Annotated in this window: 46 protein-coding genes and 1 pseudogene (1 of these 47 running past the window's edge); 26 read left to right on the top strand and 21 right to left on the bottom strand. The window is 70.3% G+C overall.

All coding sequences use genetic code 11. The features are described from left to right. Positions 1-102: 102 nt before the first annotated feature. From ACZ418_RS40405 to ACZ418_RS40370, 8 genes are all read left to right on the top strand, one after another. The gene (locus tag ACZ418_RS40405; RefSeq protein WP_468373207.1) at positions 103-747 is read left to right on the top strand and encodes an HAD family hydrolase; all 645 of its coding nucleotides are present in this window, start codon (positions 103-105) and stop codon (positions 745-747) included. Positions 748-903: 156 nt separating this feature from the next. Continuing rightward, positions 904-2,136, top strand: a complete 1,233-nt coding sequence (locus ACZ418_RS40400) for an MFS transporter (protein ID WP_468373204.1) — start codon at positions 904-906, stop codon at positions 2,134-2,136. Further along, positions 2,087-3,259, top strand: coding sequence for an acetoin utilization protein AcuC (locus ACZ418_RS40395; protein ID WP_468373201.1), 1,173 nt, complete (start codon positions 2,087-2,089; stop codon positions 3,257-3,259). Before ACZ418_RS40400 ends, ACZ418_RS40395 begins: the two co-directional genes overlap by 50 nt. A 95-nt stretch (positions 3,260-3,354) precedes the next feature. After that, positions 3,355-4,170 carry a phosphatase gene (locus ACZ418_RS40390; RefSeq protein WP_468373198.1) on the top strand — a complete coding sequence of 272 codons (816 nt, stop codon included), beginning with the start codon at positions 3,355-3,357 and terminating at the stop codon, positions 4,168-4,170. Positions 4,171-4,299: 129 nt separating this feature from the next. Further along, positions 4,300-4,512: a helix-turn-helix domain-containing protein gene (locus ACZ418_RS40385; RefSeq protein WP_159045602.1), complete on the top strand. Its 213-nt coding sequence runs from the start codon at positions 4,300-4,302 to the stop codon at positions 4,510-4,512. A gap of 147 nt (positions 4,513-4,659) precedes the next feature. After that, entirely contained in the window at positions 4,660-4,758 is a 99-nt protein-coding gene (locus ACZ418_RS40380) for a 30S ribosomal protein bS22 (RefSeq protein WP_003948845.1), read from the top strand. Between the two features lie 232 nt (positions 4,759-4,990). Further along, positions 4,991-6,052 (top strand): NAD-dependent epimerase/dehydratase family protein, encoded by a 1,062-nt coding sequence (locus tag ACZ418_RS40375; RefSeq protein ID WP_468373195.1) that lies wholly within the window; start codon positions 4,991-4,993, stop codon positions 6,050-6,052. Between the two features lie 24 nt (positions 6,053-6,076). Beyond that, entirely contained in the window at positions 6,077-7,159 is a 1,083-nt protein-coding gene (locus ACZ418_RS40370) for a lysophospholipid acyltransferase family protein (protein WP_468373193.1), read from the top strand. An 81-nt stretch (positions 7,160-7,240) separates the two neighbouring features. Here ACZ418_RS40370 and ACZ418_RS40365 read toward each other — a convergent pair whose 3' ends face one another. From ACZ418_RS40365 to ACZ418_RS40355, 3 genes are all read right to left on the bottom strand, one after another. Next, positions 7,241-8,473, bottom strand: a complete 1,233-nt coding sequence (locus ACZ418_RS40365; protein WP_468373190.1) for a DUF5667 domain-containing protein — start codon at positions 8,471-8,473, stop codon at positions 7,241-7,243. Positions 8,474-8,708: 235 nt separating this feature from the next. Further along, a complete protein-coding gene (locus ACZ418_RS40360) occupies positions 8,709-9,497 on the bottom strand; it encodes an ECF subfamily RNA polymerase sigma factor, BldN family (RefSeq protein ID WP_468373186.1) in 789 nt (262 codons plus the stop codon). A 323-nt stretch (positions 9,498-9,820) separates the two neighbouring features. Next, positions 9,821-10,750: an HAD family hydrolase gene (locus ACZ418_RS40355; protein ID WP_468373183.1), complete on the bottom strand. Its 930-nt coding sequence runs from the start codon at positions 10,748-10,750 to the stop codon at positions 9,821-9,823. Between the two features lie 127 nt (positions 10,751-10,877). Here ACZ418_RS40355 and ACZ418_RS40350 point away from each other — a divergent pair, with 127 nt between their 5' ends. From ACZ418_RS40350 to ACZ418_RS40320, 7 genes are all read left to right on the top strand, one after another. Then, the gene (locus ACZ418_RS40350; protein ID WP_468373180.1) at positions 10,878-11,159 is read left to right on the top strand and encodes a glutaredoxin family protein; all 282 of its coding nucleotides are present in this window, start codon (positions 10,878-10,880) and stop codon (positions 11,157-11,159) included. A gap of 280 nt (positions 11,160-11,439) precedes the next feature. Further along, positions 11,440-12,204, top strand: coding sequence for a redox-sensing transcriptional repressor Rex (locus ACZ418_RS40345; protein ID WP_468373178.1), 765 nt, complete (start codon positions 11,440-11,442; stop codon positions 12,202-12,204). Then, positions 12,201-13,889, top strand: coding sequence for a glutamyl-tRNA reductase (locus ACZ418_RS40340; protein ID WP_468373175.1), 1,689 nt, complete (start codon positions 12,201-12,203; stop codon positions 13,887-13,889). The genes ACZ418_RS40345 and ACZ418_RS40340 overlap by 4 nt, the downstream gene beginning before the upstream one ends. After that, complete coding sequence (hemC, locus tag ACZ418_RS40335; RefSeq protein WP_468373172.1) at positions 13,886-14,842, top strand: hydroxymethylbilane synthase; 957 nt, start codon at positions 13,886-13,888, stop codon at positions 14,840-14,842. Before ACZ418_RS40340 ends, hemC begins: the two co-directional genes overlap by 4 nt. Continuing rightward, a complete protein-coding gene (locus tag ACZ418_RS40330) occupies positions 14,839-16,551 on the top strand; it encodes a bifunctional uroporphyrinogen-III C-methyltransferase/uroporphyrinogen-III synthase (RefSeq protein ID WP_468373170.1) in 1,713 nt (570 codons plus the stop codon). Before hemC ends, ACZ418_RS40330 begins: the two co-directional genes overlap by 4 nt. Before the next feature lie 175 nt (positions 16,552-16,726). Then, the gene (locus ACZ418_RS40325; RefSeq protein WP_468373167.1) at positions 16,727-18,301 is read left to right on the top strand and encodes a M48 family metallopeptidase; all 1,575 of its coding nucleotides are present in this window, start codon (positions 16,727-16,729) and stop codon (positions 18,299-18,301) included. 133 nt (positions 18,302-18,434) lie between these two features. After that, positions 18,435-19,088, top strand: a complete 654-nt coding sequence (locus ACZ418_RS40320) for a hypothetical protein (protein ID WP_468373164.1) — start codon at positions 18,435-18,437, stop codon at positions 19,086-19,088. 46 nt (positions 19,089-19,134) lie between these two features. Here the strand turns inward: ACZ418_RS40320 and ACZ418_RS40315 are convergent, their stop codons facing one another. Beyond that, on the bottom strand, positions 19,135-20,127 hold the full coding sequence (locus tag ACZ418_RS40315; protein WP_468373160.1) for a phospholipase D-like domain-containing protein: 993 nt from the start codon (positions 20,125-20,127) through the stop codon (positions 19,135-19,137). Between the two features lie 229 nt (positions 20,128-20,356). On the opposite strand from ACZ418_RS40315, the gene hemB reads away from it, so the two are divergent. Further along, entirely contained in the window at positions 20,357-21,349 is a 993-nt protein-coding gene (gene hemB, locus ACZ418_RS40310) for a porphobilinogen synthase (protein WP_468373157.1), read from the top strand. Positions 21,350-21,531: 182 nt separating this feature from the next. On the opposite strand, the gene ACZ418_RS40305 is transcribed toward hemB, so the two are convergent. After that, positions 21,532-22,350, bottom strand: a complete 819-nt coding sequence (locus ACZ418_RS40305; protein ID WP_468373154.1) for a DUF4253 domain-containing protein — start codon at positions 22,348-22,350, stop codon at positions 21,532-21,534. 141 nt (positions 22,351-22,491) lie between these two features. Between ACZ418_RS40305 and ACZ418_RS40300 the strand changes: the two genes are divergently transcribed. Continuing rightward, positions 22,492-23,646: a hypothetical protein gene (locus ACZ418_RS40300; RefSeq protein ID WP_468373151.1), complete on the top strand. Its 1,155-nt coding sequence runs from the start codon at positions 22,492-22,494 to the stop codon at positions 23,644-23,646. Positions 23,647-23,962: 316 nt separating this feature from the next. On the opposite strand, the gene ACZ418_RS40295 is transcribed toward ACZ418_RS40300, so the two are convergent. Further along, entirely contained in the window at positions 23,963-24,349 is a 387-nt protein-coding gene (locus tag ACZ418_RS40295; RefSeq protein ID WP_468373149.1) for a VOC family protein, read from the bottom strand. 72 nt (positions 24,350-24,421) lie between these two features. Between ACZ418_RS40295 and ACZ418_RS40290 the strand changes: the two genes are divergently transcribed. Then, positions 24,422-25,381 (top strand): helix-turn-helix transcriptional regulator, encoded by a 960-nt coding sequence (locus ACZ418_RS40290; RefSeq protein WP_468373147.1) that lies wholly within the window; start codon positions 24,422-24,424, stop codon positions 25,379-25,381. Between the two features lie 49 nt (positions 25,382-25,430). On the opposite strand, the gene ACZ418_RS40285 is transcribed toward ACZ418_RS40290, so the two are convergent. The 3 genes from ACZ418_RS40285 to argS are packed head-to-tail and all read right to left on the bottom strand — an operon-like array spanning position 25,431 to position 27,979. Continuing rightward, complete coding sequence (locus tag ACZ418_RS40285; protein WP_468373144.1) at positions 25,431-25,985, bottom strand: SUKH-4 family immunity protein; 555 nt, start codon at positions 25,983-25,985, stop codon at positions 25,431-25,433. Between the two features lie 16 nt (positions 25,986-26,001). Next, positions 26,002-26,157: a hypothetical protein gene (locus ACZ418_RS40280; protein WP_468373141.1), complete on the bottom strand. Its 156-nt coding sequence runs from the start codon at positions 26,155-26,157 to the stop codon at positions 26,002-26,004. 55 nt (positions 26,158-26,212) lie between these two features. Further along, positions 26,213-27,979 (bottom strand): arginine--tRNA ligase, encoded by a 1,767-nt coding sequence (gene argS, locus ACZ418_RS40275; protein ID WP_468373138.1) that lies wholly within the window; start codon positions 27,977-27,979, stop codon positions 26,213-26,215. A gap of 149 nt (positions 27,980-28,128) precedes the next feature. On the opposite strand from argS, the gene lysS reads away from it, so the two are divergent. Then, positions 28,129-29,868 (top strand): lysine--tRNA ligase, encoded by a 1,740-nt coding sequence (lysS, locus tag ACZ418_RS40270; RefSeq protein WP_468373135.1) that lies wholly within the window; start codon positions 28,129-28,131, stop codon positions 29,866-29,868. 58 nt (positions 29,869-29,926) lie between these two features. Here lysS and ACZ418_RS40265 read toward each other — a convergent pair whose 3' ends face one another. From ACZ418_RS40265 to ACZ418_RS40255, 3 genes are all read right to left on the bottom strand, one after another. After that, on the bottom strand, positions 29,927-31,159 hold the full coding sequence (locus ACZ418_RS40265; RefSeq protein ID WP_468373228.1) for a DUF2637 domain-containing protein: 1,233 nt from the start codon (positions 31,157-31,159) through the stop codon (positions 29,927-29,929). A 130-nt stretch (positions 31,160-31,289) separates the two neighbouring features. Beyond that, positions 31,290-32,186 (bottom strand): DUF3558 domain-containing protein, encoded by an 897-nt coding sequence (locus tag ACZ418_RS40260; RefSeq protein ID WP_468373132.1) that lies wholly within the window; start codon positions 32,184-32,186, stop codon positions 31,290-31,292. Positions 32,187-32,314: 128 nt separating this feature from the next. Beyond that, on the bottom strand, positions 32,315-33,172 hold the full coding sequence (locus tag ACZ418_RS40255; protein ID WP_468373129.1) for a DUF3558 domain-containing protein: 858 nt from the start codon (positions 33,170-33,172) through the stop codon (positions 32,315-32,317). Positions 33,173-33,395: 223 nt separating this feature from the next. Between ACZ418_RS40255 and ACZ418_RS40250 the strand changes: the two genes are divergently transcribed. Next, positions 33,396-34,589 carry an RtcB family protein gene (locus ACZ418_RS40250; RefSeq protein ID WP_468373126.1) on the top strand — a complete coding sequence of 398 codons (1,194 nt, stop codon included), beginning with the start codon at positions 33,396-33,398 and terminating at the stop codon, positions 34,587-34,589. Positions 34,590-34,632: 43 nt separating this feature from the next. Here ACZ418_RS40250 and ACZ418_RS40245 read toward each other — a convergent pair whose 3' ends face one another. The 4 genes from ACZ418_RS40245 to ACZ418_RS40230 form a co-directional block, all read right to left on the bottom strand. Next, positions 34,633-35,433, bottom strand: a complete 801-nt coding sequence (locus tag ACZ418_RS40245) for an LAGLIDADG family homing endonuclease (protein WP_468373124.1) — start codon at positions 35,431-35,433, stop codon at positions 34,633-34,635. 185 nt (positions 35,434-35,618) lie between these two features. Then, entirely contained in the window at positions 35,619-35,786 is a 168-nt protein-coding gene (locus tag ACZ418_RS40240; protein ID WP_468373121.1) for a hypothetical protein, read from the bottom strand. Next, a complete protein-coding gene (locus tag ACZ418_RS40235) occupies positions 35,786-36,547 on the bottom strand; it encodes an SDR family NAD(P)-dependent oxidoreductase (RefSeq protein WP_468373119.1) in 762 nt (253 codons plus the stop codon). The genes ACZ418_RS40240 and ACZ418_RS40235 overlap by 1 nt, the downstream gene beginning before the upstream one ends. Before the next feature lie 53 nt (positions 36,548-36,600). After that, a complete protein-coding gene (locus ACZ418_RS40230; protein WP_468373116.1) occupies positions 36,601-36,939 on the bottom strand; it encodes a YnfA family protein in 339 nt (112 codons plus the stop codon). A gap of 138 nt (positions 36,940-37,077) precedes the next feature. On the opposite strand from ACZ418_RS40230, the gene ACZ418_RS40225 reads away from it, so the two are divergent. After that, positions 37,078-37,542, top strand: coding sequence for a hypothetical protein (locus ACZ418_RS40225; protein ID WP_468373225.1), 465 nt, complete (start codon positions 37,078-37,080; stop codon positions 37,540-37,542). Between the two features lie 18 nt (positions 37,543-37,560). On the opposite strand, the gene ACZ418_RS40220 is transcribed toward ACZ418_RS40225, so the two are convergent. Further along, on the bottom strand, positions 37,561-37,905 hold the full coding sequence (locus ACZ418_RS40220) for a winged helix-turn-helix transcriptional regulator (RefSeq protein ID WP_468373222.1): 345 nt from the start codon (positions 37,903-37,905) through the stop codon (positions 37,561-37,563). A gap of 78 nt (positions 37,906-37,983) precedes the next feature. Between ACZ418_RS40220 and ACZ418_RS40215 the strand changes: the two are divergent. The 5 genes and pseudogenes from ACZ418_RS40215 to ACZ418_RS40195 form a co-directional block, all read left to right on the top strand. After that, positions 37,984-38,145 (top strand): annotated as a pseudogene (locus ACZ418_RS40215) (zinc-binding dehydrogenase); the annotation flags it as partial. A 78-nt stretch (positions 38,146-38,223) separates the two neighbouring features. Then, positions 38,224-39,309, top strand: a complete 1,086-nt coding sequence (locus ACZ418_RS40210; protein ID WP_468373114.1) for an LLM class flavin-dependent oxidoreductase — start codon at positions 38,224-38,226, stop codon at positions 39,307-39,309. After that, positions 39,306-39,896: a CE1759 family FMN reductase gene (locus ACZ418_RS40205; RefSeq protein ID WP_468373112.1), complete on the top strand. Its 591-nt coding sequence runs from the start codon at positions 39,306-39,308 to the stop codon at positions 39,894-39,896. Before ACZ418_RS40210 ends, ACZ418_RS40205 begins: the two co-directional genes overlap by 4 nt. Before the next feature lie 165 nt (positions 39,897-40,061). After that, positions 40,062-40,781: a response regulator transcription factor gene (locus ACZ418_RS40200; protein ID WP_468373219.1), complete on the top strand. Its 720-nt coding sequence runs from the start codon at positions 40,062-40,064 to the stop codon at positions 40,779-40,781. Continuing rightward, positions 40,782-42,191, top strand: a complete 1,410-nt coding sequence (locus ACZ418_RS40195) for a sensor histidine kinase (RefSeq protein ID WP_468373110.1) — start codon at positions 40,782-40,784, stop codon at positions 42,189-42,191. 58 nt (positions 42,192-42,249) lie between these two features. Here ACZ418_RS40195 and ACZ418_RS40190 read toward each other — a convergent pair whose 3' ends face one another. The 4 genes from ACZ418_RS40190 to ACZ418_RS40175 all read right to left on the bottom strand — a co-directional run. Continuing rightward, complete coding sequence (locus tag ACZ418_RS40190) at positions 42,250-44,076, bottom strand: phosphatidylglycerol lysyltransferase domain-containing protein (RefSeq protein ID WP_468373107.1); 1,827 nt, start codon at positions 44,074-44,076, stop codon at positions 42,250-42,252. A gap of 151 nt (positions 44,077-44,227) precedes the next feature. Beyond that, positions 44,228-44,503: a hypothetical protein gene (locus tag ACZ418_RS40185; RefSeq protein WP_468373106.1), complete on the bottom strand. Its 276-nt coding sequence runs from the start codon at positions 44,501-44,503 to the stop codon at positions 44,228-44,230. Positions 44,504-44,684: 181 nt separating this feature from the next. Further along, on the bottom strand, positions 44,685-45,506 hold the full coding sequence (gene pstB, locus ACZ418_RS40180; protein ID WP_468373104.1) for a phosphate ABC transporter ATP-binding protein PstB: 822 nt from the start codon (positions 45,504-45,506) through the stop codon (positions 44,685-44,687). 35 nt (positions 45,507-45,541) lie between these two features. Further along, on the bottom strand, positions 45,542-45,672 hold the 3' portion of the coding sequence (locus ACZ418_RS40175) for a sortase (protein WP_468373100.1). Its footprint extends 778 nt past the window's final position; the window shows 131 of its 909 coding nt (coding positions 779-909); the start codon falls outside the window, past its right edge — the gene reads right to left on this strand; it ends in the stop codon at positions 45,542-45,544.

The raw sequence follows: 45,672 nt of genomic DNA, 5'->3' as shown, positions 1-45,672 counted from the left end.
TACTGCAGGGGGGACCCTGTGGGAGAGTAGGACGCCGCCGAACAATTCTTGAGAAAGGCCCACGCCACCAGGCGTGGGCCTTTCTGCGTTTAGGGTTGGTCCATGCGCTATGACCTGATCATCTTCGACAACGACGGTGTGCTCGTCGACAGCGAGCCCATCTCCAACCGGCATCTGGCCGCCTACCTGACCGAGTTGGGGCACCCGACGTCGTACGAGGACTCGATCCGGGACTACATGGGCTCGGCGATGCACCGGATCCATGAGCTCGTGCTGGAGCGGACCGGTCAACGGCTGCCGGACGACTTCGACGACGTCTTCCACGCGCGCGTCTTCGCCGCGTTCGAGCGGGAGTTGCAGCCCGTGGCGGGCGTGGCCGGTGTACTGGAGAAGCTGGCCGCGGACGGGGTGCCGTACTGCGTGGCCTCATCAGGGAGTCATGCGCGGATCCGAGTCGGGCACCGTACGACCGGGCTCGACCGGTGGTTCGCGGAGGACCGGATCTTCAGTTCCGAGGACGTGGGGCGTGGGAAGCCGGCGCCCGATCTCTTCCTGTATGCGGCGGAGCGTATGGGGGTGGCGCCGGAGCGGTGCCTGGTCGTGGAGGATTCGCCGCTGGGCGTCCAGGCGGCCGTGGCGGCCGGCATGACCGTCTACGGGTTCACCGCGATGACGCCGGCGGCCAAGCTGGCGAGGGCCGACCAACTCTTCTCCACCATGGGCGAGTTGGCCGACCTGCTGGTATGACCTGAGCCATCGGTCCGGGCCTGACGAGCGTTAGCGGCGTCAGTGGTGGGCCGGCCGTCGAGCCGATGGAGAAGATGCCGGCTTCGGTAAAACTGAAGGAAATTCATCTTTGGCCGGATCTACCCACAGGTAGCCCGGGGCCCTACGCTCGCCGCCATGACTGATGTGCTGCGGCGCGGTAGGGCCTCGCTGGCGTTCAGCTTCTTCGCTCAAGGCGCCACCTTCGCCCTCCTGGTGACGCGCATCCCGGCCATCCAGGACCGGTACGGTGTCTCCGACGCGCTGCTGCCGGTCTTCCTGGCCGCCGTACCGGTCCTCGCCGGTGTCGGCAGTGTGACCACCGAGCAGCTGGTGAGGCGAATACGGCCCAGCCGGCTGCTGCGCTGGTCCCAGCCGGTCGTCCTGCTGGCGCTGCTCGGCGCCGGGGCGGGCGGGCAGATCGCGGAGCTGGCGGTGGCGCTGGGCGCGTTCGGGCTGGCCGTGGGAGCACTGGACGCCTCCATGAACATGCTCGGGGTGAGCCTGCAGCGATCGTACGGGCGCAGCATCATGCTCAGCTTCCACGCCGCGTACAGCCTGGGCGGGATCCTGGGTGCCTCGCTGGCGTGGGTCGGGGCGCACTGGCATCTCGCGCTGTGGGTGTCGTATCTGCCGGTGGTGGCCGTGCTGCTGCCGGCGACGCTCGTGGGGAGCCGGTGGTACGTCGACGGGGATCCGGCGCCGGTGGGAGGGGACCAGGACCAGGTTCAAGGCACCGGCGTCGTCTTCAAGCTGCTGCTGCCGCTCTGCCTGGTGATGACCTTCGCCTACATCGGGGACTCGACCGTCTCCAACTGGAGCGCGAAGTATCTGAAGGACGTGCTGGGCAGCTCGGAGCAGCTGGCGACGGTGCCGTACAACGTGTACATGGTGACGACGCTGCTGGGGAGGGCCATCGGGGACCTCGGGGTGCGGCGGTTCGGAGCGGTGGCGGTCGTACGGCTCGGGACGCTGGTGGCGGCCGGCGGGTTCGCGGTGGTGGCCTCGGCGCCCGGGGCGTGGGTGGGGATGCTCGGGTTCACGATGCTGGGGCTGGGGCTGTGCGTGCTGGTGCCGCAGACGTTCGCGGCGGCGGGGCGGCACGCTTATGAAAATCACGGCCCCGGGGCGTCGGACGCGGCCATCGCACGGCTGAACATTTTCAATTACGTGGGATTCCTGATCGGTTCGCCGTTGGTGGGTGCTCTGGGCGATGCCTGGAGCTATCGGGGCGCCATGCTCGTGCCGATGGTGTTGGTGCTGGTGACGCTTGTGTACGCCAGGTCGTTCGCCGCTCAACCGGACCGATACGGTGGCGGGCATGAGCGGCCGCGCACAGCTGATGTGGGACGAGGCAGTAACGGGCTATGACTTCGGCCCGGACCATCCGATGGATCCGGTCCGGCTGGCATTGACCCGGAAACTGGTGGGTGCCTTCGGGCTCGACCAGGAGATGGAGGTCGTCGCGGCCAAGCCGGCCGGGGAGTCGACACTGCGGCTGGTCCATCGTGAGGACTACATCGACGCCGTGAAGGCCGCGTCGGCCGATCCGGCGGCGGCGGACGTGTCGTACGGGCTCGGGACCCTCGATGATCCGGCGTTCGCCGGGATGCACGAGGTGTCCGCGTTGATCGCCGGGCAGTCGGTGGGGGCCGCGGAGGCGGTGTGGCGGGGGGATGCCGAGCACGCCGTGAACTTCGCGGGCGGGCTGCACCATGCGATGCCCGGGGGCGCGTCCGGGTTCTGCGTGTACAACGACGCCTCGCTGGCCATCGCCCGGTTGCTGGAGCTGGGCGCCGAGCGGGTCGCTTATGTGGATGTCGACGTGCATCACGGGGACGGGGTACAGGCGGCGTTCTGGGAGGATCCGCGGGTTCTGACGATCTCGCTGCACGAACATCCCCGTACGTTGTTCCCGCAGACCGGGTGGCCGGAGGAGACGGGGGCCGGGGCCGGTGAGGGGGCGGCCGTGAACGTCGCGCTGCCGGCGGGGACCGGGGACGCGGGGTGGCTGCGGGCGTTCCATGCGGTGGTGCCGGAGCTGCTGGCGGAGTTCCGGCCGCAGGTGCTGGTGTCGCAGCACGGGGCCGACACGCACTTCGAGGATCCGCTCGCGCACCTCGCGGTGTCGCTGGATGCGCAGCGGGCTGTGCAGGTGGCGTGTCATGAGCTGGCGCACGAGTACGCCGGGGGGAAGTGGGTCGCGCTGGGGGGCGGTGGATACGCGGTGGTCGATGTCGTGCCGCGGTCGTGGACGCATCTGGTGGGGATCGCGGCGGGGCGGCCGGTGGCGCCGGAGGCGATGATTCCCGAGGCGTGGCGGCAGGAGGTGTTCGCTCGGACCCGGCAGCTCGGGCCGCAGCGGATGACGGATGGGCGGTGGCCGGTGAGTTGGGCTTCGTGGGAGTCGGGTTACGACCCCGCGGATCGGCTTGATCAGGCGGTACGGGCCACTCGTCGGGCGGTGTTTCCGCTGCGGGGGTTGCTGCCCTGAACGGTGGGAAGGTGCTGCTCCCGCCGTTACGCCAACCGTGCGCACTTCCCCCGTTTGCGCCGCCTCTGCCGCCCCCATGCGTCACCATCGCACCCATGTCGACCAGCGGAGCTCTGCACGCGCATCTGCTGGCTGTTCGGCTTGCCGGGCAGGTGGGGACCTCCCGGGAGGACAGTCTGCGCAGTTACCGGCTGTTCGCGGCCCGGGATCCTCGGGTGCTGATCGGGATCGATCCCGAAGGGACTTGGGAACAGCCGGAGTTGCTCGAGCTGATGGCGGAGAAGTGCGGGGTCTCCGGCGATCCCCGGCACACTTCGGGGCCGGATGTGATCGATCCGGAGCGGACGCTGGCCGCGCTGGATGCCTTCGCGGGGCGGATCCGGCAGGTGGCCAGGCGTGGCGCGCCCGTGTTGTTCGGGACCGGGCATCCGCAGCGGCTGCTCGGGTTCTACGCCGACTTGGCGGACGCGCTCTCGGCGGCGGGGTGTGACGTGCTCACTCCCGCGCAGGGTCGCTGTGTCGACATATTGACCCGGTTCGGTCTACGTACGTATCACCTCGGCTACGCACGCCGGGTTGGGTTGGTGCGGGAAACCGGCGATGGGCGCCCGGGTTGTGAGCCGGGCGTGCACAGTCATTCGCCGCTGCCGGTTCGGGTCGTGCTGGAGGCCGCGGCGGAGGGCGGAGGACCCTTGCCCGAACTGGTCGTCGGGGATCACGGGTGGGTCTGCGGTGCTGGTCAGCTGGGGTTCGAGACCATCGGGCTCGCCGACACCGATGATCCGGCGCTGTTCGTGGGGGAGGCGGAGGGGCGCGTGTCCGTCGTCGTTCCGGTTGATGACGCCGTGCGGTCTGAGTACTACCGGCCACTGACCCGCTACGTACTCAAACGAGCGTGTCTGTCACAGTAGGCCTGCGATGGGTGCACCTCTTCCCCACTTGCATCACCCGCCCCTACATTGGGGAGTGAGCACGCAGCGACGAAGAGTCACCGGAAGGGGAAGCCGGTGGCCGTCGAGTGCGGAAGGTTCAGGTGTGTCATGGCTGCAGCTGACGAGAGGCCTCTGAACGAGGTCGTGTTCCTTACCGTGGCGGAGGTCGCCTCGGTGATGCGAGTGTCGAAGATGACCGTGTACCGCCTGGTGCACAGCGGTCATCTGCCCGCGATCCGGGTCGGGCGGTCGTTCCGAGTCCCGGAGCAAGCGGTACACGAGTACCTCCGTGACAGCTATGTGGGGGTGGAGACTGCCTGACGGCAACCCCAGGGTGACCCCCGGGTGACCCGGGGTACCCCCCTCGATTACGACCTTGGCGCTCGGTTGGGTAGGCTAGCCCCTCGTAGGTCGTGTGGGCCCATGGCGCCCAAACAACCGAGTGATGAGAAGTGAGCGAGGGTAGTCGTGGGCTCTGTTATCAAGAAGCGGCGCAAGCGGATGGCCAAGAAGAAGCACCGCAAGCTGCTCAAGCGCACGCGCGTTCAGCGTCGCAACAAGAAGTAAGCGGCGTCGCGAGAGCGTGTCACGCGTATCTGTGGCCTCCCATCAGCACTGGTGGGGGGCCACAGCCATATCGAGGGCCATCGGCATATCCGGGGTCACCGGCATATCCGGGGGAACCCGGCATGTTCCGATGAGTGAATTTCCGTCACTTCGTGCATCGGGTGGTCATCACAGCGCAACATCGACCCGCTAGGTTGGCCGCACGCATCACGTACGAGGGAAGGCGCTGATCTTGGGGAAGGTCGTGCTCGTCACCGGAGTGGCCCGGCAACTGGGCGGCCGGTTCGTACGGCGGATACAGCGGGATCCGGAGGTCGACCGGGTGATCGCCGTGGACGCGGTGCCGCCGGCGCACCATCTGGGCGGGGCGGACTTCATCCAGGCCGACATCCGGCAGCCGACCATCGCCAAGGTGCTCGCCGAGACGGGCGCCGACACGGTCGTCCACATGGACGTGACCGGCACGGCGCTGGGCAGCGGCAACCGGGCCACGGTCAAGGAGACCAACGTCATCGGCACCATGCAGCTGCTCGGCGCCTGCCAGAAGTCGCCGACCGTGAAGCGGCTGGTGGTCAAGTCCAGTACGAACGTGTACGGCTCGGCACCACGCGATCCGGCCGTGTTCACCGAGACGACCCCAGCGAAGTCGCTGCCGAGCGGCGGCTTCGCGAAGGACACCGTCGAGGTCGAGGGGTATGTGCGCGGGTTCGCCCGGCGGCGGCCGGACGTCGCCGTGTGCGTGCTGCGGTTCGCCAACATTCTCGGCCCGGCCGCCGACACCCCGCTCGCCTCCTACTTCGCGCTGCCCGTCCTGCCGACCGTGTTCGGCTACGACCCGCGGCTGCAGTTCGTGCACGAGGACGACGTCGTCGAGGTGCTCAGGATCGCCTCGCACGAACCGCGCCGGGGCACTCTCAACAGCGGCACGTTCAACATCGCCGGGGACGGTGTGCTGCTGCTCTCGCAGTGCTCCCGGCGGCTCGGGCGGCCGACCGTGCCGCTGCTGCTGCCGGCGGTCACCTGGGCGGGGTCGATGGTGCGTACGCTCGGTATGACGGACTTCTCGCCGGAGCAGATCCGGCTGCTCACGCACGGGCGGGTGGTGGACACGGTCCAGATGCGCGACACGCTGGGCTTCACGCCCAGGTACACGACGGCGGAGACGTTCGCGGACTTCGCGCGCGGCCAGGGCCCCGGGCTCGTGCCGCCTCAGGCCCTCGCGGGGGCCGTCGACCGGATCGCCGCGCTGGCCGTGAGGGGCGGCGGCCGGCCCACGACGCACAGCGCCGACTAGCGCCAACCGAGGAGCGCAGCAACGATGGCGGACGCCAAGGTCATTCCCTTCGACGACGACCGGTCCCGCGGGGGCGCCGTGCAGCGCCCGGCGCGGCGCCGGGGCACGGGCAGCCGGCGCGGCGCCCTCGGCGAGGCCGGCGCCCGGGAGATGGGTGAGGTCCAGCCCCTGCAGGGCCGGGGCCGGGCACGGGAAGATGAGCCTGTGAGCCGCGAGGAGAAGCCGGAGGAGCCGCTGGAGCGGCCGGGTGCCCATGAGCGGGACGACGGCGGCCTGGAGCGGCGGCTGGCGGCCGGGCTGGCCTTTCTGCGGCGCCGGCTGACCGGGGACTACGACGTCGACGACTTCGGTTACGACGAGGAGCTGACCGACCAGGTCCTGATGTCGCTGCTGCGGCCGGTGTACGAGAAGTACTTCCGGGTCGAGGTGAAGGGCATCGAGAACATCCCGGCCGAGGGCGGGGCGCTGATCGTCGCCAACCACTCCGGGACGCTGCCGCTGGACGGGCTGATGATGCAGGTCGCGGTGCACGACCACCATCCGGCCGACCGTCATCTACGGCTGCTGGCAGCCGACTTGGTCTTCGTGCTGCCGGTGGTCAACGAGCTGGCCCGCAAGCTGGGGCACACCCTGGCCTGTGCGGAGGACGCCGAGCGGCTGCTGGCTCAGGGGGAGCTGGTCGGGGTGATGCCGGAGGGGTTCAAGGGCATCGGGAAACCTTTCAGCGAGCGGTACAAGCTGCAGCGGTTCGGGCGGGGTGGCTTCGTGTCGACCGCGCTGCGGCAGGGGGCGCCGATCATTCCGTGCTCGGTCGTGGGGGCGGAGGAGATCTATCCGATGATCGGCAACGCGAAGACGCTGGCGCGGTTGCTGGGATTTCCGTACTTCCCCTTGACGCCGACGTTTCCGTGGCTGGGGCCGCTCGGTGCGATTCCGTTGCCGACGAAGTGGACGATCCAGTTCGGGGAGCCGATTCCGACGGACGGGTATCCGGCGGAGGCTGCCGAGGATCCGATGCTGATGTTCAACCTGACCGATCAGGTGCGGGAGCAGATTCAGCACACTTTGTACAAGCTGTTGGTGCAGCGGCGGTCGGTGTTCTTCTGAGTTCTTACTGGCGCGTTCGTGGACGAAGCCGGGGGCGCCCCACTTGGGTGGGGTGCCCCCGGCTTCGTAGTCGTATCGGGGTTAGTGCGTGTCCTCGCTGTCGATGCCCAGGCCCGGGAGGAGGCCGGGGAGGAGCGGGGGCAGGGTGACGTCGGGGGCGGTGGACGAGGGTTTGCTGGTGGACGGGGCGCTGGTGCCGGTGCCCGTCTTCGGTGCCTCCAGCAGGCCGCCCGTGTCGCCGCCGAGCAGGCCCTCGCCGCTACTGCCGGTGGCCGAGCCGCTCGGGTCGCCCGGGCGTGCGTGCCGGCCGGAGGGCGGGGTGGTGCCGGAGGCGCTGGGCGCCGTCGACCGGTTGCCGCCGGAGGAGCCGGTGGATGCCGAGCCGGAGCCCCGGTGCTTGCCGTCGCCGCCCTGGGCGGGTGGCTGCGGGAGCAGGGACTGCAGCGGGGCGACCTCCTGGTCTATGGCGTCGAAGACCGACGAGACCTGCTGTTTGACGTCCCCGAGCTGCACGGGCAGCTTGTCGCTGAGCGCGGTCCACACCTCGCGGTGGGAGCGGGAGAACGTGGACAGGGCCTGGATGGGGCCGAGGGAGCCGGGGTCGGCCTCGTAGGCCTCGTGGAGCAGGCGGTGGCCCTCGGTGACGTCCTGCTGCATGCCGGAGAGCGTGCGGCGGATCTCGCCGATGGATTCGTGGTCGAGGTGGCCGCCGCGGCCGCGCTCCAGCAGCCGGCGGGCCTCGTTGAGCCGGGTGGAGGCCTGGTCGAGGTAGGTCTGGCCGCGCTGGTCGTCGCCGTTGGTCAGGTAATTGAGCTTGAAGTCCTCGATGCCGCGTTTGAGGCCGTAGAGGGAGTCACCTGGCAGGGCGTCCGAGCTGGCGGCGGCGACCCCGCCGAAGGCTCCCGCGGCCACGCCCACGCTGAGTCCGCCCGCCGCGAGCCCCTTGGTCAGCCGGGAACGCGGTCGGAGTTTGCTCAGCGGGCTCGCCCGGTGGGCGCCCCGAGACCGGGAAGAGCGCTGTCCCGGTACGGATGCGTCCGCCGCCCCCGTGCCCTCCCGAAGCATGGCCTCCATCGCGGCGACCAGCTGGGCGCGCTGCACGACCTTGACCTCGGGGTCGAGCTGCGGCTTGGGCAGCGCGCCGAGGCCCGTGGCCAGGGCCAGTAGCTCGCCCTGCTCGGTCTGCTCCTCGGCGGCCGGCGGAGAACCCGCCGGGCCTACGGACTGCTGGGCCGCCGTGTCCCGGTCGGACTGCTCCTCCAGGGCCTGGGCGAAGGCGTTCGCCCGCCGGTGCGCCGATACGTTCGCGATCACTGGCGGCACCTCCTCTCGTCATGACGGTCGACTCCCCAGGGGGTCCTGAGGGTTGCACGCCCGCGACCACTTCACACGATCGAGCGATCAGGGTCGGCCAGGACGTGACCACAGGGAGCCTGTATCCCGCACAACGACTGGCGCGGCACTTGGGTTACGGACGGCGGATGCCCGGATCGCAAAGGCAACGGGCGTTCACGGAACGTGAGTTGAGTGTTACTGAGAGTTGCCGGGTTCAGCGGGCGTCGTCCGGCAGCAGACGGGCGAGCGTGCGTACGGCGCGGTACTGGAGGGTCTTGATGGCGCCCTCGTTCTTGCCCATGACGCGGGCGGTCTCGGCGACCGAGAGCCCCTGGAGAAAGCGGAGCGTCACGCACTCCTGCTGCTGCGGGTTGAGCCGGCGTACCGCGTCGAGCAGCGCGGCGTTCGACAGGGACTCCAGGACGGAGTCCTCCGGGGAGCGCTCGACCTCGTTGGCGTCGAGCATCTCGCCGGTGGTGACCTCCAGGCGGAAGCGGCTGGACTTGAAGTGGTCGGCGACGAGGTTACGGGCGATCGTGACCAGCCAGGCTCCGAAGTCGCGGCCCTGCCAGGTGAAGGTGCCGATCCTGCGCAAGGCCCGCAGAAAGGTCTCGCTCGTCAGGTCCTCGGCGGTCGCCCGGCTGCCGACGCGGTAGTAGATGTACCGGTACACCGTGTCGCTGTACTGGTCGTACAGCCGGCCGAAGGCCTCGGCCTCGCCCGCCTGGGCGCGCTCGACCAGGTCCATCATCCGGGCGCTGTCGCTGTCGGCGGCCGGGCGGCGGGCGGTGGCGGCGCCGGTGGCGGCGCCGGCGGAGCGCCCGCGCCTGCCCACCGCGGCGCTGCCTTCGGCCAGTGCGTAGCACGGGCCTACGGGCGCGGCGGCGAAGGCGGGGACGGCGTACGCGGTGGGGACGAGGCCGCGCAGCGTCTCTTTGAACGTTGCGACTGTTGCGCGCAGCGTAGCCAGGCCCGAGGCGTCAACCCCGACGTGTGGGTACACGGGACTCCCAGAGGCAGAGCTTCCATCACGTGCAGTGCGGGACCGTTCACCCGTCGTAGCGACGGAGGGGTACCGGTTTGCGTCTGAGGAGAATAACGCTTCGTGCAGGCACTGCTACACCGAGTTGCTCAAATCATCGATTGCGTCGCTTCTGTTACCGATTGAGGCCTCATCAAGTGCCATAACTTGATCGCTTGTTGACCGAAATCAGGCCGGTTTCGGTGAGGTACGGCGCGTGTTGAAATGGCCGCGGCATAATCCGGGTCCGGTGCCGGGGCTGGGTGAGTTCGGGGCGCCGCCGGCTGGGAGGTGCCGCTGAGCCGTTATCGGCGCCGTCGGCTCAGAGCGATCGCCGCCGCAGTGCCACCGGCCACCGCGCCGACCCCCGCTGCCGCCGGAATGCCGACCTTCGCCGCCTTCCGGCCGGTGCGGTAGTCCCGCAGGCGCCAGTCCTTCTCGCGGGCGTGTTTGCGCAGCTTGGCGTCGGGGTTGATGGCGTAGGGGTGGCCGACGAGGGACAGCATCGGGATGTCGTTGTGGCTGTCGCTGTAGGCCGCGCAGCGGGAGAGGTCGAGGCTCTCCGCCGCGGCCAGGGCGCGGACCGCCTCCGCCTTCGCGGGCCCGTGCAGCGGCTCGCCGACCAGCTTGCCCGTGTAGACGCCGTCCACCGACTCGGCCACCGTGCCGAGCGCGCCGGTGAGGCCCAGGCGGCGGGCGATCACCTGGGCGATCTCCACCGGGGCGGCCGTGACCAGCCACACCTTCTGCCCGGCGTCCAGGTGGGCCTGGGCCAGGGCGCGGGTGCCGGGCCAGATGCGGTCGGCCATGTACTCGTCGTAGATCTCCTCGCCGATCGACTCCAGCTCGGCGACCCGGTGGCCCTTGACGATCGACAGCGCCGAGTCACGCGCGTCCTGCATGTGCTCGGGGTCCTCGACGCCGGCCAGCCGGAACCAGGCCTGCTGCCAGGCGAACTTGGCGAGGTCGCGCGTCTCGAAGAACTTCCGCTTGTACAGGCCCCGGCCGAAGTGGAACAGCGCGGCGCCCTGCATGACGGTGTTGTCGAGGTCGAAGAAGGCAGCCGCCTTCTCGTCGCCGATCACGGGGAACTGCGGTTCCCTGTCGGTGACCTGCGGCGTTTCCTGCGCTTCCTGCGAGGACTTGCGGGCAGCCTCCGCCGAGGCCTCGCCTGCCAACACGCTGCGCGCAGTGGCGGAGCGCCTACGGGGAGTGAGCCATCCGAGAGCGGCCATGTCGTGAGCATAGCCAGTTTGTTCGGTGCTTCCGTCGGTCAAGAGGTTGGATGCGCGTGAACTCTCCGCGACCGGGCCGTTAAAGAGCTGATCCAAAGCGTGCGCGGCGCGCGCGACAATGGCCGGTATGAGTCCGCTTTTCCGCCGCAAGGCCGCCCCCGCCGACCCCCGTGACCGGCTGGTCACGCTCATCCGCAAGCCCGGCTGTCATCTCTGCGACGACGCGCAGGTCGTGATCGAGAAGGTCTGCGCAGAACTCGGCGTGTCCTGGGAGCGGAAGGACATCACCGAGGACCGGGCCCTCCATGACCAGTACTGGGAGCAGATCCCGGTCGTACTGATCGATGGTGAACAGCACACCTTCTGGCGGGTGAACGAGGAGCGGCTGCGCCGGGCACTGACCGACTAGTCCAAACCGGTCGGAAAGTCGCTTAGGATCGACGGCAGTCTGATCTCGGGGGCGGGATTCGTGAGGAGAGTGTGCGGTTTTGCCCCCAGTAACGAAGGAACGTCGGTGCGTATGCACCGGTTCCCGTCGAGGGCGTGAAAGGTGCGTGACCCCGGTCACTTCTGCCGGGCAAATCGGACACCATCTTTGTGCACGCGTTCACAAAGACATAGCCTGCTGTCGACGGGGCGGTCTGGGGACGTATGACCGCCTGCAGCCCCGCTCTACCCGCAGGAGCACCGTGGCAACTGGCCGAACACACCGACCGGCGACCCGTAGCCGAGGGATTCCCGAGGCCACCGTCGCCAGGCTTCCGCTGTACCTCCGAGCCCTGACCGCGCTGTCGGAGCGCTCGGTACCCACGGTCTCCTCCGAGGAGCTGGCGGCCGCGGCGGGGGTCAACTCCGCCAAGCTGCGCAAGGACTTCTCGTACCTGGGCTCCTACGGAACGCGCGGTGTCGGCTACGACGTGGAGTATCTCGTCTACCAGATCTCCCGTGAACTCGGCCTGACCCAGGACTGGCCGGTTGTGATCGTCGGTATCGGTAACCTCGGCGCCGCCCTGGCCAATTACGGCGGGTTCGCCTCCCGTGGTTTCCGGGTGGCCGCACTGATCGACGCCGACCCCGCCATGGCCGGAAAGCCCGTCGCCGGTATCCCGGTGCAGCACACCGACGACCTGGAAAAGATCATCAAGGACAACGGGGTGTCCATCGGCGTCATCGCCACCCCCGCCGGTGCCGCCCAGCAGGTCTGCGACCGGCTCGTGGCCGCCGGGGTCACCTCCATCCTGAACTTCGCGCCGACCGTGCTGTCCGTCCCGGACGGCGTCGACGTGCGCAAGGTCGACCTCTCGATCGAACTCCAGATCCTCGCCTTCCACGAGCAGCGCAAGGCGGGTGAGGAGACCGCGGCCGGTGACGTCGGCTCGCTGCCCGCCACCACGCATGACGCCGCCGCCGACCAGGGGCCCGACGGGGACGTACCCGCCGTGATGCCGGCATGAGTCTCCTCGTCGTCGGACTGAGCCACCGCAGCGCTCCGGTCAGCGTGCTGGAGCGGGCCGCGCTGAGCGCGGACACCCAGATCAAGCTGCTGCAGGACACGGTCGCCGCCGAGCCGGCCACCGAGGCCGCGGTGCTCGCCACCTGCAACCGCATCGAGCTGTACGCCGACGTGGACAAGTTCCACGCCGGTGTCGCCGAGCTGTCCACGCTGCTCGCCCAGCACAGCGGCGTCGGCCTGGAGGAGCTCACCCCGTATCTCTACGTGCACTACGAGGACCGGGCCGTCCACCACCTGTTCTCGGTGGCCTGCGGCCTGGACTCGATGGTCGTCGGCGAGGGGCAGATCCTCGGCCAGATCAAGGACTCCCTGGCCAAGGCGCAGGAGCTGCACAGCGCCGGCAAGCTGATGAACGACCTGTTCCAGCAGGGCCTGCGGGTCGGCAAGCGCGCCCACTCCGAGACCGGCATCGACCGCGCCGGGCAGTCCCTGGTCACCTTCGGCCTGGAGCAGCTGGCCGTCGGCGGATCCGTCGAGAACTGGGCCGCGGGCAAGAAGGCGCTGGTCATCGGCGCCGGGTCGATGTCCTCGCTGGCCGCCGCCACGCTGGCGCGGGCCGGGGTCGCCGAGATCGTCGTCGCCAACCGCACCTTCGAGCGCGCCGAGCGGCTCGCGCAGATACTGGCCGAGGCCGACGACAACGCGGTGACCGCCCGCGCGGTACGGATGGACGCCGTGCCGGACGAGCTGACACGTGCCGACGTCGTCGTCTCCTGTACCGGGGCGACGGGCCTGGTGCTCACGGCGGAGGCGGTCGCGCAGGCGGTCGAGGGCCGCACCGGCGTTCCCGTCGCCGACACCGGTCGCACGGCCGTGCAGGCCGGGAAGACCGAGGCCCCGCTGCCGCCCACCACCGTCGGCGCCGACGAGAACTGCCCGCTGGACCTGGCCGCCGTACAGCCCGGCTTCTCCCTCATGGGCGAGGCCGCCGTGGCCGGCATGGACGCGGCCACCCTGGAGCAGCACGCGGCCTGGGCCGCAGGCAGAACGATCGACCGCCCGGGCCGCCGTACCCCCGAGGCGGACGCCGAGCTGATCACCGCGCTCGCCGCGACCGCCGCGACCGTGGGCCGGATCCCCGAGCGGCGCAGGCCGGAGCCGCCGGCCGAGCGCCCGGCGCCCTCCCTCTTCCTGCTCGACCTGGCCATGCCCCGGGACATCGACGCGGCCGTGCACCGGCTCGCCGGGGTGCGCCTTGTGGACATCGAGTCGCTGGCGGAAGCTTCCGCCGACGCTCCGATGGCGGCCGATGTGGACCAGGTCCGGCGTATCGTCTCCGACGAGGTCGCGGCCTTCGGCGCGGCGCAGCGGGCGGCGCACATCACGCCGACCGTGGTCGCGCTGCGCACCATGGCCGCCGACGTCGTCGCCAGTGAGATCGCGCGGCTCGACGGTCGCCTGCCCGACCTGGACGAACGCCAGCGCGGCGAGATCCGGCAGGCCGTGCACCGGGTCGTCGACAAGCTGCTGCACGCGCCGACCGTACGGGTCAAGCAGCTCGCGGCCGAGCCCGGCGGCGCCGGGTACGCGGACGCGCTGCGCACCCTGTTCGACCTCGACCCCGAGACGGTCGCCGCCGTCTTCCGGGCCGAGGACAGCACAGACAAGAAGGACCGACCGGCATGACTGAGAAGGCACTGAGGCTGGGGACCAGGCGCAGCAAACTCGCCATGGCCCAGTCCGGGCAGGTGGCGGAGGCCGTCCACCGGGTGACCGGGCGGCCCGTCGAGCTGGTCGAGATCACCACGTACGGCGATGTCTCCCGCGAGGCCCTCGCCCAGATCGGCGGCACCGGCGTGTTCGTCACGGCGCTGCGCGACGCGCTGATACGCGGCGATGTCGACTTCGCGGTTCATTCGCTCAAGGACCTGCCGACCACGCAGCCCGAGGAACTGGTCCTGGCCGCCGTACCGGTGCGCGAGGACCCGCGGGACGTGATCGTCGCCCGGGACGCGCTGAAGTTCACGGACCTGCCGCGCGGGGCGCGGATCGGCACCGGTTCGCCGCGCCGCATGGGGCAGCTGAACGCGTACGCCCGCGCCCACGGCCTGGACATCGAGACGGTCCCGATACGCGGCAACGTCGACACCCGGATCCGGTACGTCCACGACGGCGAACTCGACGCCGTCGTACTGGCCGCCGCCGGACTGAACCGGATCGGCCGGATCGACGAGGTGACCGACTTCCTGTCGGTCGACACGGTTCTGCCCGCCCCCGGCCAGGGGGCACTGGCGATCGAGTGTGCCGCGGACAACGCGGACCTGATCGCGGCGCTCGGCGAGCTCGACGACCCGTTCACACGGGCCGCCGTGACCGCCGAACGATCACTGCTCGCCGCCCTGGAGGCCGGCTGCAGCGCCCCTGTGGGCGCGCTGGCCGACCTTGCCGACGGGCAGATTGTCAAGGAAATGCGCCTGCGCGGCGTCGTCGGGACGACCGACGGCACCCGCATGGTGCAGCTGTCCACCACCGGTCCCGTGCCCCAGACGCACGACCAGGCGCTGGCACTCGGTCGCGAACTCGCCACCGAGATGCTCGCCCAGGGCGCGGCCGGTCTGATGGGGGAGCGAGCACAGTGAGCCCCACCGCCCTTCCTGCCGCCGGTCCGGAACACGGGCACGTCACCTTCCTGGGTGCCGGACCCGGAGATCCGGGACTGCTGACTCTGCGCGCCGTGGAGGCGCTGTCGAGCGCGGACGTCCTGGTTGCCGAGCACGAGGTGCTCGACGTGATCCGGACGCACGCCCGACAGGGCGTCTCCGTCGTACAGACGGACGCAGACCCTTCTTCGGTCTCGCCGCCGGGCACGGGCACGCCCCAGCTGACGGTCGTTGACGGCACGTCAACAGCCGCCGCTGTCCCGGCCGCTGCCCGGGATGCCGCTCATCTTGTCATGGAGGCTGCGCGGGGCGGCAGGCGGGTCGTCCGTGCGGTGTCCGGGGACCCGGGACTTGATACGTACGCGGCCGAGGAAATGCTCGCCTGCGCCGCCGCCGGGGTGCCCTTCGAGGTGGTCCCGGGTGTCGCGGCGGCGGTCGGTGTGCCCGCGTACGCCGGTGTGCCGCTGCGGGACGCCGAGGGCGCGGACGTCCGGTTCGTGGACGCCCGTACGGCCTCCGACCGCTGCTGGACCGAGGTGGGCGCGTCGGACGGCACGGTCGTCGTCTCGACGACGCTGGACTCGGTGGCCGCGGCGGCGGGCGAGCTGGTCTCGGCGGGCCGCAAGCCGGACACCCCGCTGACGGTCACGATCGCCGGCACGACGACCCGCCAGCGCACCTGGGCGGCGACGCTCGGCACGATCGCGCAGACCCTGAAGCAGGCGAAGGTGCTGCCGTCCCCGGACGGTGGCCGGCCGGTGATAGCCGTGGTCGGTGAGCGTTCCTCCGCCGCCCGGCGCGACCAGCTGTCGTGGTTCGAGTCCAAGCCGCTGTTCGGCTGGAAGGTGCTCGTGCCGCGCACGAAGGAGCAGGCGGCGTCGCTCTCCGACCAGCTGCGGTCCTACGGCGCGGTGCCGCACGAGGTCCCGACGATCGCGGTGGAGCCCCCGCGCACCCCGCAGCAGATGGAACGTGCCGTCAAGGGCCTGGTCACCGGCCGCTACGAGTGGATCGCCTTCACGTCGGTCAACGCGGTGAAGGCGGTGCGGGAGAAGTTCGAGGAGTACGGCCTCGACGCGCGTGCCTTCGCGGGCATCAAGGTGGCCGCGGTGGGCGAGCAGACGGCCAAGGCGCTGGTCGCCTTCGGCGTGAAGCCGGACCTGGTGCCGAGCGGCGAGCAGTCGGCCGCGGGCCTGCTGGAGGACTGGCCGCCGTACGACCCGGTGTTCGACCCGATCGACCGCGTCTTCCTCCCGCGTGCGGACATCGCCACGGAGACGCTGGTCGCCGGCCTCATCGAGCTGGGCTGGGAGGTCGACGACGTGACCGCCTACCGGACGGTCCGCGCCTCGCCTCCGCCGGCCGAGACCCGCGAGGCGATCAAGGGCGGTGGCTTCGACGCGGTGCTCTTCACGTCCTCGTCGACGGTCCGGAACCTGGTCGGCATCGCGGGCAAGCCGCACAACGTGACCGTGATCGCCTGCATCGGCCCGGCCACGGCGAAGACGGCCGAGGAGCATGGCCTGCGGGTCGATGTCATGGCGCCCGAGCCGTCGGTCCACAAGCTGGCGGAGGCGCTGGCGGACTTCGGGCTGAAGCGGCGGGCTGCCGCGGTGGAGAACGGGGACCCGGTGACGCGGCCCAGCGAGCGGCGGCCGGGGGCGCGCAGGCGTCGGTCCACGACGTAGCCACAGCCTTCGCGGGACCTTGCGCGCCCCGCCGTCCATTGCGGACGGCGGGGCGTCGCCGTCCGCCCGCCGCTGCCCTTCCCCGAACGGAGCCGGGGCAGTCGCAGAGGTGCATGTAGGATCCGCGCGTCGCCGCTCCTTCCGGGGCGGCCGAGTGGTGTGGGGGAACGTCCCGATGACCTTCAAGCCGCGCGTCGTCCGCGCGCTCGTGCTGCTGGCCGGCTTCCATCTGATGGGCGTGGTCATGCTGGTGGCCATGGCCGTGCTCGACTGGCAGCTGGTGACGCGCATGCTCACCGCCCAGGCGGCCTGGCTCGAGGGCATGGTCCTGACCGTCACCGTTCTCCTGGCGATGGCGATTCTGCGGGGCATGTTCGTCTTCGTACGGGCCGGGCGCCTGGGTCCGGTGCCGCAGGCGGTGGCGGTCACGCCGCAGGACCAGCCCGAGCTGTGGGAACAGGTGCGAGCCGCCGCGCAGGTGGCAGGGGAACGGCCGCCGGACGAGCTGTACCTGGTTGCCGAGGTCAACGCAGGCGTCGCCGAACACAGCCACCTGCTGGGGCTGCTGCCCGGACGCCGCCGTATGCTCCTGGGTCTGCCGCTGCTCGCCGGGCTGACCGTGCCACAGCTGCGTGCCGTCCTCGCCCACGAGTTCGGGCACTTCGCCCACCTCGACACCCGGCTCGGCGGCGTCATCATGCGCGGCCGGAACGCAGTGCTGCACACGGTGGACGTGTTCAGCCGGGGCAGCACCCCGCTGCACCGCTCGATCGGCACGCTGTACCTCGGTTACGCCCGCGTGTTCCTGCGGACCTCGCAGTCCGTGGCCCGCCACCAGGAACGTGCCGCCGACCAGGTGGCCGCCCGGCACGCGGGCCGGGACGCGACGGTCGCCGCGCTGCGCGCCCTTCCGGTCCTCGACGCCGCACACACCCACTACCGGCAGACATACGCCGAGATGGGCAGGCCGCTGGGGGCCTTGCCGCCGGTGGGCGAAGTGCACGGTGGCTTTCTGCGGCTGCTCGCCGCCCGGCCGGGAGAGCACCTCTCCGCCCTCTCCGCCGGGCATCGTCCGCGCAGAGCGCACCGGTACGACTCGCACCCGCCGACCGCCGAACGGGTCGCCCTGGTCGAGGAACTCCCCGCCGACGAGCGGAGCGACGACCCGGCGGACGCGCCGACCGCGCTCGGCCTGCTGCGCGAAGCGGGCAGGGTGTTCGCCGAGCTGGAGGCGCGCACGTTGCCGCCCGAGGCGGCCGGGCTGCGGCGCATGAGCTGGGACGGCCTCGTCATGGCCCGCGCGGTCGTCGACGCCGAGGACTGGTCCCGGCCGCTGCGGCTCGCCGTCGCCAGGGCGCTGCGTTCCGAGGCCCGGAGTGCCGACGAGCAAGCGGGCACCGAGCTGCCCGGCCTGGAGGAGGTGCTCGACGCGTTCGACCGCGGCCTGCTGTGGATGGCGGTCGCCGACCGTATACCCAAGCCCCCGCAGGCGGCGCGACTGGTCGGGGCGTCCGCCCGCAACTTCATCCGGCCCAAGGTTTTCGACGGGCTCGCGGGCATGGTCCACCTGCGTCTCGTCGACGCCGGACACGCCACCCCCGACATCGCCTGGTCGGGGCGTCCCGGACTCGCACTGCCCGAGGAGTGGGAAAGGTCCATGGACGACGCCCTAGACGCAGCCGTCGCCGACACACCTGACACGGCGCCCCTGCGGACCCTGCTCACCGTGACTGAATCGCTCTCCTCGTGATCGCTTGTCTGCGATGCTGACCAGCATGGATGAGGGAGATCGAGGGCGGGGCGAAAGCGCGGGCTCCTGGATACGGCGGCGTGCTGCCGCGGTGGCGTTGACGTGCGTCGGAGTGGGAGTCGCCGTCCTGCATGTGCTGGCGCCCGGGCTGAAGATCGACGGCGTCACGATCACGCTGCTCTCGGTGGCGGCGGTGCCGTGGCTCGGAGAGCTGTTCCGAAGTATCGAGGTGCCGGGTCTCGGGAGGGTCGAGTTCTGGGAGCGCAGGCTCGAGGCCGTCGAGCGGGCAGCGAACGCGGCTCTCGTCGGGGACGGTCCCGGGGGCGGCGCAGTGGACGACACCGAGGCCTGGGACGCGGTCAGGGAACTCGCCGCCGCGTACGTGAAGGTGCGTCTTGAACTGCCCAGTGGCCGGGCGCGCACCCGCCGGATGGACCAGGTCTTCGCCCGCCTGGTGCGCGCGACGCAGCGTGTGCGGGATTTTGATGCGGGCGCGTTGCTCGGGTCCCAGGACGCCGGACTGCGCCTGGCCGCCTATGCGCGCCTGTATGCGCTGCCCGAGCCCGAGGCGCTGGACGCGCTGGTCGACGCGGTGACCGGCGAACCGCTCCCCTTCAACCAGTACTGGGGGCTGCAGGCCGTCGGGAGAGGCGTGGAGGACGTGGGAGCGGAACGTGTTCCGTTCGGTGTGGTGCGGCGCTTGGAGGACTGCCGTTCCCGGATGCGACGCGCCCCCGACCGGGTCGAGCTGATCGATCGCATCCTCGAGGATCTCGGTGAACGCTGAACGGCAGGCGGGTGCAGGGTGACGCCCGCCTGCCGCTCGTGCCGGTTCAGGCCGCCGTACCGCCCGCGTAGTCGCTGCTGAACGTCGTCTCGACGGTCTGGGCCACCGGTTCGGCCACGCCCGTGCCGGTGAGGATGATGCCGAGCTCCCGGTTGTTGCTCAGGGAGTTGCTGCTGATGTTCATGGAGCCGGCCTCCACCTCCTGGGTGCTCAGGCCGTAGTCGGCGACCATGGCCTTGGCGTGGATGTAGAAGCCGTTGGGGTCGGAGTAGCCGACGACAGTGCCGCCGGCTGCCTTGACGGCGGAGACCTCGCTGGAGTAGCTGGAAGGATTCTCCAGGACCACGCGGACCTTCACGCCCGCCTTGGCGCGGGCCACGATCGCGTTGACCACCGTGCTGTCGCTGAACTCCAGTTCCTCCACGTCCAGGGTCTTGGTGGCGGAGTTGATGAAGGACACCAGGCGGTTGCGGGAGTCGTTGGGGGACCACAGCAGGTGGTCGCCGTCGGTCGGGGTGACCGAGGTCGCCGTGTAGTCGGCGTTGAAGACCTTCTCGATGGCCGCGACATCGCGCGTGTCGTCGGTGAAGACGCCGTAGTCGCGGCTGGTCGTGTAGTACTGCGCCGTCAGATTGCCGGTCATCACGAGGGACTTGACGCCGTCGACGGTGATCGTCTTCTGGTGGGTGTAGACGAAGGCCGAGGACGACCAGACCACGCCTATGCCCGCGTTCTTCAGGGACGTGTACGCCGAGTTGTTGGCGCTCTGGTGCTGGCGGTCGAGGATGACGCGGACCGTGACGCCCTTGTTCTTCAGGGCTATGAGGTCGTTGACGGCCGTGGTGTCCTCCAGCTCGTACATGGTCATGTCGAGCGTGCTGGTGGCCGAGTTGATGAAGTCGTAGATCGTCGGCTGGCTGCCGGTCTGGGCGAAGGCGAAGGCCGAGTAGCTCGCGGCGTTCGCCGGGACGGCCGTGGCGACGACGGCGGCGCCGGCGGTCAGGGCGATGGCCGCGCGGGTGAGGACCTTCCGCAGCATGCGTGACTCCTAGGCTCACGGGCGAGGAGGGGTGGCGCGGGCATGACACCACGCGCGTAGAACGCTGGGGAGGCGCGCGGATCCAGGGATCGCCAGGAGAGCGCAAAGACTTCGTATGACGGCGCCGGTTTGCCCGTGAATGGGCTCGCTGTGGGCTGCCTATGAGTCAGCGACCGGGCCGACACGGCGTCGGCAAAGACGGGGGCCCGGCGGGCGTAGCGTAGAAGGCATGACGAAGTACGGATCCTTCCCCGGTACGCGTCCCCGGCGGCTGCGCACGTCGCCCGTCATGCGCCGTATGGTCGCCGAGACGCGCCTGCACCCGGCCGACTTCATCCTTCCGGCGTTCGTCCGGGAGGGCGTGAGCGAGCCCGTGCCGATCGCCGCCATGCCCGGTGTCGTCCAGCACACCCGCGACAGCCTGAAGAAGGCCGCGCTGGAGGCCGTCGAGGCCGGGATCTCCGGGATCATGCTGTTCGGCGTGCCGGAGGAGGGCAAGAAGGACGCTGTCGGGACTCCGGGCACCGATCCGGACGGGATCCTTCAGGTCGCCATCCGGGACGTGCGGGCCGAGGTCGGCGACGACCTGCTCGTCATGTCCGACCTGTGCCTCGACGAGACCACCGACCACGGGCACTGCGGGGTCCTGGACGCCGAGGGCCGTGTCGACAACGACGCGACCCTGGAGCGGTACGCCGAGATGGCCCAGGTGCAGGCCGACGCCGGAGCGCATGTCGTCGGCCCCAGCGGGATGATGGACGGCCAGATCGGCGTCATCCGCGACGCGCTCGACCAGATCGGGCGCGAGGACGTGGCGATCCTCGCCTACACCGCGAAGTACTCGTCCGCCTTCTACGGCCCCTTCCGCGAGGCCGTCGCCTCCTCGCTCCAGGGCGACCGGAAGACCTACCAGCAGGACCCCGCCAACTGGCGTGAGTCCCTGCGGGAGCTGGCCCTCGATCTGGAGGAGGGCGCGGACATGGTCATGGTCAAGCCGGCCGGGCCGTACCTCGACATCCTCGCCCGGGTCGCGGACGCCGTGGACGTGCCTGTCGTCGCGTACCAGATCTCCGGCGAGTACGCGATGATCGAGGCCGCAGCCGAGAAGGGCTGGGTCGACCGCGACCGGGCCGTCTTCGAGACCCTGACCGGCATCAAGCGCGCCGGGGCCCGGAACATCCTCACGTACTGGGCGACCGAGGTGGCGCAGAAGCTGCGCTGAGCCGGCGCGAACAGCTGCGGCCCTCGGGCCGGCTCGGAGTGGAGCCGGGCCGGGGGCCGCATGCTTGTCGGGGAGTTCTGGCCGGGGCCGCATGTTGGTCGGGAGTTCCGGCCGGGGGGCGGCCTGATTGTCGGGGAGTTCCGGCTGGGGGCCGCATGCTTGTCGGGGAGTTCCGGCCGGGGTCAGTCCCACCAGAAGGCCCAGGCGGGCGCCCCTATCAGGTCCTTCGCGTAGGCGCGGAAGGTGTCCTGCTCGCCCTGGAGCACATTGTCCGGGCAGAACGCGAAGTGCTCCGCCGCCACCGCCTCCGCGTCCTCCTCGGTGGCCGGCGGAGCCGCCACCGAGACCACGAGGGAGTCCAGGCCGAGGGCCACCACCCGGATGCCGAAGCGGTCCTCCCAAGAACGCAGCACCGCGCACATCCGGGCCACGTCACTCTCGTAGTTCAGCGGGCCGGTCCAGCCGATCGCCGCCGGGATGTCGGCGGACCGGCGGGCCGGGACCAGGGCGAGATGCGCCTCCTCGATCATCGCGCCCCGACCGCCCCTGAGCGCGTCGGCGACCTGCGCGGCGCGGGTGTCCGGGTCCGCGGAGAGGGAGCCGGCCGGTGCGAGACCGGGCCACTCGCCCCCGAACGGCTCGATGTCCTCGGCGAGCTCGCCGTCCTCCGTCTCCTCCTCCCAGTACTCCGTCAGGACGTCCTCGGCGTCGTGGTCGCCCGGGTACGACGTCTCGCCGGGTCGCAGCGCCCAGTCCTGCGGTCCACCCCGGGACGCGGCCAGGTCCACGAGCACCGGCAGCAGACCTGCGCGGGCCGCCGGCGCGCCCAGCGCCTTCCACGTGCCCGGCGCGGCCGGCTTCTCCGCGTGCCACAGCAGAGGTTCGTGCCAGGGGCCGTCGTACGTCATGTCGACGAGCCTGCCGGGCGGCAGTTGAAGCCCGAGGGTACGGCCGCTGGGGTCGGTGGCCAGCCTGGGCAGCGGGTTGGGAAGAGTCGCCATACCCGTGACTGTAAGGCCCGCCACTGACAACGGCGTTGACCAGCCTCTGCGATGAACCCACGGCCGCCGCAGCCGCTCTTACCGGGGGGTGTTCTGATGGGCGGGGACACGGTGACCGTGTGACGGGAAGGACGGAGGAACGTGCGGATCGGGCGTTACCCGGTGCGGTGGCACATCGTGCTGCTCACGCTGTGGACGGCCGTCTGGTTCGTGGTGGCCGAACGCCACGCGGCCGTGTCCTGGCACTATCTGCGCCAGGGCGAGCAACTGCTCTTGGGCCAGGCCTCCGGCGGCGGCCTCGCCCTCTACGCCAACCACCCCGACCTGCAGATCGGCCCGGTCAGCTTCCTGGTCGCCGGCCTCTTCGCACCGTTCCCACCCGACCTGGGTGAGAAACTGGCCGACGCGTTCATGTCCGGGCTCGGCCTGTACATGCTCGTCCTGGTCGGCCGCGCCGCCGCCGACCACTACCTCGGCACCGGCGTCAACCACAAACGCCTCCAGCAACGCGTCCTGGTCGCCGGGGCGGCCTTCATCCCCATGTGGGTCGAGGTCGCGGTCCGCTTCGCTCACCTCGACGACGTACTGGCCCTGTTCTTCACCACGCTCGCGGTACGCGCACTGGTCCGGGGCAACGCGACGGCGGTGGGCGTGCTCCTGGCCCTGGCGGTCGACTCCAAGCCCTGGGCGGTCGGTTTCCTGCCGCTGCTGCTCGCCCTGCCCCGCCCGTCCCGCCTGCGCGCGGCGACCTGGACCGTCGCGCTGGTGGCGGCAGCCTGGCTCCCCTTCTACCTGACCCACCTGGAGACCCTGCAGGCGGCCCGCTTCACGATCCCCAACCAACCGGCGTCCTCACTGCGCTGGTTCGGCGTGAACGACCCCGCGACCCCGTGGTGGGACCGCCCCGCGCAGATGGCGCTCGGCATGGGTCTCGGCGCCCTGGCGGTACGACGGGGCCGCTGGCCGGCGGTGGTCTTCCTGGCCGCCGACGCCCGCATCCTCCTCGACCCCAGCGTGTACACGTACTACAACGCCTCGGTCCTCCTGGGCACCCTGATCTGGGACTCGATCGGCCAACGCCGCCTGGTTCCGTGGGTCAGCTGGATCGCGCTGATCTCCCTCTACGGCGGTGCCCTGCTGATCCCGTCGGACTCCACCCGGGGCCTCATCCGCCTGGCGTTCTGCGTCGGCTCGGCGGCATACGTCCTGCTGTGGCCCCAGCGGGCGCCTCGGGGCCACCGAGGCAGACGGGGCGCACATGGCGAGCCGGCGCAGGGAACCCTCATCAACAACTGACCGGAGCCGGCCGTCCTTTGGCGCCCGGCGCCGATTGGTTGCCGTGGGGCCGCCCGCTTCTTGGCAGAAGCGAGCGAGCAGCCCGGGAGAGTGGGCGGCTTACGGAGTTGGCCCTCGGGTCGGCTGCGTTCGCGTCCTGGGTTGCGGGGTCGCGGCCGCGTCTCGCATGGACGCCGGATGGGCCCCGTGGGCCGCGAGGTGGTGGGGATTGGAAGATTTGTGCCACCTTGCCGTGCTTCCCGGCCCTGAATTTCGGGGTTGTGTGGGGGAGGAGGTGGCACAAATCTGCCAATCACTCCCTCGGGGTGCCCTCGCGCTAAACCAGCGTCGTGATGCAGAACGGGTGCCCGGCTGGATCCAGCAGCACCCGCCACCGCTCGCCGCCCGGCTGGAACTCGGGCTTGTCGGCGCCCAGTTCGAGCAACCGCTTCTCTGCGGCGTCCAGGTCGTCCACGCCCAGCTCGATGTGCGCCTGCTTCTCCTGGGCCGGGTCCGGCCAGGTGGGCCGGCGGTAGTCGGCGAGGCGGTTGAAGCCGAGGCCGGTCGAGCCCTCCTTGCCGAGGAAGACGAAGTCGTCGCTGGAGAAGAGGACGGACATGCCGAGCAAATCGCCGTAGAAACGGGCCATTTCGGCGGGGTCGGAGCAGTCGAAGGTGACGGCGGCGTAGCGGAACGCGGGTGCGGATGAGGTTTCCGTGGTCATGGGGAGGACGCTAGGGCATGACCAGGACAGTTCCGGTCCTGGTCATGTCGATCCTGTGCCAGACTTCCCGCCGTGCTCAGCTCGTCCGCCCGCCTTCTTCGTCTGCTGTCCCTGCTGTCCTCCCGCCCCTCCTGGACCTGCGCCGAGCTGGCCGAGCGCATGGAGGTCACCGACCGCACGGTCCGCCGGGACATAGCGAGGCTGAGGGACCTCGGCTACTCGGTCGACTCCGAGGCCGGTCCCTGGGGCGGGTACCGCCTGCGGGCAGGCTCCCGCGTTCCGCCGCTGATCCTCGACGACGAGGAGGCACTGGCCGTCGCGGTCGGCCTGCGCGAGGCCGCACTGAGCGACGCGCTCGGTGGCGACCAGGCGGCGCTGTCGGCGCTGCTGAAGCTGCGCCAGGTGCTGCCCCGGCACATCGCGGACCGTCTCGGCGAGCTGGATGACGCGTTCGTACGCCTCCCGGGAGCCGACGGACCTCAGATCAGGCCGGGGCTTCTGCTGGAGCTGGCCGTCGCCTGCCGGCGGGGGGAGCGGGCCCGGCTGTCGTACACCGATGGGGAGGGCAAGAGTACGGTCCGGGAGGTTGAACCCTACCGTCTGGTCCACACGGGCCGTCGCTGGTACTTCGTCGCGCGGGACGTGTCCCGAGGGCAATGGCGTACCTTCCGCGCCGACCGGGTCGACCGCCTCCAGCCCACCGGCCGCCCGGCGGACCTGGCTGACCCGCCGGACCCCGCCCAGCTGGTCTCCCGCAACATCGCGAACGGCCCCTACGCCCTGTCCGCGACCATTCGCCTGCCCCTCCCCGTGAGCGAGGCGCTGAGGCTGATCCCGCCCACGATGGGCACCCACCGCCCCGACGGCCCCGACGCCACCCTGGTGGACATCGGCGGCCCCGACCCGGACGGCCTTGCCTGCTACCTCCTCGGGCTGGGGTCGCCGCTGCGCGTCCTCGAACCGGACTCGGTACGCCAGGCGTTGGCACGCCGGGCGCGTCACCTTGTCGATGAAAACACCGCTCAGGAATAGGTGTCCGACGCAGACCCGCGCATGCAAGGAACTCTGCGGTCGCGGTTTCCTACCAAAACCCGTCGATGACCTCTTCCAATACCAGAGTCCACTGGGATTCTTCGCTGCCGAAAGGTGCGGAGTCGAATTCCGAAATCTGGGCACGGAGGCGCTCGGCTCGCGATTCGATCTCGGCGTCTTCGTCTCGTCTGTGTTGCAGGAACTGCTGGAAGAGGCGCAGGGAATAGACCAGTGACTCGACGTCCCTGTGGATCTCGGTGTACGAATCCAGCGGCTCGCCCTCGCCGAACTCGTAGATCTTGCCACTCTTGGGGTCCAAGGCGATGAGGGAGGCGGCAAAATAAGCCAGCACGAGCCAGCTGTGGCATTCCGCGGGTAGTGTTCCGTCCTCAGGACCGAACCACTCGGGCAAGCTGATCGACTCGTCCTGGCCGACGCTGGCCTTGGACTTGAACCAGTTGGTGTCCGGAAGTCCCACTTGGCTGAGAAACAGCATCGTCCGCTCGTCGAGCAAGTTCTCCGTCGAATGAAATCGAGGGAAGTAGACGACTCCCGTCAGCCCGAACGATTCCAGGACTTCATCCGGTGAGACGGCGAAACTCATGCGAACACCTTCCGTGTCACGTCAGCCGCACGTGCAGCGGAACCCCGGTGGCCGTCAGTACCTCGCGGGCCGCGTCGGGCAGCTGGATGCCGTAGGAGGCCGCCACCGTGAACCGGCGCATGCCGTCCGCGCCGAAGTGGGCCGTGGACGGATCGGGGACTCGCTCGGACATCGGGCTCCCTCAGAGTCCGTGGAGACGGGTCTCCACAGACTCTGAGGGCTGCCGGTCAGAGCTTCTCGGGCGTCCGGATGCCCAGCAGGGCCATCCCCTGGTGCAGGGTGCGGGCCGTGATGTCGCACAGGAAGAGGCGGTTCTCCACCTGCTGCGGGGACTCGGCCTTCAGGACCGGGCACTTGTCGTAGAAGGACGTGTAGAGGGACGCCAGTTGGTAGAGGTACGCCGCCAGCTTGTGCGGGGCGTACTCCGAGGCCGCCTCCGTCACCGTCTCCGCGAACGCGTCCACGTGCAGGCCCAGGGCGCGCTCCGCCTCCGCCAGTTCCAGCTCGGGGTGCGCGGCCGGGCGGGTCTCGCCGGCCTTGCGCAGGATGGACTGGATACGGGCGTACGCGTACTGCAGGTACACGCTCGTGTCGCCGTTGAGCGAGACCATCTGGTCCAGGTCGAACTTGTAGTCCCGGTTCGCCGACGTCGACAGGTCCGCGTACTTCACCGCGCCGATGCCCACCTGGGCGCCCCGCTCGGCGATCTCCTCCTCGGACAGGTCCTGGGCCTTCTCCCGTACGACGGCCGAGGCGCGGTCGATCGCCTCGTCGAGGAGGTCCACCAGCCGGACCGTCTCGCCCTCACGCGTCTTGAACGGCTTGCCGTCCTTGCCGAGGACCGTGCCGAAGGCCAGCTGGAAGGCGGTGACGTCCTCGTTCAGCCAGCCGGCCCGCCGCGCCGTCTCGAAGACCATCTTGAAGTGCAGGGCCTGACGGGCGTCCACCACGTAGAGGAGGGTGTTCGCCTTCAGGTTGAAGACTCGGTCGCGGATCGCGGAGAGGTCGGTGGCCGCGTAGCCGTAGCCGCCGTCCGACTTCTGGACGATCAGCGGGACCGGGTTGCCGTCCGGGCCCTTGATGTCGTCGAAGAAGACGCACAGGGCGCCCTCCGAGCGGACCGCTACGCCCGACTCCTCCAGGAGGCGGCAGGTCTCGGCCAGCATGTCGTTGTAGCCGGACTCACCGACGATGTCGGGGTCGCGGATCTCCATGTCCAGCTTCTCGAAGACGGAGAAGAAGTAGATCTTCGACTCGTCCACGAACTTCTGCCACATGGCCAGCGTGTGCGGATCGCCGGCCTGGAGGTCGACCACCCGGCGGCGGGCCCGCGTCTTGAACTCCTCGTCGGAGTCGAAGAGCTTCCGCGCGGCCTTGTAGAGGCGGTCGAGGTTCGACATCGCCTCCTCACCGGTGACCCGGGCCTCCTTGTGGTCCAGCTCGTGCGGGTGCTCGTCCAGGTACTGGATGAGCATGCCGAACTGGGTGCCCCAGTCGCCGATGTGGTGGCGCCGGATCACGTTCTCGCCGGTGAACTCCAGGAGCTGGACCACCGAGTCGCCGATCACCGCCGACCGCAGATGGCCTACGTGCATCTCCTTCGCCACGTTCGGCTGCGCATAGTCGATCACCGTCGTGCCCGGCTGCGCGGCGGTCGGCACGCCGAGGCGGCCCGTCTCGTCCGCGTACCGCGCGGCCAGGTTCGCGGTGATCGCCCGGTCCGCGATCGTGATGTTCAGGAAGCCGGGGCCGGAGACCTCGACGTCCTTGATCAGCTCGTCACCCGTCACCACCTGGGAGACGACCTGCGTCGCCAGCTCCCTCGGGTTGGCCTTCGCCTTCTTGGCCAGGGCCAGGATCCCGTTGGCCTGGAAGTCGGCCCGGTCGCTTCGTCGCAGCAGCGGGTCCGCGCCGGCGGCCTCCGGCAGGGTGGCCGAGAGGGCGGACGCGAGGTGCTGCTGGACGTTGTCGCTGAGGGACGTGACCGAGGCCATAGGAATGGGTGCCGTTCTCCTCGTGGGGATGGATAGACCCAGCCAGTATCCCACGGCAGGTAAAGCCGTTTTCGCCGTCGCATCCCGGTCTGTGAGAATGGAGTGTCACCCCGATCAGATGGAGTGCCACCCCGTTCAGAAAGAAGGACGTGCCGATCGTGGCTCAGAGCACCGAGACCACCGACTGGGTCTCCCGTTTCGCGGATGAGGTCATCGAGGAGTCGGAGCGCCGGGCCCCGGGCAAACCGGTCGTCGTCGCGTCCGGACTCTCCCCGTCGGGTCCGATCCACCTCGGCAACCTGCGCGAGGTCATGACCCCGCACCTGGTCGCCGACGAGATCCGCCGCCGCGGGTACCAGGTCCGGCACCTGATCTCCTGGGACGACTACGACCGCTACCGCAAGGTCCCGGCGGGCGTCGCGGGCATCGACGAGACCTGGGCCGAGCACATCGGCAAGCCGCTGACCTCGGTGCCGGCGCCGCGCGGATCGTCGTACCCGAACTGGGCCGAGCACTTCAAGGCCGCGATGATCGCCTCGCTCGCCGAGCTGGGTGTCGAGTTCGACGGCATCAGCCAGACCGCGCAGTACACCTCCGGCGCCTACCGCGAGCAGATCCTGCACGCCATGAGGCACCGCGGCGACATCGACGCGATCCTCGCCCAGTACCGCACCAAGAAGGCCCCGAAGAAGCAGCAGCAGAAGGCCGTCGACGAGGCCGAGCTGGAGGCCGAGGAGGGCTCGGGCGCCGCGTCCGAGGACGACGGCAGCTCCGGCTCCGCCGGCTACTTCCCGTACAAGCCGTACTGTGGCAACTGCGAGAAGGACCTGACGACCGTCACCTCGTACGACGACGACTCCACCGAGCTGGCCTACACCTGCACCGCGTGCGGCTTCACCGAGACCGTCCGGCTCAGCGAGTTCAACCGCGGCAAGCTGGTCTGGAAGGTCGACTGGCCGATGCGCTGGGCGTACGAGGGCGTCGTCTTCGAGCCGAGCGGTGTCGACCACTCCTCGCCGGGGTCCAGCTTCCAGGTCGGTGGCCAGATCGTCGGGATCTTCGGCGGCAAGCAGCCGATCGGGCCCATGTACGCCTTCGTGGGCATCAGCGGCATGGCGAAGATGTCGTCGTCGCGCGGTGGGGTCCCGACTCCCGCCGACGCGCTGAAGATCATGGAGCCGCAGATCCTGCGCTGGCTCTACGCCCGCCGCAAGCCCAACCAGTCCTTCAAGATCGCGTTCGACCAGGAGATCCAGCGGCTCTACGACGAGTGGGACAAGCTGGCCGGGAAGGTCGCCGACGGCTCCGCGCTGCCGGCCGACGTGGCCGCGTACACGCGCGCGGTCGGCACGGCCGGCGGTGAACTGCCCAAGACGCCGCGCCCGCTGCCGTACCGCACGCTCGCGTCCGTCGCCGACATCACCGCCGGGCACGAGGACCAGGCCCTGCGGATCCTCTCCGAACTGGACCCGGACCAGCCGCTCGCGTCCCTGGACGAGGTGCGGCCGCGGTACGACAGGGCAGAAGCCTGGATCAACACGCACGTGCCCGCCGACCAGCGGACCATCGTGCGCGAGGAGCCCGACGTCGAGCTGCTGAAGTCCCTCGACGAGGCCTCCCAGCAGTCCGTACGGCTGCTGCTCGACGGCCTCGCCGAGCACTGGTCGCTCGACGGCCTGACCCACCTCGTGTACGGCGTGCCCAAGGTGCAGGCCGGGTTCCCGGCCGACGCCACGCCGAGGGAACTGCCGGCCGAGATCAAGACGGCTCAGCGGTCCTTCTTCGCCCTGCTGTACCACCTGCTCGTCGGGCGGGACACCGGGCCGCGACTGCCCACGCTGCTCCTCGCGGTGGGGCAGGAGCGGGTGCGGGCCCTGCTCGGGGAGTAGGCCGCGACGTACGAGGAGGGGGCGCCCGGTATCACCGGGCGCCCCCTCCTCGTCTGCGTCACGCGATGTGGTCTTCTTCGAGTTCCGCGGAGTGGCGCTGCTGGAAGCGCTCCGCGAGGGCTTTCAGCGCGCTGGGGCTCAGCGTCGTCCCGAACGTCGCCTGGATGTTGTCGCCGAGGACCCGGGGCGTGGGGTAGCTGCCATCGATCGACTGGCGGAAGACCTGGTAGTAGGCCTCCTCGTCCGGCTCCGGCGTGCCGCCGCCCTCGCCCAGTTCGCGGGTGCGGTTCGGGCCCACCGGGATGGGGAAGCTGCCGGTCTCCTCCGGGGAGGGCTGCTGGAACTGCTCGGGGGGCTGTTCCTCGTACCACTCCTCGTACTGCTCCTCGGGGGCGTACTGAGGTTCCTGCATCATCGGGTCGTAGGTGGGGTCGTAGCCACCGTGGTACTCGACCTCGCGCGGGGTCTGGAACCAGGGGCTCTGCTCGTCCACGGAGGCGTTTTCCGGCTGCCCGGTGTGCCGTCCGGACAGTTCGGGGCGCTGCTCGCCGGGAGGTGCCGCCTGCTGTGGGACGGGCGCCGCCCCGGCGGCACGACCGCCCGCAGCCACCACAGGTATCGCGGTCGGTTCTATGCCCGCCGCCGCAAGCCCCGCCGCGGCCGTCTCCGCCAGCGGGACCCCGTACCTCGCCAGCCGCAGCGGCATCAGGGACTCCACCGGAGCCTTGCGGCGCCAGGCGCGGCCGAAGCGGGAACGCAGGCGCGCCTGGTAGACGAGACGTTCCTGCTCCAGCCTGATCACCTGGTCGTAGGAGCGCAGCTCCCACAGCTTCATACGGCGCCAGAGGAGAAAGGTGGGAACGGGGGAGAGGAGCCAGCGGGTCAGCCGGACGCCCTCCATGTGCTTGTCCGCCGTGATGTCGGCGATCCGGCCGATCGCGTGCCGGGCCGCCTCCACCGCCACCACGAACAGCACCGGGATCACCGCGTGCATGCCGACGCCCAGCGGGTCCGGCCAGGCGGCGGCGCCGTTGAACGCGATCGTCGCCGCCGTCAGCAGCCACGCCGTCTGGCGCAGCAGCGGGAAGGGAATACGGATCCAGGTCAGCAGCAGGTCCAGGGACAGCAGGACACAGATGCCCGCGTCGATGCCCACCGGGAAGACATAGGAGAAGTTCCCGAAGCCCTTCTTGATGGCCAGCTCACGGACGGCCGCGTAGGAACCGGCGAAGCCGATACCGGCGATGATCAAGGCGCCGGTCACGACCACGCCGATGAGAACGCGGTGCATCCGAGTCAGCTGCAGTGGCGCGGCCACGCGTACTCCCCTCACCTTGCCTGTTGTTGCGCGCAACAGGGTGGCACACGTGAACGGCGAACGTGGTACCGGTCGGGGCTTCGGACCCCTCGGGACCCCTCGGTCAGTTCTTCTTCGTGGCCGACTTGGACGGAGAAGCGCCGGAAGAGGCCGACTTGGACGGGGAGCCGGAGGCGGACCTCGAGGGGGCAGCCGACTTCGACGGGGCCGACGACGCGGAACCCGACGCCGACGAGCCGCCGTTGGCGGACGACACCGCCCCGATCGCCTCCTTGACCGCGCTCTCCGCGGCCTTCGTCAGGGCGTCGGCGTCCGGAGTCTTCTCACCCGCGAGACCGGCGCCGTTGTAGTCGAGCGTGACGACCACGTTCTCGACCCGCGCGACCACCGTCTGCTGCTTGAACAGACCTTCCTTCTTCTTCAGGTCGTAACGCACCGCCGTCGCCTCCGCGCCCGTCCCGGACAGCGGAAGCTCCTTGACGTTCTGCGCGCCGGCCACCGACGCGGAGTCCTTGACCTGCTGGGCGAAGTACGTGTGGGCCTGCGTGTCACCGGCACCGCGCGTGCTGTCCGAGTCGAAACGGATCAGGGACACGTTCAGCCACCGGAACTGCGAGCCCTTCACACCGTTGTTGTCCAGGCTGCTCCAGGAACAGGAGGTACGCGAGGACGGATCGTCCGAACTGCCCTTCTTGCCCGACGTGCCCTTCGGCACCAGATCCGTCAGGGTCTTCTTCGACAGCACCGCACACGCGTCGGGCAGTTTCCGGTAAGCGGCCGCCTGCACGGTCGCGGACGCGCTCGCCGAGGGCGTCGTGCCGCCGCCCGCGGACTGCTGCGTGCTGCTGGCGGTGCCCTTGCTCTTGGAATCGCCCGAGTCCGACGAACAGGCGGCGGTGATCAGCACCGCCGGCACGGCTGCGGCGCAGACAAGAACACGGCTAAGGCGCTTGCCACGCATCTCTCGGGCACGGTCGTCTCGCTGGGCTGCTCGCTGCATGGTTCCTTCACTCATGACGCTCGGTGTTCGTGCGGGTTCCTGCGGGGGCCCACGGTACGCGGTGAAGGAGCCGCGCGGTTTCGGTTCGGGCGCTTCGCGCGCGCCGCGGCGCACGGCTCCCGAGGTCGTCAACCGCCCAGCGCGTCGTCCAGTTGAGCGGCCAGTTTACGGGCTCTGTCCTGCATTTCCTTGCTGTCCGGGACTGTTCCCACGGCCGTCGGCTGCTCCTCGTACTCGATGGTGACGACCACGTTGGACGTGCGGAACACCACAGTCACCGTCCGCTGTTCTGCGGTCGAACCGGACGAACCGAGCTGGTCGTCGATATACGCCTCGTCACCGAGATCGGTCAGCACCCGCGGCTGCAGATCGGCCGTGGCGGAGTCGGAGGCGGAGCCGGAAGGGGCGGCGCCGGTGCTCGCGGAGGAGGAGGGTGAGCCGCTGGACGACGGCGAGGACGTCGGCGAGGACGTCGGCGTCGGCGTGCTCGTCCCGCTCGTCTGGCTCGTCCCGCTCGTCGCCGAGGAGCTGCTCGGCGCGGGCAGGTCGGCGGCCGACTCCTTGCCCTCGAACAGCTTCTTCGCCTGGTCGTCGTCGCTGACCGTGTTGTCGTACGACACCACGCGCTCGAAGTCGACCGAGAGACGGTCCGTGGCGTCCGCGGACTCCACCTTCCAACGGCAGCCGACCTTGCGGTCGGTGTCATAAGTGAGCGCGGCCTGCCCCTGGTAGGCCTTGTCGCGCTGGCCGGGGTCGGCGATCTGCTTGATGCCGGGCAGCATCGAGTCGAGGGTGTCATGGCCGAGCGCGCCGCAGGGTTCGGGCAGCGTGCGGTACTTGCCGGGCTGGGCGACGGCCGAGGCGGTGCCGGCGTTGCCCGGATTGGCGTTGTCCGTCGGGCTGTCGCCGCCGGAGCCGCTCGTGCAGCCGGCCAGCAGCGCCGCGAGGAGGGCGGCGGTGCCGGTTACGTACGCCTTCCGCTGCACGGTCGGGCTCCTCTCGGGTGTGCGCTCGCTTGGTGCTCCAGTGTCCCCGCTGGTTATTCGCTTGCCGCAGCGGGGCGTCCCCTGGAGACAATGTGTATCGCACGCGCTGCCATGGCCGCCGGTCCCTTGTCCTTTTTCACCGGCATCCGCACTGCTTTTCCGCTTTGCCGCCTATAAGCCTTGCGTAAGCCTTTGTTGTCGTTTTCGGGGGAATGAGGAAACTATGTCGTACGTGGAGATGCCGGGCGCGAAGGTCCCGATCCGGATGTGGACCGACCCCGCGACGGTCGAGGACGTGGCCCTGCGTCAGCTCCAGAACGTGGCGACCCTGCCCTGGATCAAGGGCCTGGCCGTGATGCCGGACGTCCACTACGGCAAGGGCGCGACGGTCGGCTCCGTCATCGCCATGCAGGGCGCGGTGTGCCCGGCGGCGGTCGGGGTGGACATCGGGTGCGGAATGTCGGCGGTGAAGACGTCACTGACGGCGAACGACCTGCCGGGCGACCTGTCGCGGCTGCGGTCGAAGATCGAGCAGGCGATTCCGGTGGGGCGGGGGATGCATGAGGATCCCGTGGAGCCGGGGGACTTTCACGGGCTGGCTACGGCGGGGTGGGATGACTTCTGGGGGCGGTTCGACGGGGTCGCGGAAGCGGTCAAATTCCGTCAGGAGCGGGCGCATAAGCAGATGGGGACACTCGGAGGCGGGAATCATCTGATCGAATTGTGTCTGGATCAGGCAAATTCGGTCTGGCTGATGTTGCACTCCGGTTCACGCAATATCGGCAAGGAACTTGCCGAGTACCACATCGGTGTCGCGCAGAAGCTCCCGCACAACCAGGGGCTGGTCGACCGTGACCTGGCGGTGTTCGTCTCGGACACCCCGCAGATGGCGGCGTACAGGAACGATCTCTACTGGGCGCAGGAGTACGCCAAGTACAACCGCGCCCTCATGATGGCGCTCCTGAAGGACGTGGTCCGCAAGGAGTTCAAGAAGGCCAAGCCGACCTTCGAGCCGGAGATCTCGTGCCACCACAATTACGTTGCCGAGGAGCGGTACGAGGGCATGGATCTGCTCGTGACCCGCAAGGGAGCGATCCGAGCCGGCTCCGGGGAGTTCGGGATCATTCCGGGCTCGATGGGTACCAGCTCGTACATCGTGAAGGGCCTCGGGAACGAGAAGGCCTTCAACTCGGCGTCCCACGGGGCAGGTCGGCGTATGAGTCGCAACGCAGCGAAGCGGCACTTCACCGTCAAGGACCTTGAGGAACAGACGCGGGGTGTGGAGTGCCGCAAGGACGCGGGGGTACTGGATGAGATTCCTGGCGCCTACAAGAACATCGACCAGGTGATGGCGCAGCAGCGTGATCTCGTGGAGGTCGTGGCGAAGCTGAAGCAGTTCATCTGTGTGAAGGGCTGATGAGCGAGGCCCCCTGCACCGGCAGGGGGCCTCGCTCATCGGGTCACTGGTCGCTGGGCTTGGGCGCTTGGCCGGTACGCAGGCGCCAGAGGCGGAGATTGCAGCTTTGGGTGGTCCTGCCGAGTACATCAGCGGCAGCCTGCGGGCTGTTGAGCTTGAGCAGGATCCGGTCTTCGTGCTCAGTCCAGCGGCGCCTTGTGTATGCGGCCCTCATTCCTGCGGGGCGTAACCAAGCCGAGAGGGAGTCGGCGGCAGTGTGCTTGCGGTCCAGGGACAGACAGCCGGGGTAGTACAGGTCGGCTGCCAGGCGCTGGGCCACCTCCATCAGGTAAAGGATGTTGTAGATGTCGTCGCGAGTGTTGCGCTTGAGGATGCGCTCGGCTCCCGTGATGTCACTGGCGTAGTCGCGCAAGCAGGACGCGATGGCGGAGCTGGCCGTGATGAGGGAGACGAACGGGAATCCCTTGCTGGTGAAGCCGACCGAGCCGTCTGCGTCGATCAGGCCTCGCAGGTAGTCGCGGCGAGAGAACTCGGCGTCGGGCGGAGCGATCGTCTTGGACTTACGGCTGTAAGGCAGGCCGAGTTCGTTGATCCTGGTCCTGGCTTCTAGGGAACACAGGCTCCAGACCGCGGCGGTGTGGGTTTCGGCGAAGTTGGTCGACCGAGTGCGTTCGGTGATGCTGCTGTTGTAGGGCGTCAGTTTCTGGAACTTCCGCAGCAAGTCGATGTCGCGGGCGCTGATTTCGACGGTCAGGCGCCCGCGTTGCCGTGACTGCTGGGACAGATGCCCATCCGCCTGCAAGAACCCGAACATGTATGCGTACTCGGGCACCATGAGGTCCATGAACCGGTGGGCGCTAGGCTCGCATTCAGCCACAGGAAGCCTCCACTTCCATGCTGGTGAGGCCCTCGGCGGGGATGCAGCCCAGCCGAGGGCCGTCGGATTGATCGTGTGGCGCGAGCCTAGATCGCCAGTTCGTACGGCGATCGGGTGATCGGGGAGGTTCGCCCGTTTGGGCTAATCTTGAGTCACTTCGCGTGCCGTACCGCGTAGATCATCACGAAGGCCACGATGTGGATGCCGAAGAGGAAGTAGCCGAGGAAGTACCAGACCTTGCGTTCGTCCTTGGTCTCCTGGGCCAGGCGGGCCTTTTCGAGGGAGTCGGTGGCGTCGGGGGTCTCGGGGGATTCGGTCATCACAGCTCCCGGTGGACCTTGGTGTTGGACGCCTGGGCGCGGGGGCGCAGGACGAGGAGGTCTACGTTGACGTGGCTGGGGCGGGTGACCGCCCAGGTGATCGTCTCGGCCACGTCGTCCGCGGTGAGGGGCTCGGCCACGCCCTCGTAGACCTTGGCCGCCTTCGCCTCGTCGCCGCCGAAGCGGGTCAGGGCGAACTCGTCGGTCTTGACCATGCCGGGGGCGATCTCGATGACGCGGACCGGCTGGCCGACGATCTCCAGGCGGAGGGTCTCGGCGAGGACGTGGGCGCCGTGCTTGGCGGCGACATAGCCCCCGCCGCCCTCGTACGTGCCGTGGCCGGCGGTGGAGGAGACGACCACGACCACGCCGTCGCCGCTCGCCACCAGCTTGGGCAGCAGGGCCTGGGTGAGGTTCAGGGTGCCGATGACGTTCGTCTCGTACATCGTGCGCCAGTCCGCCGGGTCGCCGGTGGCCACCGGGTCCGCGCCGAGGGCGCCGCCCGCGTTGTTGACCAGGACGCCGACGGTCTGGAAGGCCGTCGCGAACTCGTCGACGGCCGCGCGGTCGGTCACGTCCAGCTGGTAGGCCACCGCCGAGTGGCCCGCCTTGGTCAGCTTCTCCGCCAGCGCCTCGATGCGGTCCTTGCGGCGGGCGGTGAGGACGACGCGGTAGCCGGCCTCGGCGAGCTGCCGGGCCGTGGCGGCGCCGATGCCGCTGCTCGCACCGGTGACGACGGCGATGCGGGAGGCGGGGGCCATGGGCAGCTCCTGGAGTTCTGGTGGCTATCGGCTCCGTCCAGCGTAAGTGAGGCTCAGGCGCCGTTCCTCGGGGCCCACATGATCACGGCCATCCCGGCGAGGCAGATCAGCGCGCCCACGATGTCGTAGCGGTCGGGGCGGTAGCCGTCCGCGATGGCCCCCCACAGAAGTGAGCCGGCGACGAAGACGCCGCCGTACGCGGCCAGGACGCGGCCGAAGTGGGCGTCGGGCTGGAAGGTGGCGACGAAGCCGTACGCGCCGAGGGCCAGGACCCCGCCGGTCATCCACAGCCAGCCCCGGTGCTCGCGTACGCCCTGCCAGATCAGCCAGGCGCCGCCGATCTCGAAGACGGCGGCGACGACGAACAGGGCGGCGGAGCGGAGGATCGACATGGGCAGCAGCTTGGCATGCGGGCCGCGGGAGCCCGGGCGCGGTCTGTCACCTGATGGACGGCGCCTGCGCCGTGGCCTGCGTGGCATACATCCCTACGCCAGTCGGATCGGATGCGTGGAGTGGTGAGCGGCGTGCGGATGTGGACCTGGGGTGTGGCGGGGGCCTTGGCCGGTGTGGTTCTGGGGGCGGGGGTCGCCGTGGCCGCTCCGGCGCCCGTGCCCGAGGCCGATCTGGCGTTTCACGGGACCGTGGTGATGGACGGGGACAAGGTGGAGGTGAAGCTGACCCCGCGCAACGACGGGCTCGCCGCCGTGCCGGACGCGACCGTGCGGCTGCGCTGGTCGGTGGCGCTGGCCGAGGAGCAGCAGTTGCCCGCGCGGTGTGCCCGGGCGGACGACCGGACGGTGCTGTGCGGGACGGGTGCGCTGGCCGCGAACGGGGTGGGCGAGCAGCTGGATGTGCCGGTGCGGCTGAAGGAGGAGCCGGCGGAGGTGACGCTGGACATCGACACGGCGTGGTCCGGTGGCGCGACGGACAAGGACCGCACGAACGATCAGACGAAGGTGCTGGTGCTGGACACCGGGGACGCGTACGCCTTCTGAGGCCCGCTGATCGGGGGATCAGGCGGGGTTCTCCGCGTCGTAGCGCTCGCGGGCCGCTCGTACCTCCTCGAAGTGGGTCTCGGCCCAGTCCTTCACGGCGGTCAGCAGGGCGGCGAGGCTGGCGCCGAGCGGGGTGAGTTCGTAGTCGACGCGGACGGGGACGGACGGGGTGACCGTGCGGCTGATGATGCCGTCCCGTTCGAGGGTGCGCAGGGTCTGGGTGAGCATCTTGGGGCTGACGCCGGCGATCTTGCGGCCGAGGTCGCTGTAGCGCAGGGGGCCGGTGGCCAGGGCGGCGACGACGAGGCTGACCCACTTGTCGCTGAGCCGGCCGAGGAGCTGGTTGGTGGGGCATTCGCGCAGGAAGGCGTCGTAGTCGGCGCGGGCCTGCTCGCGGCGCTCATGGTCGCCATGGGCTCTTCCCTTCCGGAGAACGTGTGGGTGCGGGCCGACGGCGCGCGGCTCGCCGAGCTGGTCCGGCTGGTGGACGAGGGGGTGCTGACCCTGCGGGTGGCCGAGACGTATGCCCTGGAGGAGGCGGCCGAGGCGCATGCGCGGCTCGCGGAGGGCGGGGTGCGCGGGCGGCTGGTGCTCGTGCCCTGAGGGAGTTGGAATAACCCGGCCGGGGTGGCCGTTCAGCGGATATAGTTGAACCGTCAACAACCTAAAGGGTGAGCGACCATGCAGTTCGGGATCTTCACGGTCGGCGACGTCACGCCGGACCCCACCACGGGGCGCACGCCGACCGAGCGCGAGCGGATCAAGGCCATGGTCGCCATCGCGCTCAAGGCCGAGGAGGTCGGCCTGGACGTCTTCGCCACCGGCGAGCACCACAACCCGCCGTTCGTGCCGTCGTCCCCGACGACCATGCTCGGCTATGTGGCGGCGCAGACGGAGAAGCTGATCCTGTCCACGTCCACCACCCTGATCACCACCAACGACCCGGTGAAGATCGCGGAGGACTTCGCGATGCTCCAGCACCTGGCCGACGGGCGCGTCGACCTGATGATGGGCCGCGGGAACACCGGGCCGGTCTACCCCTGGTTCGGCCAGGACATCCGGCAGGGCATCAACCTCGCCATCGAGAACTACGCCCTGCTGCGCCGGCTCTGGCGCGAGGACGTCGTGGACTGGGAGGGCAAGTTCCGCACCCCGCTGCAGGGCTTCACCTCCACCCCGCGCCCGCTGGACGGCGTACCGCCCTTCGTCTGGCACGGCTCCATCCGCTCCCCGGAGATCGCCGAGCAGGCGGCGTACTACGGCGACGGCTTCTTCCACAACAACATCTTCTGGCCGGCCGACCACACCAAGCGGATGGTCGAGCTGTACCGGACCCGGTTCGCGCACTACGGGCACGGCACGCCCGAGCAGGCGATCGTCGGCCTCGGCGGCCAGGTGTTCATGCGGAAGAACTCGCAGGACGCGGTGCGCGAGTTCCGGCCGTACTTCGACAACGCGCCGGTCTACGGCCACGGGCCCTCCCTGGAGGACTTCACCGAGCAGACCCCGCTCACCGTCGGCACCCCGGAGCAGGTCATCGAGAAGACCCTGTCCTTCCGCGGTTACGCCGGTGACTACCAGCGCCAGCTGTTCCTGGTGGACCACGCCGGGCTGCCGCTGAAGACCGTGCTGGAGCAGATCGACATGCTCGGCGAGGAGGTCGTGCCCGTGCTGCGCAAGGAGTTCGCGAACGGCCGGCCCGCGGACGTGCCGGAGGCGCCGACCCACCAGTCCCTGCTGGCCGCGAAGGAGGCGAGCGCCGTATGAAGCTGGTGATCGTGTCCGCGGGACTGAGCGTCCCGTCCTCCACCCGGCTGCTGGGCGACCGGCTGGCCGCCGCGGTGGCGCGGCGGGCGGAGGCGGACGTGGAGGTGATCGAGCTGCGGGACCTCGCCGTCGAGATCGCGCACAACTTCACCAACGGGTTCGCCGGGAAGGCGCTCGCCGCCGCGCAGGACGCGGTGGCGGGGGCCGACGGGCTGATCGTCGTCACACCGGTGTTCTCGGCGTCGTACAGCGGGTTGTTCAAGTCGTTCTTCGACGTGCTGGACAAGGACGCGCTGGCGGGCAAGCCGGTGCTGCTCGCGGCCACCGGCGGTACGGCCCGGCACTCGCTGGTACTGGAACACGCGCTGCGGCCCCTGTTCGCCTATCTGCGGGCCGTGATCGTCCCCACGGCGGTGTACGCGGCGTCGGAGGACTGGGGCGAGGAAGGGCTCGCCGGGCGGATCGAGCGGGCGGCGGGGGAGCTGACCGCACTGATGTCGGGGCTGCGGGCGGGCGCAGCCGGGCAGGAGGCCGAACCGCCGGTCGTGCCGTTCGCGGAACAGCTCGCCCGGCTCGGCGCCGCCTAGCCCGGGTGCCCAGGCCTCGGTGCTCAGCCAGGGTGAGAAGACGGTAGGGCGGCGGGCAGGGTTGCCCGTGTGACGGTGAGAGAGGGGTAAAAAGGGTGATCGTAGGTCCGCTCGCCCCGGCCGAACCGCCGAAGTGCTTGGCAGACTGGGTGCGTGCCCCAGACTGTGCTGCTCGCTGAAGACGACCGTGCCATCCGCCATGCCCTGGAGCGTGCCCTGACCCTGGAAGGGTACGAGGTGACGGCGGTGGCCGACGGCGTCGAGGCGCTGGCACAGGCCCACAAGACGCCGCCGGACGTCCTCGTGCTCGACGTGATGATGCCGGGGATCGACGGCCTCCAGGTCTGCCGGGTGCTGCGCGCCGAGGGCGACCGCACCCCCATCCTCATGCTCACCGCCCTCGTGGAGACCGCTGACCGGATCGCGGGCCTGGACGCCGGCGCCGACGACTACGTCGTCAAGCCGTTCGACGTCGAGGAGGTCTTCGCCCGGCTGCGCGCCCTGCTCCGCCGCACCAGCCCGGTGCCCGCCGGCAGCGGCGCCGCCGGCGGCGAGAACGGCGGCCGGGAGGTCCAGCTCCCCGACCGGCAGATCGAGGCCGCCGGCATCCGCATGGACCTGCAGGCCCGCCGGGCCTGGCGCGGCCAGCGCGAGCTGGAGCTGACCCGCACCGAGTTCGAGCTGCTGGAACTGCTCGTGCGCAACGCGGGCATCGTGCTCGACCACTCCACGATCTACGACCGTATCTGGGGCTACGACTTCGGGCCCGGCTCGAAGAACCTCGCCGTCTACGTCGGCTATCTGCGCCGCAAGCTCGACGAGCCCGGCGCCCCGCAGCTGATCCACACCGTGCGGGGCGTGGGTTACGTGCTCCGGGAGGACTAGGTGGGCCGCCTGCGGCGGCTGCTGGCCCCCGGCCGGCCCAAGCTGGTCTCACTGCGCACCACCTTCGCCGTCTCCTTCGCGGCCGTCACCGCCGCCGTCACGATCCTGGTCGGCATCCTGTCGTACGGCAGCGCCGCGCGGCTCGTCCGGGTCGACCAGCAGTCGGTGTTCACGCAGGTCGTGCAGGACGTGCGGGACGAGGTGCGGCAGCACGAGATGGTCCCCGAGGACTTCTCCTCCTCCCGCCCCGGGCACGACCTGGTCCGGCCCGCCCGTACCGATGTGCAGGTGCTGGGCGCGCAGGGGCAGATCGTGGACCACGGCAACCCGAGCCTGCCCGTCACCTCCCGCGACAAGGCCATGGCGCTCGCGACGACCGCCGGGAAGGTCGTCGAGCACAAGGACGTACCGGTGGACGGGGACCTGTTCCGCATCGCCACCGTCTCGCTCGGCGACGGGCGGGGCGCGGTCCAGGTCGCGCAGGAGTTCAGCGACACCGAGGATCTGCTGCGGACGCTGCAGCAGCGGACGCTGATCCTCATGTCGGCGGTCGTGGTGGCGGCCGGGCTGTTCGGCTGGTGGCTGGCCCGCCGGATCACCCGGCGCCTGGTGATCCTCACCTCCGCCGCGGAGGACGTGGCCCGCACCCGTCGGCTGGGCATCGAGGTGCCGGTGGCCGGGCTGGACGAGGTGGGGCGCCTCGGCCGCGCCTTCGACCGGATGCTGGGCCGGCTCGCGCAGTCCGAGGAGGACCAGCGGCGGCTGGTGCAGGACGCGGGGCACGAGCTGCGTACGCCGCTGACGTCCCTGCGCACCAACATCTCTCTCCTGCGCCGCATCGACGAGCTGCCCCCCGCCACCCGGGAGGAACTGGTCGCCGACCTCACTCAGGAGGCGCGTGAGCTGACCGACCTGGTCAACGAGCTGGTCGACCTCGCGGCGGGGCAGTCCGACACCGAGCCGCCGCAGCGGGTGGACCTCGCCGACATCGCCGAGGACGTCGTGGGGCTCGCCAAGCGCCGCACCGGGCGCGAGATCCTGCTGCGCACCAGCGGTGACACGACGACCGACGGGCGGCCCGGGATGCTGCAGCGGGCCATGTCGAACCTGGTGGAGAACGCGGCCAAGTTCGACCGGGACGGCAAGGGGCCCATCGAGGTCAACATCACCGGGCCCTCGCGGGCGGGGACCGTGCGGGTGGAGGTGCTGGACCGGGGGCCGGGTATCGCCGAGGGCGACCTGATCCGGATCTTCGACCGCTTCTACCGCGCCGCGGACGCGCGCTCCCTGCCGGGATCGGGGCTGGGCCTGTCCATCGTCCGCGAGGTCGCCATGGCCCATGGCGGAGCGCCGTTCGCCTTCCGGCGGGAGGGCGGCGGAGCGGTGATCGGCTTCACGGTCGGCGGCTGAGCACGGGGGCGGCCGAGCAGGTGTACCTGCCGGCCGCCTCCCGAAGCGTGTGCCGTGGTCAGGACCGCCGGCCGCCCATCCCCGGCAGCTCCAGGAAGCCCTCCGCCCGGGCGCTCGCCAGGCCGATCCTCGGGATGTCGCTGCTCTTGGCGAAGAGCAGGAAGCGCGGCTCCCACACCGGGCGGTACTTGGCGTTGGCGCGGTAGAGGGACTCGATCTGCCACCAGCGTGAGAAGAAGGTGAGGGTGGAGCGCCACAGGCGCAGGACGGGGCCCGCGCCCAGGCGGGCGCCGCGTTCGAAGACCGAGCGGAACATCGCGAAGTTCAGCGACACCCGCTGGATGCCCAGCTCCTTCGCGCGCAGCAGCAGTTCCACGACCATGTACTCCATCAGGCCGTTCTCGCAGTCGCGGTCGCGGCGCATCAGGTCCAGGGACAGGCCGTGCTCGCCCCAGGGGACGAAGCTGAGCAGGGCCCGCGGCTCGTCGTTCGCGTCGCGGCACTCCAGCATCACGCAGCGGCCGTCCGCCGGGTCGCCGAGGCGGCCGAGAGCCATGGAGAAGCCGCGTTCGGTGGCGCCGTCGCGCCAGTGGTCGGCGCGGTCGATGAGCAGGGCCATCTCGTCGGCGGGGATGTCCTCGTGGCGGCGGATGCGCACGGTGTAGCCGGCCCGCTTGACCCGGTTGTGGGCCTGGCGGACCACGCGCATGGCGCGGCCCTCCAGGGTGAAGTCGGCGATGTCGACGATCGCCTCGTCGCCGAGTTCCAGGGCGTCCAGGCCGTGCCGGGCGTAGATCGTGCCGGCCTCCTCGCTCGCGCCCATGACGGCCGGGGTCCAGGCGTGCCGGCGGGCCTCGGTGAGCCAGGCGTCGATGGCGCCGGGCCAGGCCTCGGGGTCGCCGATCGGGTCGCCGGAGGCGAGGGAGACCGCGCCGACGACGCGGTAGGTGACGGCGGCCTTGCCGGTGGGGGAGAAGATGGCGGCCTTGTCGCGGCGCAGCGCGAAGTAGCCGAGGGAGTCGCGTGCGCCGTGCTTGTCGAGCAGGGCCCGCAGCCGGGTCTCGTCCTCCTCGGTGAGCAGCTTCCGGCCGCGCGGGGAGCGGAAGCAGGCGTACAGCACCAGGCAGAAGGCGACGGCGAGCAGGACGTTGATGATGATGTCGGCCCAGCGGGGCGCGTGCACGGAGTCGACCCGGTCGGCGAGCGGTCCGACGCTGATGCCGCGCAGCAGGGTGTAGGCGAGCTCTTCGCCCCAGGGGGCGTGGGGCAGCTTGTTGGTGGCGTGCACGAGCAGCGTGCCGACACCGCCGGTCACCAGGATGCCGCCGGCGCCGACGGCCAGCGCGAGCTTCGGGTTGGAGGGGTCGCCGATGGCGTTGAACTCACGGCGGCCGATCAGCAGCGCGGCCACGAAGAGGCCGGTGAGGGCGGTGGAGACCCAGTTGAAGGCGTGGTCGCGGAAGGGGTGCTGGGTGAGCGCGAGGACGTAGAGCAGGAACAGGGGGCCCGCGCACAGCAGGTTGACCACCCAGGCGGCCCGCTTGCCGCGTCGCATCACCAGCGCCAGGAAGATCGCCGCCGCGGCCGAGGCCAGGCCCGCGGTGGCCAGGTACGGGGTGAAGAACTGGCCGGCGTGGTGGGTGTGCGCGTGCACGTGGCGGGCGGTGAAGAGCTTGCCGTCGTTGTGTTCCTGCACCTCTTTGCGGAACGGCAGCGACATGACCGCGATGATGTTGAAGACGGCGATCAGCCGCAGGTACCACACGGTGGCCGAGGCCGCCCGGGCGCGCAGGCGGGGGCCGGGCACGGGCAGCTGCGGCGCGCGGCGCGTGCCGCGCTGTGCGGGGACCTGTGGGGTGGGCAGGGTCTGCTGCTGAGCGGGCATGGTGACTGGTCACCTTGGGGGGAAGGGGGACGGAGCGACCCCGGTCGGGGCCACCCTGACCCTACAGCCTGTAGGGTAGCCCGGTTGGGCGGTGTTCGCAGAGGAGCGTACCGACAATCGCTCTTACCGGGACCATCCCGTGCAGCGCCTCTTACCCGGACCTTCCCCCGTCGCGCCGGGCCGCCGCCAGATGCCAGGCCAGGTTGCCCACCGCCGCGCCGGCCGCGACCGCGGCGACGATCACCCCGCCAGTCGCGAGCCCGTCACTGAACAGATGCGGCCGCCGGTCGAGGCTGTGCAGCCCGAACCCGCACAGCTCGTACACGCCGACGGCGGCGATGAGAAGACTGACGACCAGCAGGGTCAGCGTCGGCGCCAGAGTGCGCGCACAGACCTCCCCGCCGGGCTCCGTTTCCGTGTCCTGCATGGATCCCCCGATGAACAGACGAATGAACAGCCCTGCGACCGCTGGCGGTTGGGAACCTACAATACGTAGGGTTGGCCGAGGTCGACGCCGCGGACGTCCGGACAACGCCGCGCGGTGTGTCGGCTGTCACTCCCGGGCCGGTACGCCGGGTGTGTTCGGGGAGATCGGGCTCGCGGGCGGATCAGCCGAAGCGGCCCGCCACGTAGTCCGCCGTGCGCGCGTCCGCCGGGGAGCCGAACATCTGCTCCGTGGGGCCGTGCTCGACGATCCCGCCGGGCGTGCCCTGTTCGGCGAGGAAGAAGGCGCACTGGTCGGAGACGCGGGCGGCCTGCTGCATGTTGTGGGTGACGATCACGATCGTGACCTCGTCGCGCAGGTCCTGGACCGTCTCCTCGACGCGGCGGGTGGAGGTCGGGTCGAGCGCCGAGCACGGCTCGTCCATGAGCAGGACCCTGGGGCGTACGGCGAGGGCGCGGGCGATGCACAGGCGCTGCTGCTGGCCGCCGGAGAGCGCGCCGCCGGGCTGCCGGAGGCGGTCGCTGACCTCCTTCCACAGGCCGGCCCGGGTCAGGGACTCCTCGACCAGCTCGTCCTTCTCGCGGCGGCTCGCGCGGGTGCCGGTCAGTTTCAGGCCCGCCACCACGTTGTCGTAGATCGACATCGCCGGGAACGGGTTCGGCTTCTGGAAGACCATGCCGATACTGCGCCGGGCGTCGGTGAGCCGGCGTTCGGGGGCGTAGATGTCCTCGCCCTCGAAGAGCACCTCGCCGCCGAGGGCCGCCCCGGGGATCAGCTCGTGCATGCGGTTCAGGGTGCGCAGGAACGTGGACTTGCCGCAGCCGGAGGGGCCGATCAGGGCGGTCACCCGGCCCGCCGGCATGGTCAGCGAGACCCGGCTGAGCACCTGGTGGCTGCCGAACCAGGCCGAGACCGCGCGGGCCTCCAGGGTGGCGGGCCGGGCGGGCCGGGCGTCGGTCGCGGGGAGTACGGCGGTGTCGGTCATGGGGGCCACCTCGGTGACGGAGGGCTCGGTGAGGGCTACAGCAGGTTCGGGAGGAGTTCGGTGGTGCGGGTGGCGACCTGGAGGCCGAGCACCGCGAGGACCGGGGCGAAGACCAGCCAGGTCTGGTGGCGGCCCCAGCGGTGCCAGGTCCACACCGCGGCGACCG

Source organism: Streptomyces sp. NPDC030820 (genome assembly GCF_055572075.1).
The sequence above is the reverse complement of the archived record's forward strand: the minus strand, read 5'-3'. Positions and strand labels throughout refer to the sequence as shown.

Bases quoted from the DNA above. Each gene is read 5' to 3' on its own strand.
- ACZ418_RS40405 (WP_468373207.1), top strand. From the start codon at position 103: ATGCGCTATGACCTGATCATCTTCGACAACGACGGTGTGCTCGTCGAC.
- ACZ418_RS40400 (WP_468373204.1), top strand. From the start codon at position 904: ATGACTGATGTGCTGCGGCGCGGTAGGGCCTCGCTGGCGTTCAGCTTC.
- ACZ418_RS40395 (WP_468373201.1), top strand. From the start codon at position 2,087: ATGAGCGGCCGCGCACAGCTGATGTGGGACGAGGCAGTAACGGGCTAT.
- ACZ418_RS40390 (WP_468373198.1), top strand. From the start codon at position 3,355: ATGTCGACCAGCGGAGCTCTGCACGCGCATCTGCTGGCTGTTCGGCTT.
- ACZ418_RS40385 (WP_159045602.1), top strand. From the start codon at position 4,300: ATGGCTGCAGCTGACGAGAGGCCTCTGAACGAGGTCGTGTTCCTTACC.
- ACZ418_RS40370 (WP_468373193.1), top strand. From the start codon at position 6,077: ATGGCGGACGCCAAGGTCATTCCCTTCGACGACGACCGGTCCCGCGGG.
- ACZ418_RS40355 (WP_468373183.1), bottom strand. From the start codon at position 10,750: ATGGCCGCTCTCGGATGGCTCACTCCCCGTAGGCGCTCCGCCACTGCG.
- ACZ418_RS40350 (WP_468373180.1), top strand. From the start codon at position 10,878: ATGAGTCCGCTTTTCCGCCGCAAGGCCGCCCCCGCCGACCCCCGTGAC.
- ACZ418_RS40340 (WP_468373175.1), top strand. From the start codon at position 12,201: ATGAGTCTCCTCGTCGTCGGACTGAGCCACCGCAGCGCTCCGGTCAGC.
- hemC (WP_468373172.1), top strand. From the start codon at position 13,886: ATGACTGAGAAGGCACTGAGGCTGGGGACCAGGCGCAGCAAACTCGCC.
- ACZ418_RS40325 (WP_468373167.1), top strand. From the start codon at position 16,727: ATGACCTTCAAGCCGCGCGTCGTCCGCGCGCTCGTGCTGCTGGCCGGC.
- ACZ418_RS40315 (WP_468373160.1), bottom strand. From the start codon at position 20,127: ATGCTGCGGAAGGTCCTCACCCGCGCGGCCATCGCCCTGACCGCCGGC.
- hemB (WP_468373157.1), top strand. From the start codon at position 20,357: ATGACGAAGTACGGATCCTTCCCCGGTACGCGTCCCCGGCGGCTGCGC.
- ACZ418_RS40305 (WP_468373154.1), bottom strand. From the start codon at position 22,350: ATGGCGACTCTTCCCAACCCGCTGCCCAGGCTGGCCACCGACCCCAGC.
- ACZ418_RS40295 (WP_468373149.1), bottom strand. From the start codon at position 24,349: ATGACCACGGAAACCTCATCCGCACCCGCGTTCCGCTACGCCGCCGTC.
- ACZ418_RS40285 (WP_468373144.1), bottom strand. From the start codon at position 25,985: ATGAGTTTCGCCGTCTCACCGGATGAAGTCCTGGAATCGTTCGGGCTG.
- ACZ418_RS40280 (WP_468373141.1), bottom strand. From the start codon at position 26,157: ATGTCCGAGCGAGTCCCCGATCCGTCCACGGCCCACTTCGGCGCGGAC.
- argS (WP_468373138.1), bottom strand. From the start codon at position 27,979: ATGGCCTCGGTCACGTCCCTCAGCGACAACGTCCAGCAGCACCTCGCG.
- ACZ418_RS40265 (WP_468373228.1), bottom strand. From the start codon at position 31,159: ATGCACCGCGTTCTCATCGGCGTGGTCGTGACCGGCGCCTTGATCATC.
- ACZ418_RS40260 (WP_468373132.1), bottom strand. From the start codon at position 32,186: ATGCAGCGAGCAGCCCAGCGAGACGACCGTGCCCGAGAGATGCGTGGC.
- ACZ418_RS40250 (WP_468373126.1), top strand. From the start codon at position 33,396: ATGTCGTACGTGGAGATGCCGGGCGCGAAGGTCCCGATCCGGATGTGG.
- ACZ418_RS40245 (WP_468373124.1), bottom strand. From the start codon at position 35,433: ATGGACCTCATGGTGCCCGAGTACGCATACATGTTCGGGTTCTTGCAG.
- ACZ418_RS40240 (WP_468373121.1), bottom strand. From the start codon at position 35,786: ATGACCGAATCCCCCGAGACCCCCGACGCCACCGACTCCCTCGAAAAG.
- ACZ418_RS40235 (WP_468373119.1), bottom strand. From the start codon at position 36,547: ATGGCCCCCGCCTCCCGCATCGCCGTCGTCACCGGTGCGAGCAGCGGC.
- ACZ418_RS40230 (WP_468373116.1), bottom strand. From the start codon at position 36,939: ATGTCGATCCTCCGCTCCGCCGCCCTGTTCGTCGTCGCCGCCGTCTTC.
- ACZ418_RS40225 (WP_468373225.1), top strand. From the start codon at position 37,078: ATGTGGACCTGGGGTGTGGCGGGGGCCTTGGCCGGTGTGGTTCTGGGG.
- ACZ418_RS40210 (WP_468373114.1), top strand. From the start codon at position 38,224: ATGCAGTTCGGGATCTTCACGGTCGGCGACGTCACGCCGGACCCCACC.
- ACZ418_RS40205 (WP_468373112.1), top strand. From the start codon at position 39,306: ATGAAGCTGGTGATCGTGTCCGCGGGACTGAGCGTCCCGTCCTCCACC.
- ACZ418_RS40190 (WP_468373107.1), bottom strand. From the start codon at position 44,076: ATGCCCGCTCAGCAGCAGACCCTGCCCACCCCACAGGTCCCCGCACAG.
- ACZ418_RS40185 (WP_468373106.1), bottom strand. From the start codon at position 44,503: ATGCAGGACACGGAAACGGAGCCCGGCGGGGAGGTCTGTGCGCGCACT.
- pstB (WP_468373104.1), bottom strand. From the start codon at position 45,506: ATGACCGACACCGCCGTACTCCCCGCGACCGACGCCCGGCCCGCCCGG.